Origin of the sequence: Enterococcus sp. BWR-S5, from assembly GCF_016745255.1 — a bacterium.
Classification (GTDB): domain Bacteria; phylum Bacillota; class Bacilli; order Lactobacillales; family Enterococcaceae; genus Enterococcus_L.
This window is the reverse complement of record NZ_JADOEQ010000027.1, coordinates 1-40,642: the sequence shown is the minus strand read 5'-3', so window position 1 is coordinate 40,642 and position 40,642 is coordinate 1. Positions and strand designations below refer to the sequence as shown.

Annotated in this window: 33 protein-coding genes and 1 riboswitch; of the genes, 28 read left to right on the top strand and 5 right to left on the bottom strand. The window is 39.6% G+C overall.

What is annotated here, in order from left to right; all coding sequences use genetic code 11:
- Positions 1-335 precede the first annotated feature (335 nt).
- From liaX to IW510_RS20710, 3 genes are all read left to right on the top strand, one after another.
- Positions 336-1,946 carry a daptomycin-sensing surface protein LiaX gene (gene liaX, locus IW510_RS20720; RefSeq protein ID WP_202063008.1) on the top strand — a complete coding sequence of 537 codons (1,611 nt, stop codon included), beginning with the start codon at positions 336-338 and terminating at the stop codon, positions 1,944-1,946.
- A 175-nt stretch (positions 1,947-2,121) separates the two neighbouring features.
- Complete coding sequence (locus IW510_RS20715) at positions 2,122-2,433, top strand: PspC domain-containing protein (protein WP_202063014.1); 312 nt, start codon at positions 2,122-2,124, stop codon at positions 2,431-2,433.
- Positions 2,433-2,792: a phage holin family protein gene (locus tag IW510_RS20710; protein ID WP_202063006.1), complete on the top strand. Its 360-nt coding sequence runs from the start codon at positions 2,433-2,435 to the stop codon at positions 2,790-2,792. The genes IW510_RS20715 and IW510_RS20710 overlap by 1 nt, the downstream gene beginning before the upstream one ends.
- Positions 2,793-2,825: 33 nt before the next feature.
- Here the strand turns inward: IW510_RS20710 and IW510_RS20705 are convergent, their stop codons facing one another.
- Complete coding sequence (locus IW510_RS20705; RefSeq protein ID WP_202063004.1) at positions 2,826-3,788, bottom strand: GIY-YIG nuclease family protein; 963 nt, start codon at positions 3,786-3,788, stop codon at positions 2,826-2,828.
- A 160-nt stretch (positions 3,789-3,948) separates the two neighbouring features.
- Here IW510_RS20705 and hprK point away from each other — a divergent pair, with 160 nt between their 5' ends.
- The 6 genes from hprK to IW510_RS20675 all read left to right on the top strand — a co-directional run bounded on the left by hprK (position 3,949) and on the right by IW510_RS20675 (position 9,068).
- Positions 3,949-4,884: an HPr(Ser) kinase/phosphatase gene (hprK, locus tag IW510_RS20700; RefSeq protein ID WP_202063002.1), complete on the top strand. Its 936-nt coding sequence runs from the start codon at positions 3,949-3,951 to the stop codon at positions 4,882-4,884.
- Positions 4,885-4,895: 11 nt separating this feature from the next.
- Positions 4,896-5,732: a prolipoprotein diacylglyceryl transferase gene (lgt, locus tag IW510_RS20695; protein ID WP_202063000.1), complete on the top strand. Its 837-nt coding sequence runs from the start codon at positions 4,896-4,898 to the stop codon at positions 5,730-5,732.
- 45 nt (positions 5,733-5,777) lie between these two features.
- A complete protein-coding gene (locus IW510_RS20690) occupies positions 5,778-6,788 on the top strand; it encodes an NAD(P)H-dependent glycerol-3-phosphate dehydrogenase (protein ID WP_202062998.1) in 1,011 nt (336 codons plus the stop codon).
- Positions 6,789-6,801: 13 nt separating this feature from the next.
- On the top strand, positions 6,802-7,698 hold the full coding sequence (galU, locus tag IW510_RS20685; protein WP_202062996.1) for a UTP--glucose-1-phosphate uridylyltransferase GalU: 897 nt from the start codon (positions 6,802-6,804) through the stop codon (positions 7,696-7,698).
- Between the two features lie 347 nt (positions 7,699-8,045).
- A complete protein-coding gene (locus IW510_RS20680; protein WP_202062994.1) occupies positions 8,046-8,462 on the top strand; it encodes a DUF948 domain-containing protein in 417 nt (138 codons plus the stop codon).
- Between the two features lie 30 nt (positions 8,463-8,492).
- A complete protein-coding gene (locus tag IW510_RS20675) occupies positions 8,493-9,068 on the top strand; it encodes a YtxH domain-containing protein (RefSeq protein ID WP_202062992.1) in 576 nt (191 codons plus the stop codon).
- A gap of 63 nt (positions 9,069-9,131) precedes the next feature.
- On the opposite strand, the gene IW510_RS20670 is transcribed toward IW510_RS20675, so the two are convergent.
- A complete protein-coding gene (locus IW510_RS20670) occupies positions 9,132-10,232 on the bottom strand; it encodes a M24 family metallopeptidase (RefSeq protein WP_202062990.1) in 1,101 nt (366 codons plus the stop codon).
- Positions 10,233-10,443: 211 nt separating this feature from the next.
- On the opposite strand from IW510_RS20670, the gene ccpA reads away from it, so the two are divergent.
- Positions 10,444-11,445 carry a catabolite control protein A gene (gene ccpA, locus IW510_RS20665; protein ID WP_202062988.1) on the top strand — a complete coding sequence of 334 codons (1,002 nt, stop codon included), beginning with the start codon at positions 10,444-10,446 and terminating at the stop codon, positions 11,443-11,445.
- A gap of 87 nt (positions 11,446-11,532) precedes the next feature.
- Here ccpA and IW510_RS20660 read toward each other — a convergent pair whose 3' ends face one another.
- Positions 11,533-14,115, bottom strand: coding sequence for a transglycosylase domain-containing protein (locus tag IW510_RS20660; protein WP_442896461.1), 2,583 nt, complete (start codon positions 14,113-14,115; stop codon positions 11,533-11,535).
- A gap of 206 nt (positions 14,116-14,321) precedes the next feature.
- Here IW510_RS20660 and tyrS point away from each other — a divergent pair, with 206 nt between their 5' ends.
- From tyrS to IW510_RS20645, 3 genes are all read left to right on the top strand, one after another.
- Positions 14,322-15,584, top strand: coding sequence for a tyrosine--tRNA ligase (tyrS, locus tag IW510_RS20655; protein ID WP_202062986.1), 1,263 nt, complete (start codon positions 14,322-14,324; stop codon positions 15,582-15,584).
- Between the two features lie 262 nt (positions 15,585-15,846).
- Complete coding sequence (locus IW510_RS20650) at positions 15,847-16,614, top strand: helix-turn-helix domain-containing protein (RefSeq protein WP_202062984.1); 768 nt, start codon at positions 15,847-15,849, stop codon at positions 16,612-16,614.
- Positions 16,615-17,242: 628 nt separating this feature from the next.
- Positions 17,243-18,493 carry an esterase/lipase family protein gene (locus IW510_RS20645; RefSeq protein WP_202062982.1) on the top strand — a complete coding sequence of 417 codons (1,251 nt, stop codon included), beginning with the start codon at positions 17,243-17,245 and terminating at the stop codon, positions 18,491-18,493.
- Positions 18,494-18,583: 90 nt separating this feature from the next.
- On the opposite strand, the gene IW510_RS20640 is transcribed toward IW510_RS20645, so the two are convergent.
- Positions 18,584-18,922 carry an iron chaperone gene (locus IW510_RS20640; protein ID WP_202062980.1) on the bottom strand — a complete coding sequence of 113 codons (339 nt, stop codon included), beginning with the start codon at positions 18,920-18,922 and terminating at the stop codon, positions 18,584-18,586.
- A gap of 179 nt (positions 18,923-19,101) precedes the next feature.
- On the opposite strand from IW510_RS20640, the gene IW510_RS20635 reads away from it, so the two are divergent.
- From IW510_RS20635 to IW510_RS20585, 11 genes are all read left to right on the top strand, one after another.
- A complete protein-coding gene (locus IW510_RS20635; RefSeq protein WP_202062978.1) occupies positions 19,102-19,767 on the top strand; it encodes a YdeI/OmpD-associated family protein in 666 nt (221 codons plus the stop codon).
- An 11-nt stretch (positions 19,768-19,778) separates the two neighbouring features.
- Positions 19,779-20,237, top strand: coding sequence for a DUF1801 domain-containing protein (locus IW510_RS20630; protein ID WP_202062976.1), 459 nt, complete (start codon positions 19,779-19,781; stop codon positions 20,235-20,237).
- A 158-nt stretch (positions 20,238-20,395) separates the two neighbouring features.
- Positions 20,396-21,289 carry a deoxyribonuclease IV gene (locus IW510_RS20625; protein ID WP_202062974.1) on the top strand — a complete coding sequence of 298 codons (894 nt, stop codon included), beginning with the start codon at positions 20,396-20,398 and terminating at the stop codon, positions 21,287-21,289.
- A 346-nt stretch (positions 21,290-21,635) separates the two neighbouring features.
- Positions 21,636-23,339, top strand: a complete 1,704-nt coding sequence (locus IW510_RS20620) for a hypothetical protein (RefSeq protein WP_202062972.1) — start codon at positions 21,636-21,638, stop codon at positions 23,337-23,339.
- A gap of 256 nt (positions 23,340-23,595) precedes the next feature.
- Positions 23,596-23,817 (top strand): YneF family protein, encoded by a 222-nt coding sequence (locus IW510_RS20615; RefSeq protein WP_086348183.1) that lies wholly within the window; start codon positions 23,596-23,598, stop codon positions 23,815-23,817.
- Between the two features lie 160 nt (positions 23,818-23,977).
- Positions 23,978-25,729 carry an ABC transporter ATP-binding protein gene (locus IW510_RS20610; protein WP_202062970.1) on the top strand — a complete coding sequence of 584 codons (1,752 nt, stop codon included), beginning with the start codon at positions 23,978-23,980 and terminating at the stop codon, positions 25,727-25,729.
- Positions 25,729-27,510, top strand: a complete 1,782-nt coding sequence (locus IW510_RS20605; RefSeq protein ID WP_202062962.1) for an ABC transporter ATP-binding protein — start codon at positions 25,729-25,731, stop codon at positions 27,508-27,510. The genes IW510_RS20610 and IW510_RS20605 overlap by 1 nt, the downstream gene beginning before the upstream one ends.
- Positions 27,511-27,585: 75 nt before the next feature.
- A complete protein-coding gene (locus tag IW510_RS20600) occupies positions 27,586-28,140 on the top strand; it encodes a GNAT family N-acetyltransferase (RefSeq protein WP_202062960.1) in 555 nt (184 codons plus the stop codon).
- Positions 28,141-28,421: 281 nt separating this feature from the next.
- Entirely contained in the window at positions 28,422-29,360 is a 939-nt protein-coding gene (trxB, locus tag IW510_RS20595) for a thioredoxin-disulfide reductase (RefSeq protein WP_202063010.1), read from the top strand.
- Positions 29,361-29,605: 245 nt separating this feature from the next.
- Positions 29,606-29,774: riboswitch (M-box (ykoK) riboswitch) on the top strand.
- Positions 29,775-30,002: 228 nt separating this feature from the next.
- Positions 30,003-32,615, top strand: coding sequence for a magnesium-translocating P-type ATPase (gene mgtA / locus IW510_RS20590; RefSeq protein WP_202062958.1), 2,613 nt, complete (start codon positions 30,003-30,005; stop codon positions 32,613-32,615).
- Between the two features lie 195 nt (positions 32,616-32,810).
- Positions 32,811-33,350, top strand: coding sequence for a serine acetyltransferase (locus tag IW510_RS20585; protein ID WP_202062951.1), 540 nt, complete (start codon positions 32,811-32,813; stop codon positions 33,348-33,350).
- Positions 33,351-33,565: 215 nt separating this feature from the next.
- Here the strand turns inward: IW510_RS20585 and IW510_RS20580 are convergent, their stop codons facing one another.
- Positions 33,566-34,801, bottom strand: coding sequence for a hypothetical protein (locus IW510_RS20580; protein ID WP_202062949.1), 1,236 nt, complete (start codon positions 34,799-34,801; stop codon positions 33,566-33,568).
- A 494-nt stretch (positions 34,802-35,295) separates the two neighbouring features.
- On the opposite strand from IW510_RS20580, the gene pdhA reads away from it, so the two are divergent.
- From pdhA to lpdA, 4 genes are read left to right on the top strand one after another with little or no spacing between them, the layout of a single operon-like run.
- Positions 35,296-36,405: a pyruvate dehydrogenase (acetyl-transferring) E1 component subunit alpha gene (pdhA, locus tag IW510_RS20575; protein ID WP_202062947.1), complete on the top strand. Its 1,110-nt coding sequence runs from the start codon at positions 35,296-35,298 to the stop codon at positions 36,403-36,405.
- A 2-nt stretch (positions 36,406-36,407) separates the two neighbouring features.
- Positions 36,408-37,385 (top strand): alpha-ketoacid dehydrogenase subunit beta, encoded by a 978-nt coding sequence (locus IW510_RS20570; protein ID WP_202062945.1) that lies wholly within the window; start codon positions 36,408-36,410, stop codon positions 37,383-37,385.
- Positions 37,386-37,409: 24 nt separating this feature from the next.
- Positions 37,410-39,056 (top strand): dihydrolipoyllysine-residue acetyltransferase, encoded by a 1,647-nt coding sequence (locus tag IW510_RS20565; RefSeq protein ID WP_202062943.1) that lies wholly within the window; start codon positions 37,410-37,412, stop codon positions 39,054-39,056.
- Positions 39,057-39,063: 7 nt separating this feature from the next.
- Positions 39,064-40,470, top strand: a complete 1,407-nt coding sequence (gene lpdA / locus IW510_RS20560; RefSeq protein ID WP_202062941.1) for a dihydrolipoyl dehydrogenase — start codon at positions 39,064-39,066, stop codon at positions 40,468-40,470.
- Positions 40,471-40,642: the final 172 nt, after the last annotated feature.

Below are 40,642 nucleotides of genomic sequence, written 5' to 3'. Positions count from 1 at the left end.
GAAAAAAATAGAGAGATAGCGGTTGGCGGTCTCTTAAAAAGCTCCCTTGAAGGGAGCAGCAAGTAATGAGCCCTTCTAGGGCTATTAAAAAGCCACCCGCTATGCGGGTGGATAATTACTTTTTTATATCTATTTAATGGGCCAAAAGACATCAGTTGACGAATGCACGGATACTGACTAAGATAAAGACAGAAAAAGTCGGTTTTTTAGAGCTGTCCTTGAGAACGAGGCAAAATTCATTCTTAAGTCCTATGACAAAAAATGAAAAAGAGGGCATAATAATACATGTAAGGAAAACACCTTAGGGTGAAAAATTTGCTAAGGAGGCAATTTCCATGAAAGAAAGAGAACGAGTATTAGATTTAGTTAAAAAAGGAATCCTGACATCGGAGGAAGCCTTGGTCCTATTAGAAAATCTGGCAACTGAAAAAGATGAAAAACAAATCAAAAAGGCTGCCGATGAAGTAGATGTAACAACGACACCTGTTGACTCAAAAGAAAAAGATGCTGTAGCTGATTTAGTAGACGAGCTGGAAGCACACGAAAAAACTGTACATACAGAAAAGAGTGCGGCTGATTCTTTCGAAGAGCAGTCCAAAGAAAGCTCAGAAGCTGATCGCAAAAACCTTGAAAAAATTCTTGATGACTTGGCGACGAAGGCGAACCACACGTCAGTTGAGTTAGATGAAATCAATGCTGAAATTGCGGGAATCAAAGAAGAAATCAAAGAAACTCAGGAATCTTTGATGGAGCTCAACACGAAGGAAGAGCTAGATGCACTTTCAGAAGAAGAGCTTGAAACCAGAGCAGCTTTAGAAGAAGAGTTGAAAAATCTGGAAGATTCACTTGCAGATCAAAATCAAGAAAAAGTTGCATTGGAAGCTGAATTGAAAAACATTCGTAAAGAGCAATGGTCTGAAACAAAGGATCATGTCACTTCCAAGTTTGACATTCCAGATGATTGGAAAGAACAAGCAACAGATACACTGAATCAAGTAGGCGAAAAAATGAGTGAAGCCGGTTCACAATTAGGCTCATTCTTGAAGAAAACATTCAGCACAATTAGTGATACAGTGAATGATAATGTTGAGTGGAAAGATATCAATTTCCGAGTACCTGGTGTAGCAACAACGAAATTCGATCATGAATTCAACTACCCAGATGTTGAAGCAAGCTTAATCGATGTGAAGGTAGCAAACGGAAACATCGTATTCAAGACTTGGGATAAGGACGACTTGAAAGTTGAAGGAAACATCAAGCTTTATGGCAAGATGGATGCAGATACACCATTAGAAGCGTTCCTTGAAAGAAGCCAAATTGATGTGGATGAAGAGGTTATCTCTTTCCAAATTCCGAATAAACGCGTGAGAGCTGATTTGGTCTTCTACTTACCGGCACGAACTTACGACCATGTGTCTGTGAAGCTGTTGAACGGTAATATCAACGTGGAAGAATTAAAAGCGAAAGATGTTTATACAAAATCAACAAATGGCTCAATTACCTTTAACACAATCGATGCAACAATGCTTGAGGTAGAAGGTGTTAATGGAGATATCAAGATTATCAAGGGTGAAATCCTGGATAACGTAATCGAAACAGTAAATGGTACAGTAACTGTGCTGGCAACACCACAAAATATCTCTGTTTCTTTAATCAATGGTGATGTTCGAATCACTGCAAAAGAAGACACATTGAGAAAAATCGAAGCAAGCTCTGTTAACGGAAATGTGAAAATTGCATTACCGGAAACAATCGGTGCTGAAGGTACTGTTAAAACTAGCTTAGGAAGTATCAATAGTCGTCTATCCGACTATGAAGTGATTCGTGAGAAGAAGGATCGTACCAACCAATTGCTTCAATTCAGACGTCTAAACGATGAAAAAATGGCTCAAATCAATGCCTCTACAACAACAGGAAACATTTATTTGAAAGACACAGACAAATAAATGCGTAGAGCAAGAGCTTAGAAACGGAGCTCGGAGGAATTATGTGGGCAATCAATCAGATAACGAAAGCAAGCTGCTTGATTGCTTACATGATTCTCCAAAGAGTACCGCTTGGAAAGCTGTGTATCCAACAAAAATAAATGAAAAACTATTCAGAGTAAGAGGTGAAATTCACATGAAAAAAAGATTGGCTAAATCTTCTAATAACATAGTGTTGACCGGTTCATTGGCTGGTATTGCAGAATGGCTTGGTATTGACCCAACAATCGTTCGTGTATTGTTTGTGATTATCAGTTTCTTTTCAGCAGCATTCCCAGGCGTCTTGGTGTACATCATTTTAGCAATGGTTATGCCTTCTGGACGAAAAAACAGAGGAAACCGCAACCCGTATGACAATTACAATCGAAATACAAGAAATGAGAACCCGTACAGAGAACAAAGAAAACCAGCGGAAAAAGTTGACGACGATGACTGGAGTGACTTTTAATGACCTACTTTCAACGTCTGGTCGTTAATACATTAACCTTCGTTTCATTGGCAGTTATTTTCCCGAATATGATTTTTGTCAAGAGTCTGGGAATTGCCATTGTAGCAGCATTTGTCTTGTCTGTACTGAATATGCTTGTTAAACCAATATTAACAATTTTATCATTACCATTTACTCTGATAACCTTTGGCTTATTCAGCTTTGTAGTGAATGCGATGATTCTAAGAATGACTTCTTTCTTTGTAGGAGAAATGAATTTTGGTTTTTCCAGCTTTGGAGCAGCAGTTTTAATGGCTGTCATCATGTCAATTGTGAATGTGATAGTCAGTGAACACAACTTGAATAAAGAAAAAGAATAGATAGACAGCCGGCTGTTATGCCGGTCTGCCTATCTATTTTTTTACAGAAAGAAGCTGGTAATCGGTTTCTCTTTGTAAGTAAGCATGAAGAATTGTGATGAAATCAATCTGCTCCTTTGAAAATGAACGGAACACTGGAACAGAGGCGGGAATTAATTCTTTCGCACGCTTACGTAAGATTCTTTTGTTTTTTGTTATGAGGTCAGGAAAATGCTGCTCCATCACAACGAGTCCTTGATAGATAAGGTAACACTTCTGGCCCTTTTCTGTCGGCAACCACAATGTGTGCCATTCTTTCTGACTAATGGGGTGCAGCAGAAGCTGGGAATGCTTTTGAAAAAAGTAGTGAATCAAGGCCAAATCATCGCGCCATTGTGCAGCTTGGATGAAATGAAGCTGCTCAGCAAATGCCAGCATCTTTGCTTCCATTCTTTTTTCAAGTCGTTCAGACTTTCCTGTAAAGGCTTCAAGCAGCTCATCTAATATGACTGTCGAAGCCTCAGGGGTAAGAGACTGAGCATAGAGCTGATGCCAAGGATCTTCAGGATTAAGGCAGTAAAGCCTATCAAGTATCGCTTTAATCTCAGGAAGCTTTCGATAGACAGCATAGGGCCCAAAAGAATAGCTATCTGACGGTACAGAGCTGATAGACAGCTTGATTGTTTCTTTACCCATTGAAATATTCATGTAGCTGTATCGCTCAAAAGCATTCATCTGCCGATTATACATTGGTCGATGCTGCTGAATTAAGCGACACTCAAGCAACAGTGCATCCAGCTCTGTATCTGTTTGTATAATGTCAAAGTCAGTAAGGTGCAGAAGCATTCTTTTTGTTTTGGTCGAGTGATTTTTACTGTTGATAAAATAGCTGCTGACGCGTTCCTTTAGCTTTTTTGCTTTTCCAATATATAGGATGGTTCCCGTCTTATCCCGCATCAAATAGACACCGGGAGATAGAGGTAGCCCTTTTGCTTTTGTCTTTAATTTCTCGTTCATCTTAACCACACTCGGTTTCCGTAAAATTACCATAAGTATACATTGACTGGTAAAATAGTCAAGATTAGGTAATACGAGAAGGAAAAAGGAATAAGTGTAGAAACTTACTGTTCGAAATGATAAAATAAAGCGGAGACAGGAAAGGAATGAGTCAAGCTTTATGTCAGAAACAGTGAAAATACGTCAATTGGTGGAAAAGCTTTCTTTGGAAACAGTTTTCGCTACAGAAGAGGCATTAGATAAAGAAATAACAACGGGGGATATTTCTCGTCCCGGTTTGGAGCTGACGGGCTACTTCAGCTATTATTCTCATGACCGGCTTCAGTTGTTTGGAAATAAAGAAATGACATTCGCTGAGCGGATGATTCCGGAAGAACGGTTATTGGTTATGCGCCGTATGTGTTCAGACGATACACCGGCATTCATCATTTCACGTGGATTGGATGTACCGGAAGAAATGATTCAGGCAGCCAAGGAAAAAAATCTGGCTATTTTACGTTCGCCAATTTCAACATCTCGTTTGCTGGGAGAAATATCCAGCTTCCTTGACGATCAGTTGGCTACTCGCACCAGTGTTCACGGTGTGTTGGTGGATGTATACGGGTTAGGTGTTCTGATTCAAGGCGATAGCGGTATCGGAAAAAGTGAGACAGCCCTTGAGCTGATTCAAAGGGGGCATCGATTGATTGCGGATGATCGTGTAGATGTCCATCAGCAGGATGAACTGACCCTAATTGGTGAACCACCAAAAATTTTACAACATTTGATTGAAATCCGAGGAATAGGTATTATAGATGTAATGAATCTTTTCGGTGCAAGTGCCGTAAGAGGTTCAATGCAAGTTCAATTAGTTGTCTATTTAGAAGCCTGGGCCAAAGACAAGCAATATGACCGCTTAGGTAGTGATGACGCAGTAATCGAAATTGGGAACGTAGATGTTCCGCAGATTAGAATTCCGGTAAAAACTGGTCGAAATGTGGCGATCATCATTGAAGTTGCAGCCATGAACTTCCGTGCAAAGAGTATGGGGTATGATGCAACACAGGAATTTGAAAACAGGCTGACACAATTAATTGAAGAAAATTCAGGAATGTAGGTGGAATAGTCATGCTGGCTCAAGTTAGCCCAATCGCTTTTCAAGTATTTGGAATTGCTGTGTATTGGTATGCAGTAATCATTGTTTCGGGGATTATTTTAGCTGTATGGCTAAGTAGTAGAGAAGCAGTACGTGTTGGTCTGAAATCAGACGATGTCGTTGATTTCATGATTTGGGGCTTACCGAGTGCCATTGTTGGTGCCAGATTGTATTATGTTGCGTTTGAATGGCAGGATTATGTAGATAATCCAATTGATATTTTGTTTACCAGAAATGGCGGTCTAGCTATCTATGGCGGATTAATCGGCGGAGGGATTGCATTGTTGCTGTTTACGCGGCATCATTTCATTTCAACGTGGACGTTTCTGGATATAGCAGCGCCAAGCGTTATTTTAGCGCAGGCAATTGGCCGCTGGGGTAATTTTATGAATCACGAGGCTTATGGACCGGATACAACTAGAAGCTTCTTAGAGAGCCTCCATTTACCAAATTTCATTATCAATAATATGGAGATTGATGGGATTTATCGACAGCCTACCTTTCTATATGAATCTGCCTGGAATGTGCTTGGTTTTATCGTACTCGTTCTTCTTCGCAGAAAAGAGAACTTCCTGAAAGAAGGAGAAGTTTTTCTGCTCTATATTATCTGGTACTCATTTGGCCGTTTCTTCATCGAAGGGCTGAGAACCGATAGTTTGTATGTTTTTGGATTGCTGCGCGTATCACAGCTATTGTCACTCGTGCTATTTGTTGGGGCAATAGTAGTCTTGCTGATTCGAAGAAGAAATCCAAAAGTATCTTATTACAATAGAAATCAACAGCGTGTGGAACGCAAAGAAACAACATAGCTGAGAAATAAATGAATGCATTTATTTTAGGAGGAGAAACACATAATGAAACAAAAAATCGCTGTTTTAGGTCCCGGTTCATGGGGCACGGCATTAGCACAGGTTTTAGCTGAGAATGGACATGACGTCCGAATCTGGGGGAATGTGGAAGAGCAGATTGATGAAATCAACCAATTTCATACAAACAAACGTTATCTTCCTGACTTAGTCCTTCCGGAGTCAATTAGAGGAACAAAAACAATGGAAGAGTGTATCGATCAAGTAGATGCAGTGCTATTTGTTGTTCCTACAAAAGCGATGCGCCCGGTAGCGAAAGAATTTGCTGCACTTTGTAAAAATCAACCACTGATTATCCATGCGTCAAAGGGCTTGGAGCAAGGTTCTCATAAGCGTATTTCTGAAGTTCTAATGGAAGAAATTCCAGCTGATAAGCGTAAGGGCGTTGTTGTTCTGTCTGGACCAAGCCACGCAGAAGAAGTCGCAGTTCATGATATTACGACAATTACAGCAGCTAGTGAAGTACTTGAAAATGCTGAATATGTGCAGGATTTGTTCATGAATAATTATTTCAGAATCTATACAAATGAAGATGTTATCGGTGTAGAAACCGGTGCAGCATTGAAGAATATCATCGCTTTAGGTGCCGGCGCTATCCATGGTCTTGGCTTTGGCGATAATGCGAAAGCGGCAATCATGACACGTGGATTGGCGGAAATCAGCCGATTAGGCGTGGCAATGGGTGCAAATCCATTAACATTTATTGGTTTGAGCGGTGTTGGTGATCTTATTGTGACCTGTACAAGTGTTCACTCTCGCAACTGGAGAGCAGGAAATCTGCTAGGTGAAGGTCATGATTTAGATGAAGTACTGGAAAATATGGGCATGATTGTTGAAGGTGTTTCAACAACAAAAGCGGCTTATGAGTTGGCTGGACAAATGAATATTGAAATGCCAATTACAGAAGCAATTTATCAGGTACTTTATGAGAATAAGGATGTAAAACAAGCAGCAAAAGATATTATGTTAAGAGATGGGAAGACAGAAAATGAATTCTAAAGGAGAAAAGGTAATGAAAGTAAAAAAAGCAATAATTCCAGCAGCTGGGCTAGGAACGAGATTCCTTCCGGCAACGAAAGCGATGGCGAAGGAAATGCTTCCAATCGTGGACAAGCCAACGATTCAATTTATCGTAGAGGAAGCATTGGCTTCTGGTATTGAAGATATCCTAATTGTTACCGGGAAAGCTAAACGTCCAATCGAGGATCATTTTGATGCCAATATTGAGTTGGAAACAAATCTAAGAGAAAAGAATAAAACAGAACTGCTGAAGCTTGTTGAAGAAACAACGGATGTTAATTTGCATTTTATTCGTCAATCACATCCAAAGGGATTAGGCCATGCCGTTTTACAAGCTAAAGCTTTCGTTGGCAACGAACCTTTTGTTGTGATGTTGGGTGACGATATCATGGAGGATACAATTCCACTTTCAAAACAGCTGATTAATGATTATGAAGAAACACACGCAGCAACACTGGCGGTAATGAAGGTTCCTCATGAGGATACATCTAAATATGGCATCATCAATCCTGAGACAGAGGTTAGCAAAGGTCTTTATAATGTGAAGAACTTTGTAGAAAAACCAAATCCGGAAGATGCACCAAGTGATTTGGCCATTATTGGACGTTACCTGTTAACGCCTGAAATTTTCCATATTTTGGAAAATCAAGCACCAGGTGCCGGTGGTGAAATTCAATTGACTGATGCAATTGATACATTAAACAAAACACAGCGAGTATTTGCCAGAACCTTTACAGGAAAACGATTTGATGTTGGTGATAAATTTGGATTTATGAAAACCAGCATTGAGTATGGCTTGACTCACCCGGAAGTTAAGGATAATCTTAAGGCTTATTTGATTGAGGTTGGTCAAAAATTGGCAAAAGAACAAGAAAAAACAAAAAAATAGACAAAACAGTTAACCGAGCTGGCATCTGTTAGGATGCAGGACTGGCACTCAAAATGTTCCAGTCCTTTTTGTTTACATAATAATAAAAAGAATGGACTGTTTTCCAAGATGTTTTTTCAGTAGTGGAGAGAACAGCAGAAAATTGGTATAATATTCTATATAAATCATGCCAAACTATGAGAAGCTGTAGTTATTTCATTATTTATCATACAGATGAATGTTTCTTTTCGTACAAGGAAGTGATTGGTTAAAATTATATAAAAAGTTTATGATGAAACATTTGTAGAATTGGAAAGCAAGTGTTATTCTAATTAAAATGGATGTTGAGAATCGAGAGGAGAAAAGAGATGACAGGTGGAGAAATTGCAGGACTAATCGCAGCGTCCGCTTTTGCAGTCCTAGTTGTGTTTATTGCCTTAGTATTATGGAAAATTTCAAAAACGGTGGATCAAGTGACAAAAACGGTTGATGAAGCGAACAAAACGATTGCAGTAGTTACGAGCGATGTTGATATCTTATCGAGACAGGTTGAAGGCTTGTTGGTGAAGAGTAATGATCTTTTAAATGATGTGAACCAAAAAGTGGCAACAATCGATCCGTTGTTCCAAGCTGTCGCTGATTTAAGTGACAGTGTTTCTGAGTTGAACCACTCCAGTAAGAATCTGGTAAGTAAAATCGGTTCAGCCGGAAAGGCAACTTCTAAAGCAGGAGTAGTTGGAAAAGTGGGCGGAGCTGCTTTTAGAGCAATGCGTTCAAAAAAATAATCAATAGATTAAGTATGGAGGAATGATCAAATGGCAAAGAAAAGCAGATTTCTATTAGGAGCAGTTATCGGCGGAACAGCCGCAGCAGTTGCAGCTTTGTTATTGGCGCCAAAATCTGGAAAAGAGTTAAGAAAGGATCTTGCTGAGCAAGCAGACCAATTAAAAGATAGAGCATCTGAGTACACTGAGTATGCGAAGGAAAAAGGCGACGAGCTGTCTTCTATTGCGAAAGATAAAGCAGATTCTTTTGGTGGACAAGCAAGTGGACTGGCAGGCAATATCAAGGAGCGTTCTAAGGACTCTTTTGATCGCGCGCAAGACGTATCTGGTTCGGTTCTCGAAACATTACGTAAACAAACAGACGATCTTTCCAGCCGCTTTAAAAAGACAAAAAACGAGCTATCAGATGAAATGGATGAGTTTGCTGACATCGCAGAGGATACTTCCGATGACATTTTCATTGACGTGAAGGACTCAGCTGAAAAGGCAAAAGAAATCGTTTCTGAAGGCAAGGAAGAAGTAAAAGCAGCAACAGCTGACGTGCCTGATAAGGTAGAAGAAGCGAAAAAAGATGTAAAAGATGCAGCGGATAAGGTTGCAAAATAAAAAATAGAAGAAGCAGCTGACTGAATTTGATATTGTTCAGTCAGCTACTTTTTTATTATATAATTATCCGAAAATTTGCAGCTCTTTTGGTGTTTTTGTGAAGGATTCACAGCCGTCTTCCGTCACATGTACGCAGTCTTCAATACGGACACCAACTTTTCCGGGAATATAAATACCCGGTTCCATCGAGAAGCACATGCCTTTTTCAATCACTAAGTCATTCCCTGTAATCAAAGAAGGGAATTCATGAACGGTTGTGCCAATGCCATGACCAAGTCGATGATTGAAGTATTCTCCATAACCGGCTTTTTCGATTACGCCACGAGCGATTTGATCCAGTTCACCGGCAGTCACTCCTGGCTTCACAGCCGCAGTGGCTGCCAGCTGTGCTTCGAGAACGAGTGCATAGATTTCTTTTTGGAAAGCTGTTGGTTCTTGATAAGCAATAGTCCGAGTGACATCGCTACAGTAGCCTTTCCAAATGACCCCTAAATCAAACAACACCAGGTCACCTGAGGCAACTGTTGCAGCTCCTGGCGTACCATGAGGGCTGGCCGCATTTTTCCCGGTTAGCACAAGGGTATTGAAGCTCATAGAACGAACGCCTTTACGCTTAAGCTGATACTCAATCTCAGCAATAATTTCTTGTTCAGCAGCTCCTTCAGTAACTGCCTGAAAACCAATCTCCAACGCAACATCAGCCCAATTTCCTGCTTCAAGAAGCAAGCCGATTTCAGCGTCCGTTTTGATTAATTGCAGTCGTTCAACAGCTGGTGTAGCATTTGCTGAAAGGTCAGCTTCTGGGAAGTGGGATTGCAACGCTTCAAAACGAGCGATAGATAAAAATTCTTTTTCAGTCGCAATTTTTTTAGGTTGTCCTTGCTGTTTAATCAGCTGGGCAATTTTTTCCCAAGGGTTTTCACCATCCATATAGCCGTATACAGGGTAGCTCCAGCTGCTGTTTTGTGCATCCTCAACCTCAAGGGCCGGAGTAAATAAGAATGGGTCACTTTCTAAAGGAATAAAAAGCGCCAATACACGTTCATGAGGGTCACTTTCGTAACCTGAGAAATAACCAATATGATGCGGATCACTAATGTAGGTAAGATCAATTTTTTCATTAGCCATCCATTGCTTCAGTTCATTCATTTTTTGTTGATTCATGCATATCCTTCTTTCTTGTTGATTCTGTAAAATTGCTTAATTTATCATACCATGAAACGCAGTTTTTTTCCTTTTGAAAATAGAAATGCTAAATTTCATGAAAATGGCATAAAAACGGTTGCAAAATAAAAATAACTCTGCTATCCTAGATAAGAAATGTAAATGAAGTTTTCAGAAAATGAAGACTAATATAAATTCTAGGAGAGAAATCATGGAAAAACAAACGATTACAATTTATGATGTTGCTCGTGAAGCAGACGTATCTATGGCAACCGTTTCTCGTGTAGTAAATGGTAATCCCAATGTGAAGCCGGCAACCAGAAAGAAAGTACTGGAAGTCATTGACCGCTTGGATTACCGTCCGAATGCTGTTGCGAGAGGCCTGGCAAGTAAGAAGACTACGACGGTTGGAGTTATTATCCCCGATGTCAGCAATATCTTTTTCTCTTCATTGGCAAGAGGAATTGACGATGTCGCAACAATGTATAAATACAATATTATCTTAGCAAATTCTGATGGTAACGATCAGAAGGAAGTAAACGTGTTGAACAATCTGCTTGCTAAGCAAGTAGACGGAATCATCTTTATGGGTCACCATATCACAGATGAGATTCGTGGCGAATTTTCACGTTCAAAAACACCGGTTGTATTGGCTGGTTCAATTGATCCTGATGAGCAGGTTGGTAGTGTAAACATTGATTACAGTGCCGCAACAAAGGATGCAACAGATATTCTAGCTAAAAATGGCAATAAGAAAATTGCCTTTGTCAGTGGTGCATTGATTGACCCGATTAATGGGAAAAACAGAATGAGCGGTTATAAGGAAGCTCTTTCAGAAAATGGTTTGACATATAGTGAAGGCTTGATTTTTGAAGCAGAATATAAATTCAAAGATGGAATCAATTTAGCTGAACGTATTCGTAATAGTGGCGCAACTGCTGCTGTAGTGACCGATGATGAATTGGCGATTGGTCTTCTGGATGGCATGCTTGATGCAGGTATCAAGGTACCGGAAGAGTTTGAAATCATTACCAGCAATAACTCATTGCTGACAGATGTTGCTCGTCCGAAGCTTTCAAGTGTGACACAACCATTGTACGATATTGGTGCAGTAGCTATGCGTCTGTTAACGAAGCTGATGAACAAAGAAGAGATTGAAGATAAAACAGTTGTTCTGCCTTATGGTATTGATAAAAAGGGTTCAACTAAATAAGTAGATAATTAGAGAGGCATCCTTTTGAGGGCTGCCTCTTCTTTTATTAAACAAAAAATAGAGCAGCTGTCAGCTGCTCTATTTTTGTTATTCTGTCGGTGCGGGTTCAATAGAACCTTGTGGTGTTTCTTCTTCTTGATTGTTGTTATTATTGTTATTATTTTCTTCAGTAGGTGTTTCGTTATTGTTCGTGTCTGTATTTGTGTCATTGTTTGTTGCATCGTTGTTTGTGTTCGTATTCGCATCTGTATTTGTATTCCCGCTGACATTGCCAGTATTGGAATTCGTATTGTTGTTGTTCGTATTTGTGTTTCCGGAGCCTGTTGAACCAGAGGAGCCGGTTGCATCTGTTTTAGTAGAAAGATACTTGCTCCAATAAGCTTGATAGTTGGCATCTGTTCCACCATAGCCAAATTTGTATTGACTATCTGCCGGACCATTTTTAGCGAAATAGGAAACAATGGAACCGCTGGAAACACTGTAACGAATATTATTGTACATAAAGCCACCTTCTTTATCGCCTGTGAGTTTAGACACACTGGCCTGAATCACATCATCAGATAGCGTAAAGCGCTCCTCAGGGTTAAATAGGTCAGGTCTAACCGTATAGACTGCGTTAGTTAGATAAGCGAGGTACGTACTATTTTGAATCCCACTGTTTGAACTCATCACGCTATTTTCATCGTAACCGCTCCAAGAGCTGATTGTGATACTAGGAGTGGAGACCACCAACCAAGCATCTCTATAATCATTTGTCGTACCAGTTTTCCCTACGAAGTCCACACTTGCCAGTTGAGGATTTAACCCGGTAATCACGTCTTTGAAAGGTGTTGTGATTTTTGAGTCAAGCACAGAGCGCATCAAATCATTCATAATTGATGCTGTCGCTGTAGAATAGACCTGTACAGGTGTCTCCTGATGCTGATAAATCACATTGCCATCATTGTCGGTAATTTTTTCGATCATATAGCCTTTTTGGTAAACACCGCCGTTTGCAAGTGTTTGGAAACCATTTGTTTGTGTATAAACAGATGCTTCCACAGAACCTAAAGGTGCTGATTCATAGGACCAGCGCTCATCAGCAGGGTAGTTCATTTTGCTCAAATAGTTATTATAAGAGAAGTTCTCGTCACCCATTTGTTCCTTCATCGCATTATTTAAGTTTACGACAGGAATATTGTAGGACCATTCCAGTGAAGTACGGACAGTGTCAAAGGTGTTGGTTCCTGCATTTGTTGCATTTTCAAGCACCCCACCTGTTTTATACTTCGTTGGATAGTTGGCTAGTCGACTTTCAGAGCCAATCATGCCTTGATCAATTGCCGGTCCGTAGACTGAAATTGGTTTGATGGTTGAGCCTACCTGTCGTTCAGTGTCAAACGCATGGTTATTTTGATTAATATCGTAGTTGCGTCCTGCAACAAACCCGATAATCTTACCAGTTCGATTATCCATTAAGATATTCCCTGTTTCAACAGAAGCGGCTGCGTAGCCATCATCTAACAGATAGCCGTAGTTGGCAACAGCCTCCTGCATTGTGTTGTAGACTGTCGGATCAATTGTTGACTCAATTGTATAGCCGCGGTTTTCAATTTGGCGTCGTGCTTGCTCTTCATATTGATCCAGACCAACTTGGTCCAGCTCCGCTCGATTGACCCCGGCTTTTTCGATGTTCATATCCATGATGACATCGACTGCTTGGTTCAGCACCGTATAATATAAGAAGCCTTGTGCAGTTGTGTTGGCTTGTTCACTTGGCAGGAAATCCTGTGCAAGATCATAGCTTTTTGCTGCCTCGTATTCTTCTTTGGTAATCATCTTTTCCCGATACATATTGAAGAGAACGGCATCTTTCCGAGCTATACCGGCAGAGATATCTTCTTTTAGTTCACCTGTGTTTAGATACGGCGTGTAAACAATCGGACTCTGAGGCAGCCCTGCAATAAATGCTGCCTGAGGCAAGGTTAAATCGTTGGCACTTTTGCCAAAAAGCCCTTTTGCAGCTTCTTCGACACCTGCGATATTTTCGCCCTTATTGTTTCTGCCAAAAGGAGAAACGTTTAGATAGGTTGTTAAAATTTCATCCTTACTAAAGTAGTTTTCAATTCGATAAGCAAGTAGAATCTCGTTTGCTTTTCGTTTGAAGGTCGTCTCGTCTGTAAGGATTTGTTGTTTTACCAGCTGCTGTGTCAGAGTTGAACCGCCGGAAGAACCGCCGATACCACCGACATCAGAAAGCAGTGCACGGATTAATGCCTTTGGAACAACGCCATCGTGTTCCTCAAAGTATTCATCCTCCGTAGCAATGACTGCATTTTTTACCAGCTGAGAAATATGCTCACCATCTACACGTGTTCGAATCAGGTCTGATTTGACCGCAGAAATTGTAGAGCCGTCTGCATAGGTCATTTTTGAGACTTCTGTGATATCGCTGATTTCTCTCTCCAGCTCTTCTTTGGTAGGTGGGTCTGTTCCTTCTACTAAAGAAGCAAAGTACCCCATGCCGACGCCCAGACCTAATGAGCCACCTAAAATAATTGCAATAACAGCGAAAAGAACCAATGCCTTTAACACTCGAACAATTACATTGAATGTAAGGAAGGTTGTTTTTTTATTAAGCAGTTTATGAGAATTTTGGTTCTTTTGATTCGAATTATGTTGATTGTCCAAAAACTTCACCTCGGTATGTCAATTCGTGTATTCCGTGATATTATAGCAAAAAAAGCGACTGATGAACAGTTGTTCCGATTTTTATCGTAAAATCTTTAATTTATTAAAGAAAAAGCCGGGTTTTGTCTTTTATTTGACCTGTGAATCAGTTAATATGAAAAGACAGGGCAAATGCTCCGTGAAAATGAGTCTGGGAGGAAATAGAAATGAGCACAGATTTTTTTGATGAGCTGAAGGCACGCGGTCTCGTTCATCAAACAACTGATGAAGAAGCGTTAAAAAAACAATTGAATGAAGAGTCTGTTAAGCTTTATATCGGGTTTGACCCAACAGCTGACAGTTTACATATCGGACATTTATTGCCGATTTTGATGTTGCGGCGTTTTCAGCTGAACGGTCATGTTCCGATTGCGTTAGTAGGTGGAGGCACGGGAATGATTGGAGACCCTTCCTTCAAGGATGCAGAACGCAGCTTGAATACACTGGATACTGTAAAAAACTGGTCTGATAGTATCAAAGGTCAATTGTCTCGATTTATTGATTTTGATGACGAAAAAAATCCAGCAATATTAGCTAACAACTATGATTGGTTGGGAGAAATCTCATTGATTGATTTCCTGAGAGATGTGGGGAAAAACTTTACAATCAATTATATGATGAGCAAGGAAAGTGTGAAGCGCCGGATTGAAACAGGGATTTCATATACTGAGTTCGCGTATCAGCTGCTTCAAGCTTATGACTTCTTGAAGCTGTACGAAACGCAAGGCTGCTTGTTGCAGCTTGGTGGAAGTGACCAGTGGGGCAACATCACTTCAGGTATTGAATTGTTGCGTCGTGAAAGAGAAGTACAAGGTTTTGGTTTGACGATGCCTTTGATTACCAAGGCTGACGGTACAAAATTCGGTAAAACCGAAGGAAATGCTGTCTGGTTGGATGCAGAGAAGACTTCTCCATACGAGTTCTACCAATTCTGGATTAACACGGATGATCGGGATGCAATGAAGTTCTTGAAATATTTCACTTTCCTGACATTGGAAGAAATTGCTGAAATCGAAAAAGAATTTGCTGCTGCACCTGAAAAGCGTGCTGCGCAAAAAGCACTGGCAAAAGAAGTAACAACACTGGTTCATGGTGAAGAAGCCTACAATCAAGCTGTTAAAATCTCACAAGCGTTATTCAGCGGCGACATCAAAGAGTTGAATGCAGAAGAGATTCTTCAAGGCTTTAAGGATGTTCCTTCCTACGAAGTGCAAGCGGAAGACTCTATGAACATTGTTGAGCTGTTGATTGCTGCCAAAATAGAACCATCGAAACGCCAAGCGAGAGAAGATGTTCAAAATGGTGCGATTTATATCAACGGTGAACGGATGCAAGATGTAGCTGCCGAACTTTCTGATACAGATAAGATTGAGGGTCAGTTTACAGTCGTTCGTAGAGGGAAAAAGAAATACTTCTTGTTGAAATACTAGAAGCATATAAATGAAGATAGTAGGGATGACCATCATTGAATGGTTGTTCCTGCTTTTTTTGAATCATTAGATAAGTAGAAAGAAAACCTACCGCTTTTGTGAGTTTTCCTGGTTAAAAGCAGTGTAGCAACAAAAGTCATTCTATGTGATTTCACTCGTGAAAAGCCCTTGTTTTAGCGATTCCCCTTTTAAGTGCAGGCAGTTTATTGATAGTTTTGATATAGTAAGTCTATGAACAGAAACAAGAGAAGGAGGGATTAAGATGGAGCTTCCATTACTTTTGAAAACAATCAGAATTAAAAATAATTTTACTCAGCAGCAGTTAGCGGAAAAAATTTTCGTTACCCATCAAACGATTTCCAAATGGGAGACAGGCATCAATATGCCAAGTATTGATAATTTACTTATGTTGAGTGATCTTTATGATATCTCTTTAGACGAGTTGATAAGAGGCAGCACCTATTTCAAAAAGCCGTTTATTGTGGGACATAGAGCAACTTCCATCAAAATAATGGGAGTAATTGCGCTATGGCTGTTGATTAGTCTACTCTTCACAGGATTTGGCTATCAGCCTGTCTGGTTGTTTCTGCTAGTGTTTTTTCTTGGGCTGGTAGTTGTCTTACCAACAGTGATTAAGGACTATTGGGTCATTGAGAAAAAAGGGATAAAAATTTGTCAGTACCCAAAACAATCAATGAAACGAACGAAGCATATTTTACAAAGCTTGTTTGGGAGAAAACCAGCCTGTATCTTTCTACCTTATCAGGAAATTATTTCAGTAGAGCTTATCTATAGAAGTAAAGTTCGGTATAGCCCATTCGATGTTCAACCGGATATTTTTGTTATAAGAGTGGAAAAAATCATAGGGGAACCGATTATTTTACCACTATCGACTGCGTTTGTGGCGTATATTCCACAAGCGATGTCCTACATTGAAAGGAAGGGGATTACTATCGTTGATTCTGCTAATCTAATTGGTGCCATCATAAATAAGGAATACTTATTTGATTATATGAACAGGACAGAATGAAGTGAAGAAATGTGATATAGGTGGGGAAAAGTTGGCAGCTCATGGAAGTTGCTAGAAAACAGTAAAAAAAAAGAGGAGCTCAGGCCATTACGCCAAGCACCTCTTTTTCTACGATAAACAGCTATCTACATATTTTCACTTATCCAACATTTTCTGTTTTTCTAAAAAGAACGATTTCACGAATTAATTCCCAAGGCAATTCTTGGTTTGCTTGGACGTATTCTTCAATTGGGGACATAATTTTTTCTCCTTTGCTTATAAGGTGTGAAAAGAGATATATTTGCTCGATTAGTATAGAGGGGAAGTTTATAGTTGTTCGTAGAGGAAAAAAAACTTCTTGTTGAATACTAAATAACATAATAAATAACAGACGCAGTGCTTAACACAGAGACATGTCTGTTATTTTTTTATGAAGAAAAAAATAAATGATTAAGATGAAAACCCATTTATATACTTTGTATACAGTTTCTATTTTGGTAATAATCAAAAAATATATATTACTTTTTAATTCAAATAATAGTTTTTGAAATGTTTGGAAAATAACCCTAATAGCTCTTTTTTACTAACTGTTTATATGCTAAAATGACCTCTGGAATAAATTTATTTTTTAAAGAAGGAGAAGTGTATTGTGGGGAATCATTTTATTGTTTCAGCGAATGGCTGGAAAGAGATCAAAAAAAATGGATTGTTAAAAACGATGATTTTATTCAGCTTGATTTTCGTTTTGGGGGCAGTTCAGGAACAGGAAGCTCATGCTGAAAACTCTGATCCAAATATTTTTGTTCATGGATTGACAGGTTTCGGTCATGGAGAGTTAGGGTCAAATCTATACTACTGGGGAGGAACAACACAGAATATTATTGGAACTCTATCAAACGATGGATATACAAGCATGGAAGCCGTAGTTAGTCCCTTTGGCAGCAACTGGGATCGAGCAATCGAACTTTATTACTATATTAAAGGCGGGACAGTTGATTATGGGGCAGCCCATGTGAAGGAGCATGGCCATGAGCGATATGGAAGAACATTTCCGGGCATCTATCCTCAATGGGATGGAGAAAATAAAATTCATTTGATTGGCCATAGTCAGGGAGGGCAAACAAGCCGGTTGCTAGATACACTGCTTAGAGAAGGTAGTGCGGAAGAACGGGAACATGCTCGTGCAAATAACATAGAGCTTCCGGAACTTTTTTCAGGAAATAAAACTTGGATACGCAGTATTACAGCAATTGCTACACCTCATAATGGCACACAGGTGGCATCTTTAGCTAAGGGACTCTTGCATGAAGTGATTTATGGTTCAGCCTTTATTGCTAATAGCTCAGCCATAAACCTATCTTATGATTTTAAGCTGGATCAATGGGGCTTGAAGCAGTTTCCGGGGGAAGCAAATAAAAATTATTTGAAGCGTGTGTTCAGCAGTAAAGTGTGGAATGCCAATGAAGATATTGTGTTGTATGATTTAACAACAGAAGGGGCAACGAAACTGAATGAACAGACGAGTTTAAGCAGTGATGTGTACTATTTCTCTTATTCAGGAAATGCTACTTACAAAGGTGCGTTTTCGAGTAATTACTATCCGTCAGTAACTGTGTTTCCTTTATATTCAATTCCAGCCGCTTACATTGGAGCAACCGGCGGGAAAGAATGGCGTCAAAATGATGGCTTGGTTCCTGTTATTTCAGCACTCTATCCTTTTGGACAGCCATATAAAGCTGCTGATGGGAATCCGACAGCTGGTATGTGGTATGTAGAACCAACGATTCAAGGCTGGGAGCACATGGATTTTGTTGGACAGGATTATACACAAGCGCCATTTTTGAAGAAATCAGTTAAACAGTTTTATCAAAATATCGTTGTTCGTAATCGTTCGCTTTAAATGTTTTCTACTAATTTTAAATAGTAAATCGAGAGATGGGACAAGTATTGTTCCATTCTCTCGATTTTTTGTATCAACTTATTTTTTTGATTAGCCTAAGTTCTCGACTTTTCTAAAAAGAACGATTTCACGAATTAATTCCCAAGGCAATTCTTGGTTTGCCGGAAATTGGATGGCGCCCTTTGATGTTTTATACTCTGTCAGCTGATCTTGGAAGGCTGTAACAGCAGAAGGGGTTGGATAGAAGCCGATATGGTTTTTAGCGTTAGAAAAATGAACGAGATTTCCCTTCAAGTAAAACGTAGGCATGCCATATGAGAGCTTTTCCTCTGCTTCAGGTACAGTTGCTTGAATAAAGTGATATAGCTCGGTTAATATAGGTTGTCTGTCAGCGGGCATCGTTTGGATGTATTCTTCAATTGGGGACATAAGTTTTTCTCCTTTGCTTGTAAGTTGTGAAAAAAAGATACATTTAATCTATTAGATAGAAGATATTTCCTATAGTATACCGTGTTTTTCTTAAAATGGCAGGTATAGAATTTCTAAGTAGCGCTGTATAGCTGGAAATGATACACTGAACACATCATTCAGAAAAGGGAGAAGCAAAAATGGTTCGTTCAATTACAGAAAAACTACAACTAACAAAATACAAAAGAAAAATGATTTTACAGCGGCCTTCCGCCGAATATTTTTCAGATTTGTCTTTTGATGAAACAGCTTTATCTAGTCAATCTGTTGATTTAATCATCGCTTTTGTCCAAACGATAGCAGAATTTCAAGAGGTTGTGGAAACCGTTTGGAAAAGAAATAGCTTAAACGAAAATGGTCTATTGTATATTGCATATCCTAAAAAGGGGAATAAGAAATACAAAACTTATGTTCATCGTGATGAGATTTTTCCTGCATTGCATGTGAATGAAGAGGATGGCTTTGTTGAAGGCACAACTCTAAAGTTCAATCGAATGGTTAGCTTAGATGAGGTTTTTACAATTATTGGCATTAAAAATGTTCTGAAAAAGAGTACCGCCAAAGCCAAGAGTCAGACTGTTCATGATTATGCTTCATTCATTCCGAAAATTGAAGAGATGGTATCGATCAGTCCTAAAGCGGCAATGCTATTTTCTAGTCTGACGCCAGGCTATCAAAGAGGTTGGGCTCAATATATATTCAGTGCCAAGCAAAAAGCCACACAAGAAAAAAGAAAACTAGAAATGATTGATTTGTTGGAAAAGGGATTCAAATCCAAGGAATTATATCGACAGTCTTTGTCTTAAGGAGAAAATCGATGAATCAAATAGAGGCATACATTAAAGCAATTGATCCAAAATGGCAAGCAGTCTATAGCGAGTTACTAGAGATTTTGAAGGAACAAGTACCAGCCGAGTTTGAACTGGCTTGGCAATATGAGATGCCAACATTTATTGTTCCATTGAGTGTGTTCCCTGAAGGATATCTTGGCAGAAAAGACGAAGGGCTGCCCTTCATTAGTTTAGCAGCACAGAAAAAGCATCTGTCTCTTTATCATATGGGATTGATGGGGAATAAAGAGTTGCTAAACTGGTTTCAGGAAGAGTACAAGAAGCAAATGCCTACAAAGCTGAATATGGGGAAGAGCTGTATCCGATTGACCAATCCTAAAACGATTCCTTTTGAGCTGCTGGGAGAGTTGGCTTCCCGAATGAGTATGGATGAATGGATTGGTCAGTACGAACGATTTGCAGTGAAAAGAAATTCAACCTCCTGAAAAAAGGAGATTCTTTGTTAGAAAACAATAAATGAGTTGGGCAAATAGAGTCAGCCATGCTGCTGAACAGTTCAGCCTTTCTCAAAATGAGGCAAAAAGGTTGTCTTTCCATTTGTTTTCACGTAACCTGAAAAAGATGAGAATAAAGGAGGAACAAGATGTTAATAGGATCACATGTAAGTATGAGCGGTAAAAAAATGTTGCTGGGTGCAGCGGAAGAAGCTGCAAGCTATCAAGCATCCACATTCATGATTTATACAGGAGCACCTCAAAATACACGACGTAAACCAATCGAAGAACTGAACATTGAAGCAGGACAAGCTTTTATGGAGAAACATGGCTTAAGCAATATCGTTGTGCATGCTCCTTATATTATTAATCTGGGCAACACAATCAAGCCGGAGAACTTTGGCTTTGCGACAGAATTTTTACGTCAGGAAATTCAACGGGCACAAGCGTTAGGGGCGAAACAAATTACCCTCCATCCAGGTGCTCACGTAGGTGCTGGTGTTGATGCAGGACTTAAGCAGATCATTAAGGGATTGGACGAAGTATTGTCGAAGGATCAAATTCCTCAAATTGCTTTAGAAACAATGGCAGGGAAAGGAACTGAACTGGGGCGTACTTTTGAAGAGTTGGCAACAATTATTGAAGGAGTTACCTTGAATGAAAAGCTGTCTGTAACTCTGGATACATGTCATATAAATGATGCCGGATATAATGTCAAAGAGGATTTTGACGGTGTCTTGGAGGAATTTGATAAAATTATCGGCTTAGACCGTCTGAAGGTTGTTCACGTTAATGATTCTAAAAATCCGATGGCTTCCCATAAGGATCGACACGCGAATATCGGTTTTGGTACGATTGGCTTTGATGCTCTGAACAAGATTGTTCACCATGAAAAGCTGACGGAGCTGCCTAAAATTTTGGAAACACCATATGTTGGTGAAGACAAGAAAAATAAAAAGGCACCCTATGGATTTGAAATTGCCATGCTGAAATCCGGCACCTTTGATTCAGACCTGCTGGAAAAGATTGAAGGACAGGCATAGATTTATAGAAGTAAGCGTATCAACTGCTTTGCAGACTGACAAGTGACAGAATGTTTTCTATAGAGAAATTACTTAAGCGAAAGGGAGAAGCATCTGCTACTCCTTTTTGCTTTTTATGCATCATCATTTGTGAGGACGATGGTACAGTAATGGTAGATAGCCTATCATTTGCCCTCTTGTCAACGTTCGTGGAATAATACACGTAGACAGAAAAATTTGGATTGATGTAAAGTGGACCAGCTTAAGTAGATTAGAGAAGCATGCTTGCTGCACAACTAATTATTATTTCGAAAGCACTTTTTGTAGTAAAAATCCACCATTGTCTGAAATTGGAGGGAACTTATAAATGAAGAATAGAAAACTCCTACTTACGTTACTTTTTACAGCTTTATCCATCTGCTATATTTTGCCTATGTTGGATATAAATACGATGCGCTTTGGAGTGACAAGAGGAGATGACTATCCCTTTCATGTCGCTAGGATTTTAAGTCTTATTCAGCAATTGAAGGGAACGGGCTGGAGCCAGTTTGTCGCTTCATTTGGTTCACATGAAATTTTTTATGGCGCTAATATTTTTTACCCACCATTGACCTCAGCTTATCCAATTGCGTTGTTGGCGATACTGTTTCGATCATTTATTTCCGGATACTATGTTTATATCGTTCTATTGAATGTTGTTACCTGTTGGATTGCCTATTTCTGTTCTTATTATGTGATTCAACGAAGTACCATCGAGAAAAATAAAGTGAAGCTGGCGGAGACTGGGGCATTATTGTTTGCCGTCTTTTATACGTTCTCACATTATCGTTTACTATGTATTTTTGAACGAATGGCACTAGGAGAATATACAGCATTGACATTCTATCCGTTAGTTTTTGCCGGTTTTTACAGTGTGGTTTTTGATAATGGCCGCAAGCGTGCTTGGCTTGTTGCGGGAATTACATTGTTGGCGTATACGCATTTACTCTCTTTGTTACTGGTTATTGCAGTCTTAGCAGTTCTTTTTTTATTTGCCTTACTTAAGAAAAGGATATCAAAAGCAGTATTTTTTCAGTTGGTTCAGAGTGCTGTTGTTTCATTATTGCTTTCCCTAGCCAGTCTGGGTCCAATCTTACTGGAAATGATCAGTTTTCATATTCGATCGGTCCATACCTATAACTTGCAGATGCGAGCTTATAATGTCTCTTCCATCCTTTTTGATTCACTGATTAATGGGCTGGATTATAGGAGCTTTGGTATAGTGGTTCTATTCATTCTAGTGTTTGGTGTGTCAGTGTATTTTTCAGTTTATGCCGATTTCATCAAAAAAAATCCTATTCTTAAGCTGTCTTTAGGGCTGGCACTATTTTTTGCTATTGCAACATCCACTTTTTTTCCTTGGCATTTTTTCCAAGAGACACCAATCAATATTATGCAGTTCCCGTTTAGACTTTTGTCTTTCCTTATGCTTTTCGCTACCTTTTTTGGTGCTGTTCTTTTAGCTGGATGGCTGTTACTGACGACAGATAGAACAAAAACGGGGGTAGGACTAATCATTGTAGGAACGATAGTTATGACTGCTTTTACGATGAGCGGTTTTTTGACATCAAAAGTAAGAGGTCCATTACTATACTCTGCAGAGGCAATTGAACAAAGCGAGCGTTATCAAACATCTGTCAATAAGGATTATTTTCCTAAAGGACTGACGAAAGAGCAGAGCCAGTCTATCATTAATAAAGTAGGATATATCAATCAGGTAGAAAAGGACATGACATACAGCTTTCGTGGGAATGCAGCTGTTTTCTCATTAGTCATTGATCAAGACGGAAGCCGGGTCGATTTACCAATTATTGCTTATACTGGCATGATTGTGAAAAATCAGAATGGTAGAATCATCAAGTATAAGGCTTCTGCCAGAAACACTGTCCAGCTTAAATTGAACAAAGGCAGCTATCAACTAAGTGTGTCCTTTGTCCCAAACTTACCGATGAAGCTGTGTATCGTTCTTTCTGTTGGTACAGCAATCTGCTTAATAACCAATTGTCTATTTAAATATCGGAGAAGGAATTAGATGGGAAAAATTGAGCTTTAGTGGTGACTTTTTTAGGAAATAAGGTATTTTAAAAATTTCTTTTGAGGAATCTTTTAAAATGCCTTTTCTTTTTACAGTCTTTCTAGTAAAATGTTTTCTTGAGAGCAATAAAACGTGTATTGCATCTACAACTATTAATTAAAAATTGAAGCTTGTAATGAATCGCAGTATTTTTCACTCATATAGAGGAAAGACGATACTCATTCGCTTTTAAGATGGAAAGGAGAGATTTAATATGTCAACAGGAGTAGTAGTTTTAATCGCAGTTATCGCTTTGATCGCAGGCGCGGTAGGCGGATTTTTCCTTGCCCGTAAAGCAATGCAGGACCATCTCAAAAAGAATCCTCCCGTTAATGAGGATATGTTACGAATGATGATGGCATCAATGGGACAGAAGCCTTCTGAGAAGAAGATTCGTCAAATGATGCAACAGATGAAAAATCAGGGAGACAAATAATCTTCTGATTTTCATAATTTCGAGCACAACGGGCAGATTTTTTTGCCCGTTTTTTTGTGTCTAAAAAAATAGAAAAAGGGGTCTTGAAAATGACGGAAGAAAAGTGGGAAAAGGTGATTAACAGAGGAAAGTAAAGGTTATGTAAGAAGGGGGAAAACAGATGTCTGTTTTTAGAAAGTTAGGCTGGTTTTTTAAGAAAGAAAAAAGAAGTTATGTGATTGGCGTTTTTGCTTTAGTTATGGTGGCAATCGTACAATTGATTCCGCCAAAAGTGATTGGCGTCGTCGTAGATATTATAGCAAGTGAAAATTTTACATTTACCCGTATTCTTTTTTGGGTGGGTGTGTTGCTGGCAGCAGCCCTTGCGCAGTATATTTTTCGTTATATCTGGCGCAAATATATTTGGGGAAGTGCAGCGAAGCTTGAGAAGGATTTGAGAAAGCAGCTGTTTCGTCATTTTACAAAAATGGACAGCATCTTTTATCAAAACCATCGAACCGGAGATTTGATGGCTCATGCCACAAATGATCTGAATGCGATTCAAAATGTCGCCGGTGCGGGGATTCTGACATTTGCGGATTCCTTTATTACTGGTGGGAGTACAATTATCGCCATGGTTCTTTTCGTCGATTGGCGGTTAACCTTGATTGCGTTGATTCCATTGCCGTTGCTGGCAGTCATGTCACGGGTTCTTGGTTCGAAGCTTCATGATGCGTTTCGAGATTCACAAGCAGCATTTTCGACCATTAATGATAAAACACAGGAAAGTATCACTGGGATGAAGGTTATTAAGACTTTTGGACAGGAAAAAGAAGACATTCAAGATTTTACAGAAAAAATTGATGACGCAATCGTTAAAAATAAACGAGTAAACTTTTTAGATGCCTTATTTGATCCTTTCATCACACTGATTATTGGTATTTCCTACGTGCTAACGATTATTGTTGGTGGAAATTTCATTATGAATGATACGATTTCGATTGGTCAGCTGGTTTCGTTTATCAGTTATATTGGTATGCTGATTTGGCCGATGTTTGCAATTGGCCGTCTGTTTAATGTACTGGAGCGTGGAAATGCCAGCTATGATCGGGTCAATGAGCTGTTACATGAAAAAACACATATTATCGAGAGAGAGGATGCCATTCAGATACCGGCTAGAGGAACTCTGGAAATGTCAGTGGATTCCTTCAGTTATCCGAAGGAAGAAAGTCCTGCCTTGACGGATATCAGGTTCACCATTAATGAAGGAGAGACCTTGGGGATTGTCGGAAAAACAGGAGCCGGGAAAACAACAGTATTGAAGTTGTTGATGCGGGAGTATGATAATTATCAGGGACAAATAATGATGGGTGAGCATAATATCAAAGACTATTCTTTGGATGCGCTGCTTACTGGAATCGGTTATGTTCCTCAAGACCAATTTCTTTTCTCTATGTCGGTACGTGATAATATACGTTTTGCTGACCCTCACTTAACTCAGGAAGCAGTTGAGGAAGCAGCTGAAATGGCTTATATCAATGAAGATATAAAAGGATTTGCCGACGGCTATGATACTATGGTTGGCGAGCGCGGTGTTTCTCTTTCCGGTGGGCAAAGGCAAAGGCTGTCAATTGCCAGAGCAGCAATCATCGATCCGGAGCTGTTGGTTTTAGATGATGCATTATCAGCGGTTGATGCTAAAACAGAGGAAGCAATTTTGAGTAATTTGAAGGCGGCACGAAAAAATAAAACGACCATCATCTCAGCACATCGTCTAAGCAGTGTGATGCATGCAGAAGACATCATTGTATTGGATGAAGGAAAGATTATTGAACGTGGAACCCATCAGGAGCTGCTTGCTGCTAACGGTTGGTATAAACGAATGTGGGATAAGCAGCAATTAGAAGCGAAAATAGAAGGGAGTGAAGCCTAATGGAAGAGCAACAATCAGCATGGACAAAATCTATCCCTGTGAAGGAACAGGTAACGATTGTTAAACGTCTATTTAAATATGCAAAACCGTTTCAGGCAACCTTTGCGGCAGCGATTGGTTTTGCCTTTGTTCTGTCAGTTATTAATGCTATTTTGCCACGGATTATTCAGACCTTGATGGACAATTATCTTACCTCTAAAACAGCGACCGCTCAGGTTATTTATTGGTTTGCAGGCATCTATATGTTTGGTGTCGTTGTGAAGAGTATTATCTGGTTTTTCCAGTGGTTCCTCTATTCGATGGCTTCGCTGAAAACCTACCAATATATTCGAGTAAAATTATTTGAGAAATTACAAACCTTGGGTATGCGCTATTTTGATCAGACGCCGGCAGGTTCAATTGTCTCACGTGTAACGAATGATACAGAGACACTTTTTGAATTTTGGTATGTCTTTTTGATGGTGTTGACGGGAATATTTGCTGTCTTGTCCTCTTTTGTAGGAATGTATCAAATTGATAAAGGAATTGCATTTTGTATTCTTTTGTTTTTACCGATTTTATTGGCAGTCATTGGCTACTATCAGAAGTTCAGCTCACGTATCTATAGAAATATGCGAGAAAAACTGAGCCAGCTTAATACAAAGCTGAATGAATATATTTCGGGCATGCAGATTATTCAGCAATTTCGTCAGGAGAAGCGACTGGAAAATGAATTCGAGACGACGAACGAGGAGTATCTGCAAACGAAAATTGCGATGATTCGAGTAAATTCTCTATTATTGAGTCCAATCATCAATTTGCTTTATGCGCTGGCGGTTTCAGCAGCTCTAACATTATTTGGCTTTGATGCACTGGACTCACCAATTAAGGTTGGCTTAGTCTATGCGTTTGTGACCTATGTTCAAGCCTTCTTTCAACCGATGACTCAGATGATGGATTTTCTAAGTATCTTTACAGATGGTATTGTTGCCGGCAGTCGGATTCTTAAAATTTTCGATACAGAAGAGTTGACGCCTCAGCAGCAAGAACAAGCAGATGGAAAAATCCTCAAAGGAAAAATTGAGTTTAAGAATGTCAGCTTTTCTTATGATGGAGAAAACAAGGTCTTGAAAAATATTAGTTTTGTAGCCAATCCCGGAGAGACAATCGCATTGGTTGGCCATACAGGAAGCGGGAAAAGCTCAATTATCAATGTATTAATGCGCTTTTATGAATTTTATGAAGGTCAAATATTGATTGATGATCGTGATATTCGGGAATATCCTATGCCAGAGCTCCGTCAAAAAATGGGGTTGGTACTGCAAGATGCGTTTATGTTTTATGGTGATATCGCTGGGAATATTCGCATGCTGAATTCGGAAATTACTGATGAACAAATTAGAGAAGCCGCTCGTTTTGTTCAAGCAGATAAATTTATCGAAACCTTGCCAAAACGCTATCAGGCAAAAGTAATTGAGCGTGGAGCCAGCTATTCCAGTGGGCAGCGCCAATTGATTTCCTTTGCCAGAACAATGGTTACTGATCCAAAAATTTTAGTGCTGGACGAAGCCACTGCTACGATTGACACAGAGACAGAGGGATTAATCCAAGAAGGTCTTGCGAACATGAGACAAGGCAGGACAACGATTGCGATTGCCCATAGATTGTCAACGATTCGAGATGCAGATATGATTTTAGTGTTGGAAAAAGGTTCCATTGTTGAGCAAGGAAACCATGAAGCGCTATTAGCGGAAGAAGGTCTTTACGCGGATATGTATAAACTTCAAAATAGTGAAGTATAAAAATAATAGGGTCGGCAATAGTAGAAGTCGAAGGGGATCAACTTCTGCTATTGTCGATTTTTTAGAGGTGATTGTGTGATTGAAACAACGAGAACGATTCTGAGAAATTTTCAAAAAGATGATCTGCCGGCGTTGCATGATTATGCGAAGCTAGTGGGGGTTGGCGAGGGTGCAGGGTGGAAGCATCATGAATCACTGGATGAAACAACAGCTATGCTGGAAACACTTATAGTAAACAAAGGGGCATATGCGATTGTCAGTAAGAAGGAGCAAAAAGTAATCGGACATGTTTCTGTTCATCCGGATTCAGAAGGCGGCAGAGATGATACAAAGGAATTAGGGTTTGTCCTACATCCAAACTACCAGAATCAGGGAATTATGACAGAAGTCATACAAGCAATACTGGATAATCTGTTTTCTCAAGATATTTCTTATGTCTATGCTTGCTGTTTTCAAGACAACAGTGCATCAAAACGAGTCATTGAAAAGTCCGGGTTTTTGTTTGAACAGGAAGGTGAATTTTTCTCTCAATCATTAGCACAAGTATTTTCTTCTTATGAATATGTTTATACTCGAAAACGATGGGTTGAAGGCGATTTACAGCCGTTAGATGATAAAAAAGAAAGCTGAAATGAAAACGAATATTCCAAAAAAATCAGCTACTAAAAAAGTGGAAATATGGTAATATAGTTAAGGTCGGTACTTAGGCAGAAAAGTAGACAAGCAGCTGTCTAGGTTGTAAAGTAGATATACTTGATTGAACTACTTATGTAAAATCTGTAGAGAAAGTACATAAAGATTTTTTGTTTCAACCGCTCTAAATAAAGCAACAGCTTTTAAAAATAAGTAAGTTAAAGGTAGAAACAGCTGACAAATCTGTTTTAGAAAAAGAAAAGGAGCTCAAAAGAATGATGTATGATGTGATTATAATCGGTGCAGGCCCTGCTGGAATGACAGCAGCACTCTATGCCTCCCGTTCTAACCTATCTGTTTTAATGATTGAAAGAGGTGTTCCCGGCGGCCAAATGAACAATACCGCTGAGATTGAAAACTATCCTGGGTTTGATTCAATTATGGGTCCAGACTTGTCTATGAAGATGTATGAGAATGTAGAAAAATTTGGAACAGAAAATGTCTATGGTATGGTTCAGGATATTAAGGACCATGGCAGCTATAAGGAAATCATTTGTGAAGATACAACCTACCAAGGAAAATCCGTAATTATTGCCACAGGCTGTGTTCACAGAAAGCTTGGCGTTGCCGGTGAAGAAGAATATGCTGGACGTGGTGTTTCTTATTGTGCGGTATGTGACGGTGCATTCTTCCGTAATAAACATTTGATGGTTATCGGAGGCGGCGATTCAGCGGTTGAAGAAGCGATTTATCTGACTCAGTTTGCTTCAAAAGTGACAATTGTTCACCGTAGAGATGAGCTTCGTGCACAAAAAATCATTCAAGACCGTGCCTTTGCCAATGAAAAAATTGGCTTTGAATGGGATACAGTTCTTGAAGAAATCGTAGGTAACGACATGGTTGTTACCGGTGTACAATTGAAGAACGTGAAAACGGAAGCTGCGAAAGAAATTGCTGCTGATGGTGTCTTCATTTATGTTGGGCTAGATCCATTAACAGAACCCTTCAGAAACAGTGGCATCACAAATGAAGAAGGCTGGATTATCACGGATCAGGATATGAAAACAAGTATTCCCGGTGTATATGCAATTGGTGATGTTCGTGAAAAGACACTACGCCAAATCACAACTGCTGTGGGTGAAGGCGGAATTGCCGGACAACAAGTATATAACTATCTTGAATCAATAAAAGAAACTGAAGCAACCGTTAGCGAATAATGGACAGAATGAAAGGGAGCAGTGAACAGGTCGCTGCTCCCTTTTTCGTTATTGTATTTAGAATCTATTGGTTGGTACTAAGTTGTCTTTTTGATTGGTATAAATAACGAAGTTAAAAAAACAGTTGTATTTGTTTTGACTTTTGAAGAATAATCATTTATTATGAATTTGGTCGTATGAATCACATAAAATAATTTATTTGTTGAAGCAGGTTATTATTTTGGTGATTTTCATACAAAATTGAATAGAAGAATTGTTAGGTGAGGCTCCTATATGGACACAGGCTGCTGCCGCGAAAGAATCGAGAGACTCTTAGTTGGTTGAACAGGGATGGTCGTGAAGGTCATCCATAATGTAGCTGATAAGAAATTATCTACGCCCTATAGTGCTAAAGCTCAACGATGGAGAAGATAATTATGCCTTTTTATGCCGCATACTCTATTGTTGAGTGTGCGGTTTTTTACTGTCTTACAGTATCTTAGGCTGCTATAGCAATATCTATCTACTCGATTTTAATCAAAATACAGAGAGGAAGATTATCATGGAAGACCCCCATCAGAGGCGAAACACAAATAATCTTTACCTGGCTGGATAGACAGAGTTTTTTCTTTCTCCGGCAGGTAAAAAACGGAGGAAAGAAACATGATGAATAAAAAATTAACAGAAATTAGAAAAGGAACAAAAGAACAAGATTTAAAAAAGCTGGCATTGTTATCTGAAAGAGAACTGATGATGGAGCTGCGTACCTCAGATAAAGGTTTATCTGAAGAAGATGCAGCACAACGTTTGGAAGAATATGGTCCCAATGAGGTTTCTGCACAAAAGCCGACACCAGCGTTGCTGATGTTTATTGAAGCATTTAAAGACCCCTTTGTTTATGTATTGGCATTATTAATGATTGTATCTGCTCTAACTAAGGACTTTGAAGCGGCTATTGTAATGGGGTTAATGATTCTTGCCAGCGTAGTCATTACATTTATTCAGGAATTTCGTTCCCAAAAAGCCAGTCTGGCTTTGAAAGAGCTGATTGAAAATACAACAGCTGTTACTCGTGAGGGAACAACGAGAGAAATCCCTATGGATGAAGTTGTTCCGGGAGATATCATTACCTTGGCTACAGGAGATATGATTCCTGCAGATGCTGTGCTAATCTGGACCAAAGACTTGTTTGTCAATCAATCCTCACTAACAGGAGAATCCATGCCTGTTGAGAAATTTGTTGATGCAGGAGTGGAGAAAGACCAACAAGGTGTATCAGCTTTAGACATGCAGGATTTGGTATTTATGGGAACCGATGTTTTAAGTGGTCAAGGGAAAGCGATTATCTTGAAGACTGGTCAAAACACCTTCTTTGGTGATATTGCAAAAAATGCAACGACACAACGGGGCAAAACTTCTTTTGATATTGGTTTGACAAAGGTCAGCAAGTTTCTATTGCGTATGGTAATGGTCTTGTTTCCAATTGTTTTCTTGATTAATGGTTTGACAAAAGGGGAGTGGGGCGAAGCCTTCTTCTTTGCAATCGCAGTTGCTGTAGGGCTTACACCTGAGATGCTGCCGATGATTGTAACAAGCAACCTTGCAAAAGGCGCGCTTACCTTATCTAAGCATAAAGTTATTGTAAAGGAATTGCCATCTATCCAAAATTTAGGTGGTATGGATGTTCTTTGTACCGACAAAACAGGAACAATTACTGAGGACAGAGTTGTTTTAGTTCAACATTTGAATCCACTTGGGATTGAAAATGAACAAGTATTGGATATGGCCTTTTTGAATTCTCACTACCAAACAGGTTGGAAAAATCTGATGGATATTGCAGTAATTAATTACTACGCGGAAAATGAACGGGCAACACCTTTCAAATCAATTACGAAGTTAGATGAAATTCCTTTTGATTTTTCCCGAAGAAGACTGACTGTTGTGGTAAATGCTGACAACCATCAATTCATGGTAACAAAGGGTGCTGTGGAAGAGATGGAAGAAGTATGTACCCATGCAGAGATTGATGGAGAAATTGTCCCTCTAACAGAAGAACTTCGTCAGAAAATGCGGGATGTCAATCGTAAGATGAACGAGCAGGGCATGCGCGTCATTGCCGTAGCTGTTAAAAAAGATGTGCATAATGAAGCAGTTTATAGTACCGATGATGAAGCGGATATGACGCTGATCGGCTTTATGGGCTTTTTAGACCCAGCGAAGAAATCAGCAATCACAGCAATCAAATCTCTTCATGAACATGGTGTCAACGTAAAGGTTCTAACGGGTGATAACGATATTGTTGCTAAAAAGGTTTGTGGCGATGTAGGAATTGAGGTTTCTCATGTCGTCTTGGGAGCAGAGCTCGATGAAATGTCTGATGAACAATTGGAAGAAGAAGTGGAAATGACAAACTTGTTCGCTAAGCTGAATCCAATGCAGAAATCAAGAATCATCGAAACCTTGCAGAAAAATGGTCATACAGTAGGCTTTATGGGCGATGGAATCAACGACGCACCTGCTTTGAGAAAAGCCGATGTAGGGATTTCAGTGGATACAGCTGCGGATATCACCAAAGATGCCAGCTCAATTATCCTATTGGAAAAAAGCTTGAATGTATTGGAATTCGGTGTAATCGAAGGAAGAAAAGTATTTAGTAACATGATGAAGTATATCAAAATTACAATTAGCTCAAACTTTGGTAATGTGTTCTCTATCTTAGTTGCCAGTGCTTTTCTGCCGTTTCTACCGATGATGTCCATCCAACTGCTGATTCAAAATTTAATCTATGATGTTGCTCAATTGACAATCCCTTGGGATAATGTGGATGAAGAAGAGCTGTTGAAGCCTGTTCGCTGGGAAATTAACAGCATGGCGAAATTCACGTTGTGTATTGGTCCTGTCAGTAGTATCTTTGATATTATGACCTATCTGGTGATGTGGTTTGTGTTCGGCGCAAACACGATTGCTGATCAAAGTCTGTTCCAAACTGGTTGGTTTATGGTTGGATTAGTCAGTCAAACATTGGTTGTTCATATGGTACGTACAAGAAAACTACCGTTTATTCAAAGTATCGCTTCTCCACAAGTATTGTTGACAAGCTTGGGAGCAATTCTGGTAGGAATAGGTATTGTCGTAACACCATTACGATCAGTATTTGAGTTTACAGAACTGCCAACAGCTTATTGGGGCTGGTTTGTCGCAATTATTGTGCTGTATCTGATTACAGTGGAATTTGCGAAACGTTTGTATATTCGTATGACAAAGGAATGGATTTAAAAAGAAGAAGAAAGCTGAGGGGCACAATAGCTCCTCAGTTTGTAGACAAAATAATAAATAAGGTGAAGTACTGTATATTAGGAGCATAAATATACAGTACTTCATTTTTTACTTCTTACTCTAGTATGATAAAATAAATTTGAATTTATAAGTTTGCTTAAGCGAAATTAGATAGAATAACTGGGGGATGTAAATATGGAACATATGACTTTTGATGAACTATTAAAAATTAACTGCTTTTCTGATAATAACTTAGAGAAGGCCGAAGCATCAAACTTATTAGAATTGCGCTATTGCTGCGAAATTCATTGTGCTGATATGGATAGTAGTGTGCTTTTTGCACACCACGCTCGCGGATGTACGATTGTAGCTGCAAAACTGTGTAGAAATGTTGTAATTTATCAAAATGTTACAATAGGCTCAAATATGAAATATAACAAAGCTAAAAAAGAATGGGAAAATATAGGTAGCCCAATTCTTGCAGAGAATGTTATTGTTGCAGATGGAGCTAAAGTACTTGGTCCTGTGATTATTGGCGCAAATACTGTGATTGCGGCAGGTGCAATGATTACAAAAAATATTCCTGCAAACAGCATTGCATATGGAGTAAATCGGTATAAGCCTAAAGATCCGAACTATGATTATGTATTCAATCCTGACATGATTACTGGCGAGGAAATTATGAAAGTCGATAAGGTGCGAGTAGCAGAATTTGATAAGAAACAAAGTGAATGATTTACAATATCAGTATAAGTTCAACAACTCCCAGTTTGTTAGTCGGTAAATATCAATTTAATTGTATATTAAAAGAGTCGTGATTTTGGCATTGTCACGACTCTTTTGTATTAATACTTATTGTATGCATACCCTGAAAACCATAAAGGGGTTTATCTACAGTTTGAACTGAGGGGCACAATAGCTCCTCAGCTTTCTTTAGTTTCTCTTGTTCCTTAACTGGCAAATTCTGATGGTAATTTTGTCAGTGCCAGAGAAAGGGCAGTGTTTTTTTCAATTATACGTGTATAGGCTGTCACTACTTCGCTATCAGAAGAGTTAGCCAAGCTGTCTAACCCATTAAACATGGTAAGAAGCTCTGTGTATTCAGTCATGAATGTTCCGTAGGCAGCTAAGGTGTAAGTACTTGGGTTGCTGCTGAAACCATTTACTTGATCAATCAACTCATCGTATTTTTCTATGATATCTTCAAGCTCGGTCTTTGTGCTGGAGGAATTAGCTGCAGGAGTAGGCTGCTTTGTTTCAGTCTTGCTTTCCACTGTACTTTCTTTGGCCTCTGAGCTACTCTCTTTTGTACTCTCACTACTTTCTTCAAGCTCTTCTTCGCTGTCCTCTGTATCATCATCGAGACCTTCTATCTCTTCTCCGGGAGTGATACCTACCGCTTTAAAATAAGCATCCTGATAGTCACTGAAAAACTTCATAAATTCTTCTTTAGTAATATCCAGCTCTTCTAATGACTCCAAATATAAATCAATTGTTTTTTCTTCCCCACTGTGTTTGCCGGAGGAATAAACTTTTTCATCAAAGACCTTTTCAGAAAGGTTCGTGTAATCTAAGCTGTAGAATTTTCCTTCATACATACCGACTTGATAGCCAATCCCGGTTTCGAGATTTGAAACATTGATATCAAGATTATAGGCGCCCGAGTCATAGGCTTCATAGCTTGTATAAAAAGTATAGCCATTTTCAACTAATAATTGTCCCACTGTATTTTTCTTAAGAGCTTTATTCTCTTTTGTTTTGTTAATCAATGCTTCTGGGTTATTTTCGGCAGAGTAGTCAGAAATCAAATTCCAAACCGTTTGAGTCGTAATGCCTGTAGAGCGGATAGAGTCTACATAGCGAGCGATTGTTTTACGGTTCTCTGTAGGGATTCCCCAGCTGGAAACGCGCTCTTCTATCTTATCTTTTTTATTCGTATACCTGATGTTCCAAATTTCACCATCATCGCTGCCAAGCTCAAATTCTATAGTAATTTTCTCCTCGACATTCTCCAAAATGGTACTGGCGTTGTAGCTGTCACTGTAAGTCAATGAATACCCAGCCTCTTCCAGTAGCTCCAAAGGATCACCATCCTTGATTTCATAATCTGTTTTTTTGGACGAACCACAGGCAGTCAAAGTCATAACCAACAATGAAGCAAAAGCAAATCTAACAACTCTTTTCATTCTTTTCTTCCTTTCTTAATTGTTTTGAGTGTCGAATATGAAAACGACCACTTATAAGTCTATGGTAAGAACTAGACTAGTGCAATATCAATTATTTTGTAAAAACAGGAAAAAATTGATAAAACACAAGAGTTTTTGAAAGGGGTATCATTGGAAAGTTAAGAACTGAACAAGTACAATAGAGGTAAGATAGTCACGCAAATCGATTTCTGTTATACAAAATCTTGAAAACTAGTATAACAGATATTAAAATATTGTAGAAACAGGTGTGAAACAGATATAAGTATTTCTTCGCTTGTGATATTCATCACTATTAGTTGTTTTAAAAGGATTTTAGTGGGCTGGGGCTTTTGAAAATAATTTAGGTTTTTTTACTTGCTCTTTTTCGGATTTAATGATAATTTGTATATGTAGTCGAGAAAGTGATACAGTTTTTGTTGCTGTTTCATTTTTCTGAATAAAAGAAACGTTAATAGAGAGGATTGTGTGACAAAATGGCAAACAAGCAAAAACCTATTGACTTCAACCAATTGATGAATGAGGTCAACGCAGAGTTTCCTACTTATCAAGCATTAGATAAGGATGGAAAAGTGGTAAACAAGGATTTGATTCCGGATTTATCAGATGAACAATTAGTAGAATTGATGACTCGTATGGTTTGGTCAAGAGTGTTGGATCAACGTTCAACAGCATTGAACCGTCAAGGACGTCTGGGCTTCTACGCACCAACAGCAGGACAGGAAGCAAGTCAGTTGGCAAGTCAATTCGCGATGGAAAAAGAAGATTACCTATTACCGGGATACCGTGATGTTCCTCAATTGGTTCAACATGGACTTCCATTAAAAGAAGCTTTCTTATGGTCAAGAGGGCATGCCGGCGGAAACATGTATGCAGAAGACTTGCATGCAATGCCTCCACAAATCATTATCGGGGCACAATATATCCAAGCAGCAGGTGTTGCTTTAGGAATGAAGAAACGCGGCAAGCAAAACGTTGTCTTCACTTATACTGGTGACGGCGGTTCTTCTCAGGGTGATTTCTATGAAGCAATCAACTTTGCAGGAGCATACCAAGCAAACGGTGTATTCTTTATCCAAAATAATGGATTCGCGATTTCAACACCTCGTGAAAAACAATCCGCTGCAAAAACATTGGCTCAAAAAGCAGTGGCTGCCGGAATTCCTGGTATTCAAGTAGACGGAATGGATCCATTGGCAGTATACACAGTTTCGAAAGAAGCACGTGACTGGGCAGCAGCTGGAAATGGTCCTGTTCTAATTGAAACATTGACTTACCGTTATGGTCCACATACATTGTCAGGGGATGACCCAACACGTTACCGTTCAAAAGAGATGGATGACGAGTGGCAACAAAAAGATCCATTGGTTCGTTTCCGTAACTACCTTACTGAAAAAGGCCTTTGGTCAGAAGAAAAAGAAGAACAAATCATTGAACAGACAAAAGAAGAAATCAAAAATGCGATTTCTGAAGCAGATAAAGTTGGCAAACAAAAAGTTTCTCATTTCTTGAAAAACATGTTTGAAGTTCAACCACAAAGTATCAAAGAACAAATTGCAATCTACGAAGCGAAGGAGTCGAAATAATCATGGCACAAAAAACAATGATCCAAGCTATTACTGATGCCCTAGCTCTTGAGTTAGAGAATGACGAAAACGTTTTGGTTTTCGGTGAAGATGTTGGTAAAAACGGCGGTGTATTCCGTGCGACAGAAGGTTTACAAGAAAAATTCGGCGAAGATCGTGTCTTCGATACTCCTTTGGCTGAATCAGGAATCGGCGGCTTGGCTTTTGGTTTAGCATTAGAAGGCTATCGTCCGGTACCGGAAATCCAATTCTTTGGATTTATCTTTGAAACAATGGATGCAGTTGTGGCACAAATGGCTCGTACACGTTACCGTATGAGCGGTACAAGAAATATTCCGGTAACTATTCGCTCTCCATTTGGTGGCGGTGTGCATACACCTGAGCTTCACTCAGATAACTTAGAAGGCTTGATGGCTCAATCACCTGGTTTACGTGTGGTTATTCCATCAAATCCATATGATGCAAAAGGTCTGTTGATTTCATCTATTCGCAGCAATGACCCTGTTGTGTTCTTGGAGCACATGAAATTATATCGTTCATTCCGTGAGGAAGTGCCGGATGAAGCATACGAAGTACCATTGGATAAAGCAGCAGTAACTCGTGAAGGTACTGATGTTTCTATCATTACTTACGGTGCAATGGTTCGTGAAGCAATCAAAGCAGCAGATAACTTAGCAAAAGAAAACATTTCTGTAGAGATTATCGACTTGCGTACAGTCGCTCCACTTGATGTTGAAACAATCATCGCCTCTGTTGAAAAAACAGGCCGTGTTGTAGTTGTTCAGGAAGCACAGAGACAAGCCGGTGTTGCTGCACAGGTTGTTTCAGAAATTTCAGAACGCTCTATTCTTTCATTGCAAGCACCAATTGGCCGTGTATCAGCACCAGATACCATCTTCCCATTTGGTCAAGCGGAAAACATTTGGTTGCCGAATGCTTCTGACATCGAAGCAAAAGTGAAAGAAATCGTTGAATTTTAATGAGTAAAGAAGGGAAGAAAAACGATGGCTTATCAATTTAAATTACCGGATATCGGTGAAGGGATCGCGGAAGGCGAAATCGTAAAATGGTTCGTAAAACCCGGCGATACAATCAATGAAGATGATACATTATTAGAAGTTCAAAATGATAAATCAGTAGAAGAAATTCCGTCACCAGTAACAGGAACAGTGAAAAGTATTGTTGTTCCGGAGGGTACAGTGGCAAATGTTGGGGATGTGTTGGTGGAAATCGATGCACCTGGACATGAAGATAATGAAGGCGACAGCGGTGTAGCTGCACAAGAGCAAACACCTGCTCAACCAGCTGCAACTCCAGCAGCTCCGGCTGATTCTTCAGAAGGTGTCTTCCAATTCAAGTTACCGGATATCGGTGAAGGAATTGCGGAAGGTGAAATTGTGAAATGGTTTGTAAAACCAGGTGATACAATTAATGAAGATGATACACTATTAGAAGTACAAAACGACAAATCAGTGGAAGAAATTCCATCACCAGTAACAGGAACAGTGAAAAACATCGTTGTTTCAGAAGGTACAGTAGCAAATGTAGGAGATGTATTGGTGGAAATCGATGCACCCGGACATAACTCTGCTCCTTCAAGCAGTGCAGCACCAGCAGCGCCTACGCAAACGGAAGCAGCGTCAAGTGCTCCAGCTTCAGGTTCTACAGGAGTGGTAGCTGCGGCTGATCCTAACAAACGTGTGTTGGCTATGCCTTCAGTTCGTCAATATGCACGTGAAAAGGATGTTGATATCTCTCAAGTCGCTCCAACCGGAAAAGGTGGACGTGTTGTTAAAGAAGATATTGATAACTTCCTGACAAATGGTGGAACAGCACCTGCAGCTGCGGCAACTTCAACAGAAGCGGTACAAGAAACTGCACCAGCAGCTTCAAGCACAGCGGCAGCGCCTGCAAAACCAGCACAGCCGTTTACTTCTAACTTAGGTGAGATGGAAACACGTGAAGCGTTGACACCAATGCGTAAAGCAATTGCTAAAGCAATGGTTAACAGCAAGCACACTGCACCACACGTAACATTGCATGATGAAGTAGAAGTATCTAAGCTTTGGGATCATCGTAAGAAGTTCAAAGATGTTGCAGCAGCAAATGGTACGAAATTAACATTCTTGCCATATGTTGTAAAAGCTTTGACATCAACTGTTCAAAAATTCCCTGTTCTAAATGCGTCAATTGATGATGCGAAACAGGAAATCGTTTATAAAAACTACTTCAACATTGGTATCGCAACAGATACAGACAATGGTCTGTATGTACCAAATGTGAAAAATGCAAACATGAAGAGCATGTTCGCAATTGCTGATGAAATCAATGAAAAAGCAGCTCTTGCACATGACGGCAAACTATCTGCACAAGATATGCGCGATGGTTCAATTACAATCAGTAATATTGGTTCAGTAGGCGGCGGCTGGTTCACTCCGGTTATCAACTACCCTGAGGTTGCTATCTTAGGTGTTGGTACGATTGCACAACAGCCTGTAGTAAATGCTGACGGTGAAATCGTTGTTGGACGAGTAATGAAGCTTTCATTGAGCTTCGATCACCGTATCGTTGATGGTGCAACAGCGCAAAAAGCGATGAACAACATCAAACGCTTATTGGCTGACCCAGAATTACTATTGATGGAAGGATGATTGACAAATGGTAGTAGGAGATTTTGCCATTGAATTAGATACAGTTGTAATCGGTGCGGGACCTGGCGGCTATGTAGCTGCCATCCGCGCTGCTGAAATGGGGCAGAAGGTTGCCATCATTGAACGTGAATTTATCGGCGGTGTGTGTCTGAATGTAGGATGTATTCCTTCTAAGGCATTAATTGCTGCAGGGCATCATTACCAAGAGTCATTGGATTCAACAATGTTTGGTGTGACGACTGAAAATGTATCTTTAGATTTCACAAAAACACAAGAATGGAAAGACAACAAGGTTGTTAATACCTTAACTTCCGGTGTTGGTATGCTTTTGAAGAAGCATAAAGTAGAAATCATTGAAGGTGAAGCATTTTTTGTGGATGAACAGACATTACGTGTAATTCACCCTGATTCTGCACAAACATATTCTTTTAACAACGCAATCGTTGCAACAGGTTCTCGTCCGATTGAAATTCCAGGATTCAAATTTGGTGGACGTGTGCTTGATTCAACTGGCGGTTTGAACTTGAAAGAAGTACCTAAAAAATTCGTTATCATCGGTGGTGGCGTAATCGGTGCTGAGCTTGGCGGGGCATATGCCAACCTTGGTTCTGAAGTGACTATTCTTGAAGGCAGCCCATCAATTCTGCCGACTTATGAAAAAGACATGGTCAAAATCGTTGCAGATGATTTTGAGAAAAAAGGCGTGAAAATTGTTACCTCTGCGATGGCAAAAGAAGCCGTAGATAATGGTGACAGTGTGACAGTTAAATATGAAGTTGACGGCAAAGAAGAAACGGTTACTGCTGACTACGTTATGGTTACTGTTGGTCGACGTGCAAACACGGATGACTTGGGTCTTGAACAAGCAGGTGTTGAAATCGGCGAACGCGGGTTGATTAATGTAGACAAGCAAGGCCGTACTAACGTACCAAATATTTTCGCAATTGGAGATATTGTCCCCGGTGCTGCGCTTGCCCATAAAGCTAGCTACGAAGCAAAAATTGCTGCAGAAGCAATTTCCGGTAAAAAAGTAGCGGTTGATTACAAAGCAATGCCGGCAGTAGCTTTCACAGATCCTGAATTGGCATCTGTTGGAATGACTGTCGCAGAAGCAAAAGAAGCAGGAATTGAAGCAAAAGGTTTCAAATTCCCGTTTGCCGGTAACGGTCGTGCAATTTCTCTTGGTAAAACAGAAGGATTTGTTCGCTTAGTAACAACTGTTGAGGATAATGTGATTATCGGTGCTCAAATTGCCGGTGTTGGCGCAAGTGATATGATTTCTGAAATGGCACTTGCCGTTGAATCAGGCATGAATGCTGAAGATATCGCGTTGACAATCCATCCTCACCCATCTCTAGGTGAAATCGTTATGGATGCTTCTGAATTGGCTTTAGGTTTGCCAATCCATATTTAAGCATATCATATATTTTGTCACACAGAAAAACCGAGCTGGCCAAGCTCGGTTTTTTATTAATGACTTTAGTCGGTTTCAATCACTAAAGTGATTGAAACAAAAAAACCACGCGTACTGCGCGTGGAAGAAGTAGCTTTAGCGATAAAACTCCTTTCGATATACTAGATAAAGG

Coding starts and splice junctions, on each gene's coding strand:
- liaX (WP_202063008.1), top strand. CDS start 336: ATGAAAGAAAGAGAACGAGTATTAGATTTAGTTAAAAAAGGAATCCTG.
- IW510_RS20715 (WP_202063014.1), top strand. CDS start 2,122: ATGAAAAAAAGATTGGCTAAATCTTCTAATAACATAGTGTTGACCGGT.
- IW510_RS20710 (WP_202063006.1), top strand. CDS start 2,433: ATGACCTACTTTCAACGTCTGGTCGTTAATACATTAACCTTCGTTTCA.
- IW510_RS20705 (WP_202063004.1), bottom strand. CDS start 3,788: ATGAACGAGAAATTAAAGACAAAAGCAAAAGGGCTACCTCTATCTCCC.
- hprK (WP_202063002.1), top strand. CDS start 3,949: ATGTCAGAAACAGTGAAAATACGTCAATTGGTGGAAAAGCTTTCTTTG.
- lgt (WP_202063000.1), top strand. CDS start 4,896: ATGCTGGCTCAAGTTAGCCCAATCGCTTTTCAAGTATTTGGAATTGCT.
- IW510_RS20690 (WP_202062998.1), top strand. CDS start 5,778: ATGAAACAAAAAATCGCTGTTTTAGGTCCCGGTTCATGGGGCACGGCA.
- galU (WP_202062996.1), top strand. CDS start 6,802: ATGAAAGTAAAAAAAGCAATAATTCCAGCAGCTGGGCTAGGAACGAGA.
- IW510_RS20680 (WP_202062994.1), top strand. CDS start 8,046: ATGACAGGTGGAGAAATTGCAGGACTAATCGCAGCGTCCGCTTTTGCA.
- IW510_RS20675 (WP_202062992.1), top strand. CDS start 8,493: ATGGCAAAGAAAAGCAGATTTCTATTAGGAGCAGTTATCGGCGGAACA.
- IW510_RS20670 (WP_202062990.1), bottom strand. CDS start 10,232: ATGAATCAACAAAAAATGAATGAACTGAAGCAATGGATGGCTAATGAA.
- ccpA (WP_202062988.1), top strand. CDS start 10,444: ATGGAAAAACAAACGATTACAATTTATGATGTTGCTCGTGAAGCAGAC.
- tyrS (WP_202062986.1), top strand. CDS start 14,322: ATGAGCACAGATTTTTTTGATGAGCTGAAGGCACGCGGTCTCGTTCAT.
- IW510_RS20650 (WP_202062984.1), top strand. CDS start 15,847: ATGGAGCTTCCATTACTTTTGAAAACAATCAGAATTAAAAATAATTTT.
- IW510_RS20640 (WP_202062980.1), bottom strand. CDS start 18,922: ATGTCCCCAATTGAAGAATACATCCAAACGATGCCCGCTGACAGACAA.
- IW510_RS20635 (WP_202062978.1), top strand. CDS start 19,102: ATGGTTCGTTCAATTACAGAAAAACTACAACTAACAAAATACAAAAGA.
- IW510_RS20630 (WP_202062976.1), top strand. CDS start 19,779: ATGAATCAAATAGAGGCATACATTAAAGCAATTGATCCAAAATGGCAA.
- IW510_RS20625 (WP_202062974.1), top strand. CDS start 20,396: ATGTTAATAGGATCACATGTAAGTATGAGCGGTAAAAAAATGTTGCTG.
- IW510_RS20620 (WP_202062972.1), top strand. CDS start 21,636: ATGAAGAATAGAAAACTCCTACTTACGTTACTTTTTACAGCTTTATCC.
- IW510_RS20615 (WP_086348183.1), top strand. CDS start 23,596: ATGTCAACAGGAGTAGTAGTTTTAATCGCAGTTATCGCTTTGATCGCA.
- IW510_RS20610 (WP_202062970.1), top strand. CDS start 23,978: ATGTCTGTTTTTAGAAAGTTAGGCTGGTTTTTTAAGAAAGAAAAAAGA.
- IW510_RS20605 (WP_202062962.1), top strand. CDS start 25,729: ATGGAAGAGCAACAATCAGCATGGACAAAATCTATCCCTGTGAAGGAA.
- trxB (WP_202063010.1), top strand. CDS start 28,422: ATGTATGATGTGATTATAATCGGTGCAGGCCCTGCTGGAATGACAGCA.
- mgtA (WP_202062958.1), top strand. CDS start 30,003: ATGATGAATAAAAAATTAACAGAAATTAGAAAAGGAACAAAAGAACAA.
- IW510_RS20585 (WP_202062951.1), top strand. CDS start 32,811: ATGGAACATATGACTTTTGATGAACTATTAAAAATTAACTGCTTTTCT.
- IW510_RS20580 (WP_202062949.1), bottom strand. CDS start 34,801: ATGAAAAGAGTTGTTAGATTTGCTTTTGCTTCATTGTTGGTTATGACT.
- pdhA (WP_202062947.1), top strand. CDS start 35,296: ATGGCAAACAAGCAAAAACCTATTGACTTCAACCAATTGATGAATGAG.
- IW510_RS20570 (WP_202062945.1), top strand. CDS start 36,408: ATGGCACAAAAAACAATGATCCAAGCTATTACTGATGCCCTAGCTCTT.
- IW510_RS20565 (WP_202062943.1), top strand. CDS start 37,410: ATGGCTTATCAATTTAAATTACCGGATATCGGTGAAGGGATCGCGGAA.
- lpdA (WP_202062941.1), top strand. CDS start 39,064: ATGGTAGTAGGAGATTTTGCCATTGAATTAGATACAGTTGTAATCGGT.